Genomic DNA, 56,262 nt, shown 5'->3' with positions numbered 1-56,262 from the left:
CTGTCGCGCCGAACGCTCCTGACCGGGAGTGGCAGGACTGCCGCACACCATCGATTTACTGCCAGCTCTGAGGCACACTGGTCGCATGCTCAGGAACGTGGCGGCCGTGCTGCTGGACGGAGTGCACCCCTTCGAGCTGGGTGTGGTGTGCGAGGTGTTCGGCATCGACCGCAGCGACGAGGGCCTGCCGGTGTACGACTTCGCCGTGGTCTCGGCGGAGGGCGAGGCGCTGAGCACCCATGTCGGCGGGCTCACCGTGTCGACGCCGTACGGTCTGGAGCGGCTGGAGGAGGCCGACCTGATCGCGGTGCCGGCCGGCAGCGAGTACGTCACCCGGGAGTATCCGCCCGCGCTGCTCGATGCCCTGGCGCGGGCGGTCGGGCGCGGCACCCGGGTGCTGAGCGTGTGTTCCGGTGTCTTCGTGCTCGGAGCGGCCGGGCTGCTCGACGGGCGGCGGTGCAGCGTGCACTGGCGTCACGCCGGCGAGCTGGCGCTGCGCAATCCCCGGGCCGTCATCGAACCGGACGTCCTCTACGTCGACGAGGACCCGGTGATCACCTCCGCCGGCACCGCGGCCGGCATCGACGCCTGTCTGCACATCGTGCGCAAGGAACAGGGCCCGGAGGTGGCCAACAGGATCGCCCGGCGCATGGTGGTGCCGCCGCACCGGGACGGCGGCCAGGCGCAGTACATCGAGCGGCCGCTGCCCAAGGCCCCGTGCGACACGGTCGGCGAGGTCCTGGTGTGGATGGAGGAACACCTCGACCGTGAGGTGACCGTCGAGCAGCTCGCCGCCCGCGCCCATATGGCGCCGCGCACCTTCGCCCGCCGCTTCCAGCAGGAGACGGGGACGACTCCCTACCGCTGGATCCTGCGCCAACGGGTGCTGCTGGCGCAGGAGTTGCTGGAGGCCACGGACGAGACCGTGGACGCGATCGCCTCGCGCACCGGGTTCGGCACCGCAGCGGCGCTGCGCCACCAGTTCGTCCGCGCGCTGGGCACGACGCCGAACGCCTACCGGCGCGCGTTCCGGGGCCCGCAGGCCGCCTGAGCGCGCGCCGGTACCCGGTGGCCTACCAGGGCTGCGGTGTGAGCAGCAGCCGGTGCGGCCGGAGCGTGATGCCCACGCGCGTGGTGTCGTTCGACCCGCCGACCTGCTCGAAGCGGTACTTCTCCGAGATCGCCGCGGTGATCAGGCTCAGCTGGGTCATGGAGAAGTGGTCGCTCGGGCACTTGCGGTTGCCGACGCTGAAGGGGCTCATGGCGTACTTCGGCACGTCCTTGGACCGCTCGGGAAGCCAGCGGTCGGGGTCGAAGTCGAGGTGACGGTCGTAGGAGCTGCCGTCGCGCTGGATGGCGTAGGGGCTGTACACGATGTCCGCCCCGGCCGGAATGCGATAGCCGCCGAGGGAGGTGTCGGTCACCGCGCGCCGCGTCAGAATCCATACGGCGGGACGCAGCCGCATGGCCTCGACGACGACATTGTTGGTGTGCCTGAGCGCACGGACGTCCGCGAATCCAACGGGCCGGCCGCCGGTCACGGATTGGACCTCGGCGCGCACCTTCTCGGCGTGTTCGGGATGTTCGGCGAGGATCTGGAGCAGCCACATGATCGTGGAAGCGACAGTTTCGCTTCCCGGGGTGACTATCGCGACCACCTGGTCGTGGATCTCCTGTTCCCCGATGGGGTCGCCATTGTCGTCCTTCGCCTCCAGCAATGCCGTCAGCAAATCGTCCGGCTTTTGACCAGATGCCCTCCGCTCGGCGACGATCTCGTCGACCAGCAGATGCAAATCGGCCAGCGCCCGGTTGAATTCACGGTTGGCCGGGAACGGCAACCGGTACAAGGGCCCGAGCGGGACGACCATCCTGCGGTACATACCACGGAAGACGGTCGCGAGATCGACGCTGAGCCGCTCCGCGCGCTCGTCCATGAACTCGCCGCGCAGCAGGCAGCGGGCCGCGATCCGTACCGCGACCCGGAAGGACTCCGCGGTGCAGTCGATGGTCTCGCCGGGCTGCCAGCGGCGGGTCAGGGCGTGCGCCTCCTCCTCCATGACCGGCCCGTACCCGGGGATCGCGTCGAGCCGGAACGCGGGCTGGATGGTGCGCCGCTGGCGGCGGTGGCGGGGGCCGTTGGCGGTGGCGACGCCCTCCTTGCCGAGCAGTCCTTCGAGGGACTCCCACAGCGGGCCGTCGATCGCGAAGTCGGGGCTGAGGGCGAGTGCGCCGGTGAGCGCCGGTGTGGTGACGGCGTACACCGTCTTCGGGCCGAGCTTGAGGCGCACGACGTCGCCGTGCGCGCGCAGCCCGGACATGAAGGCGAGCGGGTCGCGGACCAGTTGCAGACCGTGCCCGAGGACCGGGACGGCGCCGCCGGCCAGGGGCGGTTCGCGCAGTTCCGTCGCCTCGCCGGTCATGGGCTTCACAGACTCGACGGTCATTTCTCACCTGCCGCTTCGTTGTTGACGTACGGGGGCGTGGACCGGTCGTCCCAGCTGTCGACCGTGTACCGGCCGGACTCGTGGTGGAACCAGTAGACGGAACTGAACCAGTTCCGCATGGAACCGACGCAGGCGCGCACGGCCGCACTCAATTCCCCTCCCTCGGCCGTGCCGTCGGCGAGTTCACCGACGAAACGCAAGGCGTCCCGTTCGGCGTCAATGAATTCACGGATGCATTTCTCGACGCGCCGCCTGACTTCGTCCACCGCTTCTTCGAGGGTGAGTGCCTCATGAGTGATGAGACTGATTCCGAGATTGTGCACCTCGTCGCCCGCTATCTCTTTCGGTAGCGAGCAGAGGTCGTTGTACCAGGCGGCGAATTCCTGACTGAGCAGCGCCGCACGGCGATAGGCCGGGTGTTTCCTTACGGCGTCGGGGAGTTCATGCCCGGCGCTCGGCTCCAGCAGGTCCGTCCATATCCAGTGCGCGAACGTGAGCCGCCGAAGGGCAAGGTATTCATCGACCTTCGGGACATACCCCCTGGTCCGGTTCCGGAACTCGCGGTCGTAGGCCTCGATCACCTCGTGGAAGTGGCGGGCGAACCGCCGGTTCCAGGTGTGCGACAGGAAGGAGTACAGCCGCAGCACACTGTCCGCGAGTCCCGCGACCAGGGGGTCCGGGTGGTGCAGATGGTGCCGGGGGGCGTCGAGGGCCGCGTGCAGGCGGTACCTCAGCCGGCGCCAGTCGGCCGTCCGCCCGTGCACCCGGTCACGGTCGTGCCGGTCGTCCCAGACGAAGAACCAGGCGCTGTAGTCCGCTATGGCCTGAAGGACGTCGTCGGGGGCGCCGGTGTAGTACCCCGCCATGAGGTCGGTGTAGCAAAGTCCGTCGGCATATTCCCGCACCTTGTCCGCCGGCATGAGCCGTTTTTCCAGGAGCCACTGCCTGGTCTTCTCCTGGAGCTTTGGCCAATACGGGTGGAGTTGTCGTGGAAACGAGTCCTCGATCACCGGGAGGGCAAGAGACGGCGGTACTGCTACCGCCGTCGACGATGTGGTGCCGTGTGAGAAAGCGTGCACGAACAGTCCCCTCTCAGCCGCCAGGAGCGCCCGCCCCTCCGAACCGTGCCGGGCGCGCGCCGTTGCGTATCCCCGCCCTTCCCATTCAGCACCACAACTGACCGTTGAGGGAACGCATTTGCTTCACTCACCACCCCAAGATGCCGGGATTCTTGCGACGAACAAACGAACGACGCCCGGCCGGGACAGATCCCGGCCGGGCGTCACAGCGGGCGTCATGGCTGCTCCCGCAGGGTCGCCGTACGTCTCGGCGTGACGTCTCAGTCGTTGGCGACCACCGGGTAGCGTGGCTCGTTCTCAGCCATCTGCCGCAGGGCGTCCTTGCGGTCGCGCTTGGACAGGCGGTCGATGTACAGGTACCCGTAGAGGTGGTCGGTCTCGTGCTGCAAACACCGTGCGAAGTATCCGGTGCCGCGGACCTTGATCGGGTTGCCCTTCTCGTCCTGGCCGGTCACCTCGGCGTAGTCGGGACGCGCGAGCGGCGCGTACGCCGTGGGTACGGACAGGCAGCCCTCGTTGCTGTCGTCGAGGCGGCGCTTGTCGGCGGGCAGGTCGACCAGCTTGGGGTTGCAGACCACGCCGACGTGGCGGGCGCCCTCGTCGTCGGGGCAGTCGTAGACGAAGACCTTCAGGTCGACACCGATCTGGTTGGCGGCCAGGCCCACGCCCTCGGCGGTGCGCTGGCTGGCGAACATGTCCGCGACCAGCTGCTGGAGCTCCTCGCCGAACTCGGTGACGTCCTTGCACTCCGTGTGCAGCACCGGGTTGCCGACGACCGTGATCGGCCGGGAGGTGCCGCGCTCGTGCCAGGCCTGCTCGCGCCCCTCGCAGTCCTCCGTGTCGACGACATACCCCTCGTCGTCGACGGGGAGCACGCCCGCGTGCTGCTGATCGGTGTCCTGCTGCGCCATGACCGACGTAAGCCTTCCTCAGGAAAACAGGTGGTGAAGTTGCTGCTACAGGGTACGTGCAGCGGCCCTCAGGAGGCGCGGGACCGATCCTCGCGGCTCCGCCGCGCGGACGCGACCAGCCACGACGCCGCCGCGGCCGGAAGGCTGCGTCAACACACCTCTTCGAGGTCCCGCCAGTCCCTGGAGTCCGGGCTGTCCGCGACCCATCCGTCCAGCAGCCCCCTCACCAGGGAAGCCGGCGCAGCCACCCCGCACTCCCGCTCCGGCACCCACAGCTGCCCGTCCGTCCGGTGCCCGAGCGGTCCGGGGTGCCCGGGCTCACTGTGGTCGTGCGGATCCAGATGCACTCCCTCACCCTCGTCGGAGGGCATACGGGACTCCGAACACATCCGGCACAGCAGCCTCACCGACGACGACCAGTCCTCCGCGGCGAACCCCGCGTCGGCGGCCAGCTGCTCCAGCGCGTCCCGGTCGGCATCGGTGGCCGCCTCCAGCAGGACCACCCAGGTGGGCACGGGCGAGGGCGCCCACAGTTCGATCTCGTCGAAGACCGGGTAGGAGTGCCCCGCGGACGTCGTGCGCTCGCCGTGCGGGACGCCGTCGTGCAGCACGACCTCGCCCCAGCGGCGCCCGGAGGAGGGCAGCGGAATGGAGAGCACCTCCATGCGGGCCGGGTCCAGCCTGCGGCCCCACACGACCTCGGCCTCGCCCTCCGGCGAGAGCCGCACGGCCGCGCTGCCCAGTTCCATGCCGAGCGGCTCGCCCGAGGCGGCAGCTCCCCCTGCCTTCGACCGGGAGGGCCCCCCGGGCACCTTGAGTCCGTAGGCCTGCCAGGCGCGGCGGGCCAGCGGCCAGTCCTGCAGGGCGGTGGCGGCGATGCCGACGTTCCACCAGTCCGGGGCGCCGCTCTCGCGGTCCAGGAGGGCCACCGCGCGCAGTCCGGCGGCGCGGGCCTGCTCCCAGTCGTGCCGGAACTTGTGCAGCAGGGCGAGGTTGAACCAGGACTCCGACAGCCAGGGTTCCAGGTCGGCCGCGCGTGTCAGCAGTTCGCCCGCGTCCTCGTACCGGCCGTCCCCGATGAGCGTGAACGCGCGGTCGGTGGCCTGCCGCCAGGAGGCGGAGGGCCGGTGCCGTCCCTTGCCGAAGATCCTCACGATTCCCGCCTGCCAGTTCCATTTCCGCACAGTGGGCTGGCTTGTGCCCCCGGACACCCTCTCCCTCGCATCCAACCACGTACGCCGGGAAGGGCGCTCATTACCCATGGGTTACCCCGCCGCGGGCGGCCTCAGGCCCATCCGTCTCCCCCCACCCTGACACGAGGCTCCCCCAGAACTGAACGCCCGGGGGGACCCCCGTCGCGCCGACCCCGTTGCGGGACAGCACCCGGGCGAGCGATTCGACGACCTCGGGAGCGTATTCCCCGGCCGTGGCCAGGCGCAGCTCCTCCAGGGCCCTGAGCGGCCCGTCGGGCCCGGCGTCGCGAGCCCTCTCCTCGTAGGCGTTCACCGCCCGCACGATCCGCGCGGCGAGCGGCTGCTCCCGGCAGGCGTCGGCCTGCCGCTCCACGACCACGGCGACCGCCGCATCCACCCCGGTCTGCCGTACGACGGCCCCGCCGAGCAGGGCGATGCGCCGCTGTTCCTGCGCGGGCAGGGCCGCGGTGGCGCCGGCCGGGACGGGGTCGACCAGGCTGAGCTGCCCGATGTCGTGCATGAGGGCCGCATGCTCCAGGACGGTCAGTTCCGCTCCGGACAGGCCCAGGTCCCGGCCGACGGCCAGGCTGAGCGCGGCGACGCGGCGGGCGTGCCCGGCCGGGGTGTACCCGGCCACCTCGGTGGCCCGCGCGAGGGAGGCGATGGTCTGCCGGTAGGTGGCACGGACGGCGGCGTAGCGGCGCACGGACAGCTGGGTCAGCAGCAGCGGCAGGCAGAACACCGGCAGCGCCCACAGCCCGACCACGGCGACCGCCAGCGCCATGACCGCGCCGGTCGCGCACACGGCGGACCCGATGCCGAGCAGCCCGCGCAGTTCGTCGCGCAGCAGCGGGCCGAAGGGCCAGCGGGTGCGGGAGTGGGCGAGGGCCGCGGCGAGGACGGTGTCGCACAGGGCGGTGAGCACGACGAGGACGACCAGCAGCAGGGCGTAGGCGGGGCCGCTCCAGTGCGCGAACACGCCCTCGTTGTAGAGGGGCTGGAAGCAGACGGCGGCGAAGCCGACGGTCAGCAGGCGGCGGGCGAGATGGTCGAGGGTGGGGCTGCGGCCGCACCAGATGTGCGGGACGCCGCCCAGCAGGGAGGCGGCGAGGACGATGGTGACGACCTGGGGGGCGTCGTGCTGGGTCGGGTGTCCCGCGTCGACCCCCAGCAGGGCGTACGACAGCGATGCGGCGGTGCCCAGGGGCGCGGCCCGGCGCACCGGGGCGTCGCTCCACCGGGTCAGCTCGCCGACGGCTATGAGCACGCCGAAGGCGAGAGCCACGCCCCGCTCGTGCATGCCGCTCCACAGGGTGAAGGCGAGGGAGAGGGCCGCGACGAGGGCGGCGCAGCCGTGGATGAGCCGCAGGGCGGTCACCGGGGTGCCCCGCCGCGGCTGCCGGTGACCGGCTGCTGGGCCGGGACCCCGTACGGCGTCTCGTCGGCCGTGACGGCCGGGTGCCAGCCCCAGCGGTCCAGGGCCCGGACCAGCGCGGTGACCATGCGCGGGTCGAACTGGGTCCCCGCGCACCGCTCCAGCTCGGTGACCGCCGCCTCGACGGGGCGGGCCCTGCTGTAGGACCGGGTGGAGGTCATGGCGTCGAAGGCGTCCGCGACGGCCACCACCCGGGCGCACTCGGGTATCTGACCGCCCGCCAGCCCGTACGGGTAGCCGCTGCCGTCGAGCCGTTCGTGGTGGTGCAGGATCGCCGTCCGGGCCTCTCCGAGGAAGGAGATCCCGCGGACCATCTCGTGGCCGTACTCGGGATGCAGCTCGATGATCCGCCGCTCCTCGGGGGTCAGCGGCCCGTCCTTGCGCAGCAGCCGGGTGGGCACGCCGAGCTTGCCGACGTCGTGCAGGATGCCCGCGAAGCGCAGCACCTCGACGCGGTCGTCGTCCATGCCGAGCTCACGGGCGATCATCACGGAGGCCTGTCCGACCCGCTCGCTGTGGCCGCGGGTGTAGCCGTCCTTGATGTCGACGGCCTGCACCAGCGCGCGGATGGTGGCCTGGTGGGCGGCCCGCTCCCGGTGGCACTGGGCGAAGACCCAGTAGGAGACGCCCATCGGCAGCAGCACGAGGAGCGCGGCGCCGGGCCCGTACGGGCTGCGCCACAGCACGGCCATCATGAGCCCCGCCAGCCCGTGCACCGCGACCGGCGCCAGCGAGCGGGACAGCAGCCCGCGCCAGGCCCTGTGCAGCGGCACGTGCTCGGCGGTGGCGAGGATCCCGCCGTCGAGCGCGGCGAGCACCAGGCAGAAGGCGAGGACGGCGGCCCCGGCGGGCACGAGGGCGTAGGGGAAGTCGCAGCCCACGACGGCGTCCCGGCCGCCGAGCGCCCAGTGCACCCGGGACGCGGCCCACACGGCGAGCGAGGGCTGTGCGGCCCGCCAGACGCGGCGCGGCCACCCCGAACGCTGCTCGACACGCGCGAACAGGGCGGCCGGCACGGGGACGAGCGCCGCGGCGGGCGGCGCCAGCAGGAACGCCCCGGCGAGCAGAACGGGGTAGAAGGTGCCGCCCAGACGGCGCCGTACGACGTGGTCGCAGGCCGCGTACAGGGCGGCCACCAGGGCGAGCGCCCACCAGGGGGTACGGGTGGCCGGAAGGGGCACGACGCAGAGCACGGCCAGCAGGGCGACACAGGCGACATAGCCGCGTGCCCCTGCCGGAACCGCCTCCATCACGCCCCTCCCGCCGCCCATGCCTGTCCCGGCACGGAGCCTAGGGCGGCATTCGGAGGGTCCGGAGGACTATGACCCGAGGATTAGCACGTTCGGGTGATACGCGGGCGCTCGGACCCGGCGAGCCGTGCGGCTCAGCTCTCCTGCGGTGCGGCGGTCACGTCGTGCTCGGGGACGGCCTGTCCGGAGCGGATCAGGTCGATCCGCCCCATGACCTTGGCGCGCAGGTCGGAGGGCACGTCGTCATGCCCGCAGCACCGCTTGACCAGCTTCTTCACGGCCTGCTCCAGGCCGTACTTCTCCAGGCACGGGGAGCATTCCTCGAAGTGGTGCTGGAACTTGTCGCGGTCGACGTCCGGCATCTCGCTGTCGAGGAACTCGTACAGATGGTCGAGGACCTCACTGCAGTCCGTCTCGTGCGGCTCTCCGCAGCTCATGAGCCCGAGCCTTTCACTTCGTTCGACTCTGCGGCGCCGGCGGGGACCAGACCACGGTCACGGGCGTAGTCCTCCAGCAGTCCGCGCAGTTGACGGCGGCCCCGGTGCAGCCGGGACATCACCGTTCCGATGGGTGTCCCCATGATGTCCGCGATCTCCTTGTACGCAAAGCCCTCTACGTCCGCGAGATAGACGGCGATGCGGAACTCCTCGGGGATCGCCTGCAGCGCTGCCTTCACGTCCGAGTCGGGCAGGTGGTCGAGCGCCTGCGACTCGGCGGAACGCAGACCCGTCGACATGTGCGACTCGGCACGGGCGAGCTGCCAGTCCTCGATCTCCTCGGCCGCGCTGCGCTGGGGCTCGCGCTGCTTCTTGCGGTACGAGTTGATGAAGGTGTTCGTGAGAATCCGGTACAGCCACGCCTTGAGGTTCGTGCCCTCGCGGAACTGGTGGAAGGACGCGTACGCCTTGGCGTACGTCTCCTGCACCAGGTCCTCGGCGTCGGCCGGGTTGCGCGTCATGCGCAGCGCGGCCGAGTACATCTGGTCGAGGAATTCGAGCGCATCCCGCTCGAAGCGCGCACTGCGCTCCGTCGTCGACTCGGAGCCGGTCTCCGTGTCGGCCGCACCCATGCCCTGGCCCTCGGGCAGCTCCGCCTGGCCGTTGTCGGTCCCTGCGTCGGTCCCAGTGACCGGACCCACCTCCTCAAGATCCCGGGCGGGACCGAAACCGATCCCACTCGTTTCGGAGGATAGAACACGACCCGTGCCTGCCGCCGCCCGAATAGGCGCGGCCTTGGCCGCGCGCAGCACCGTCCAGTCCAGGTCAGTGCGGCTGCTGCGGCTCGGGCAAATGGTCGAACCCATGCGGCGGACTTCCTCTCCACGACGGCGGTGCCGGTGCTCCGGCGCTTCTGTCCGCCACAACAGCACTCCGCCGCGCAACATTCCCGGGCCTCACCCGAGTGACGCGGCCCACTGCACGACACCCCCGGTGATGATCTCCAGCGCCCGCTCCTGGCTGATCTCCGCGCGTTTCGGCACGGCGAACCCGTGATCGCCGTACGCCACCTCCACCAGCTCGAAGTCCCCCTCGGGGAACTCGTCCGGCCTCCCGAACGGGTCGTTGCCGCCCTGGACGACGAGTGTGGGCACCCCGGAGCCGAGCAGCTCGTGCGCGCGGGACTTCTCCGGCCTGCCCGGCGGGTGCAGCGGGAAGCTCAGCGCGAGCACGGCGTGCGCGTCCAGTTCGACGGCGGTACGGCAGGCGACCCGGGCACCCGCGCTGCGGCCGCCGGCGATCACCGGGAGCCCCGGCGCGGCCAGTGCGGGCCAGATGCCGCGCCAGCCGGTGTCCAGGGTCTTCGGTGCGGGCGCGACCTTCCGGCCCGCGACGCGCCAGGGCTGCTCGACGAGGGCCACGGTCACGCCGTGTCCCGGCAGGACCCGGGCGAGCGCCTGCAGATCCCGCGCCTCGATGCCACCGCCGGCCCCATGGCTGACGGCCAGCACCAGCCGTGCCTTCTGCGCCCGGTGCCAGGTGACGCGTGCGGTCCCGGCGCCGGTCTCGACACTCTCGGTCACGCTGTCGGTCGCGCTGTCGGTCGCGCTGTCGGTCGCGCTGTCGGTCTTGGCATTCTCGATCACGCTAGAAGAGTGTGCCCGCTTCCGGGGCCTCCAGCTCCTTCAGCAGCTCGGGGCCATTGTTGCGGACGTTGCTGACGGCGGTGGAGACCGGGTAGGCACGCATCAGGCCGGGCCCGGGCGGGGCCAGCAGGTCGCGCAGGTCGTCCGGGTCCGTGCGGCCCGGGTCCAGCCAGGCGTCCCAGCGGTCCGGGGTGAGCATGAGCGGCATGCGGGGGTGGATGTCGACGAGGGAGTGCGGGCCCTCGGCGGGGGCGACGGCCAGCGGGGTCCGCTCGGCCTCGGTGGTGATCACCGAGCAGGTGACCCACCAGGCCTGCGGGTGGTCGTCGGGCAGGGTCCGGTCCCGCCAGAACTCGTACAGCCCGGCCATCGCGAACACCGAGCCGTCGGCGGGCAGCACGAAGTAGGGCTGCTTGCGCGGCCGCTTCTTCTTCCCCTCGACCTCCAGCTCCCGCTCCTGCGTGCCGGTGACCCACTCGTAGTAGCCGTCGGCGGGCAGGATGCAGCGCCGGGCGGCGAAGGCGCGCCGGTAGGAGGGCTTCTCGTGCACGGTCTCCGCTCGCGCGTTGATCATCCGGGCGGCGCCCTCGGGCGTCTTGGCCCAGGAGGGCACCAGTCCCCACCTGAGCCTGCGCAGCTGGCGAACCGGACGGGGTTCGGACGCGTCTTTCACGGGACGGTCCAGCACGGCGTAGACCTCTTTGGTCGGAGCCACGTTGAAGTCCGGCTCCAAGGCTTCTTCGGGCTCCCACTTCTCGATCTCGAAGACTCCCGCGAGATCCTCGGGCCCACGACTGGATGCATACCGTCCGCACATACATGCCACACTGCCAGGCCCACCCGTCACCCGACCACCACCTCTCGACGACGGCGCCCCACGCCGACCCGTACTGATCTCGATCGCAGGGAGCCACGCGGACACATGGACAGCCTCGCCGCCATCGCGCTGCCCGACCTCTGGGACCGGCTCACCGGAACCCAGCCCGACCCCGATGTGTGGGTGGTGCTCGCCACCGCCGCCGCCGCGCTCGCCGTGGTCGTCCCGCATCCCTTGTGGCGCCTGTCGCGCAACGCCGTCACCATCGCCCACGAGGGCGGACACGGCCTGGTGGCACTGCTCACCGGCCGGCAGCTGACGGGCATACGCCTGCACTCCGACACCAGCGGTCTCACGGTCAGCCGCGGCAAGCCGTACGGCCTGGGCATGATCCTCACGGCGGCCGCCGGGTACACGGCACCCTCGCTGCTGGGGCTCGGCGGGGCCGCCCTGCTGGCCGCGGGCCGCATCACGCTGCTGCTGTGGGTGGCGACCGCCCTGCTGGTGGCGATGCTGGTGATGATCCGCAACGCGTACGGGGTCCTGACCGTGGTGCTGGCCGGGGGCGCCTTCGTGCTGGTGTCCTGGCTGGCGGGCCCGCAGGTGCAGGCCGCCTTCGCGTACGCGGTGGTGTGGTTCCTGCTGTTCGGCGGGGTACGGCCGCCCTTCGAGCTCCAGGCCAAGCGGGTCCGGGGCCAGGCGGGCGACTCGGACGCCGACCAGCTGTCCCGCCTGACGCATGTTCCGGCGGGCCTGTGGCTGTTCCTGTTCCACGCGGTGTCGCTGTGCTCGGTGATCGGCGGGGGCCGCTGGCTGGTGCAGGGCTGAGGGGGCTCCCAGGAGGCGGCGGGAGCCGTCGGCACTGCGGGCCCGGCGAAGGCTTCCCGGCGACGGCTCTCCCGGCGAAGGTGCCACGTCCGCAGAGCGGATCGCGACGGCCGCTCGCCTGGCCTCCTTATAAAGTGGCTCCATGGCCCCGAACACCGCCCAGCCCGCCCTCTGGCCCGCCCCGCACGCGAGCGGAGCCGTCGACGCGACGGTCCACGTGCCCGGGTCCAAGTCGGTCACCAACCGCGCCCTCGTCCTCGCCGCCCTCGCCTCCGAGCCCGGCTGGCTGCGCCGCCCGCTGCGCTCGCGGGACACCCTGCTGATGGCCGGCGCCCTGCGGGCGATGGGCGTGGAGATCGAGGAAGGGGTGGGCCCGGACGGCTCCGGCGAGGCCTGGCGGGTGCTGCCCACGGGCCTGCACGGCCCGGCCACGGTCGGCGTCGGCAACGCCGGCACGGTGATGCGCTTCCTGCCGCCGGTGGCCGCGCTGGCCGACGGTCCCGTCCGGTTCGACGGGGACCCGCGGTCGTACGAGCGTCCCCTCAACGGTGTGATCGACGCGCTGCGCACGCTCGGCGCCCGGATCGACGACGACGGCCGGGGCGCGCTGCCGCTGACCGTGCACGGCGGCGGGGCGCTGGACGGCGGCCCGGTCTCGGTCGACGCCTCGTCCTCGTCCCAGTTCGTGTCGGCGCTGCTGCTGTCCGGCCCGCGCTTCAACCAGGGCGTCGAGGTCCGCCACACCGGCGCCTCGCTGCCCTCCCTGCCGCACATCCGGATGACCGTGGACATGCTGCGCGCGGTCGGCGCCCAGGTGGACACCCCGGAGTCGGGCGGCGAGCCGAACGTGTGGCGGGTGACGCCGGGCGCGCTGCTCGGCCGGGACCTGACGATCGAGCCGGACCTGTCGAACGCCCAGCCCTTCCTGGCGGCGGCCCTGGTCACCGGCGGCAAGGTGCTGGTCCCGGACTGGCCGGCCCGCACCACCCAGCCGGGCGACCGGCTGCGGGAGATCTTCACCGAGATGGGCGGTTCCTGCGAACTGACCGAGTACGGGCTGGAGTTCACCGGCTCGGGCACCATCCACGGCATCGACGTCGACCTGGGCGACGTGGGCGAGCTGACCCCGGGCATCGCGGCGGTGGCCGCCCTCGCGGACTCCCCCTCCACGCTGCGCGGTGTGGCCCATCTGCGGCTGCACGAGACGGACCGGCTGGCCGCGCTCACCAAGGAGATCAACGAACTCGGCGGCGACGTCACCGAGACGGCCGACGGCCTGCACATCCGCCCGCGCGCCCTGCACGGCGGGATCTTCCACACCTACGAGGACCACCGCATGGCGACGGCCGGAGCGATCATCGGCCTGGCGGTCGAGGGTGTGCAGATCGAGAACGTGGCGACGACGGCGAAGACCCTGCCCGACTTCCCCGATCTGTGGACCGGGATGCTGGGGAACTGACGGGCGGACTGGGACCATGCGCCGCTACGGCAAGCACACCGACGAGGACGACATCCGCACCCGCCCCAACCGCAAGGGCAACCGGCCGCGGACGAACATCCGGCCCAAGCACGAGGACGCGGCCGAGGGCATGGTCCTCACCATCGACCGGGGCCGGCTGACCTGCCTCGTCGAGGACCGTACCGTCATGGCGATGAAGGCCCGCGAGCTGGGCCGCAAGGCCGCCGTGGTGGGCGACCGGGTAGCTCTGGTCGGCGACCTGTCCGGCGCCAAGGACACGCTCGCGCGGATCGTGCGCATCGAGGAGCGCAGCTCGCTGCTGCGTCGCACGGCCGACGACGACGATCCGTACGAGCGGGTGGTCGTCGCCAACGCCGACCAGCTGGCGATCGTCACGGCGCTCGCCGACCCCGAGCCGCGCCCGCGCCTGATCGACCGCTGTCTGGTCGCGGCCTACGACGGCGGCCTGGAGCCGCTGCTGGTGATGACCAAGTCGGACCTGGCCCCGCCGGACAAGCTGCTGGAGCTGTACGGCGACCTCGACATCCCCTACGTCGTCACCAGCCGCGAAGAGCTGGAGAACGGCGACGCGGCGGACCGGGTGCGCACGTTCCTGGACGGCAGGATCACCGCGTTCGTGGGTCACTCGGGCGTCGGCAAGACGACCCTGGTCAACGCGCTCGTACCGAAGGACCGCCGCCGTACGACCGGACACGTCAACGCGGTCACGGGCCGCGGCCGGCACACCACCACCTCCGCCCTCGCCCTCCCGCTGACCGGCGCCGACGACTGGGTCATCGACACCCCGGGCGTGCGTTCCTTCGGCCTCGCGCACATCGACCCGTCCCGGGTGATCCTCGCCTTCCCGGATCTGGAGCCGGGCACGGAGGGCTGTCCGCGCGCGTGCAGCCACGACGAGCCGGACTGCGCGCTGGACGCATGGGTCGAGGAGGGGCATGCGGACCCCGCGCGGCTGTACTCGCTGCGCCGGCTGCTGGCCACGCGGGAGCGCAGGGAGGGCGACTGAGCACCGCGTTGTTTGCCGGGGCGCCGGTCCGGTAAGTGCATACTCGCACCGAGCCGGTGATCCGGACCTACGGGAGGACAGCACATGGCGTGGCTGCTGGTCGTCGTGGCCGGGATTCTCGAAACCGGCTTCGCCGTGTGCCTGAAGCTCTCGCACGGCTTCACCCGCCTGTGGCCGACGATCGCCTTCGCCTCGTTCGCGCTGGGCAGCTTCGGACTGCTGACCCTCTCGCTGAAGAAGCTCGACGTCGGTCCCGCGTATGCCGTGTGGACCGGGATCGGCGCGGCGGGCACGGCGATCTACGGCATGGTCTTCCTCGGCGACCTGGTGTCCACTCTGAAGATCGTCTCGATCTCCCTGGTCATCGTCGGTGTCATCGGCCTCCAGCTGTCGGGCTCGGCGCGCTAGCACCCGCCACCTGCCCGTGACCCCTCGCCCTCGGATCAACGGCGGCAGGCCTTCTGATCGCCCGGGGGCGGGGCACGGAATCAGGCGCCGACAGGACACAGGGCCATCTACCGGCAGGGCGTCAGCGGCCCGCGGCGCACTGGATCAGCTGCTTGGGGAGCGCGCCGCGCACCAGCTCGGCGACGCCGCCCTCTCCCGGCGGCGCGGCCACGCAGGACAGCGCGAGCCGCACAACGTACTCGCAGGACCGCGTGAGGTCCGAGCCGTCGCCCTTCGCCGGGTCGGGTCCGCCGAGCACCGTCACCGCCCGGTCGCGCACGATCCGCACGAAGTCGCCGGGCGAGGGCAGCGGCCCGTCCGCCCGGCGCTGCGCGGGCACGGCGGAGGAGGACGGCACGGCGGCGAGCGTCGGCGCGGGCAGGCGCTCGCTCCAGCAGCCGGTGAGCATGGCCCGCACCAGCGCGTTGTCCCGGGCGGCCGACGCCGTCCACTCGGCGGTGGCGGTGAGCCGGTCGCGTGGATCGGTGTGCGTGGCGAGCGCCCGCTCCACGCCGGCGAGATACCCGTCGGCCGCCCGCCGTACCAGCGCCCTGGCCAGACCGTCCTTGCTCCCGAACTCGTTGTACAGCGTCTGCCGGGACACCCCGGCCGCGGCGGCCACGTCGACCATCCGCACGGTCGACCACGGCCGGCGCGCAAGGGCCGTATAGGCGGCGTCCAGTAGGGACTCCCGGGCTGCAGGCATCATCGCCTCCCTGGGGCGAGCGGCTCTGCGCCCAGATTTGACGCGCGTACATGCACTGTCAAGGGTTCCCGGGCGTGCGAGGGGGCGTGCTTCGGCCACGGTGCGCCACAGCCCACCGCACACCGCCCACCGCCCGCCGCCCCTCCGGCTCAAGTACGGGCTTTCCGACTCAAGTACGGCCTTTCCGGCTCGATTACGGCAATTACCGACTCAAGTACGGCTTCACGACCCAGGGGCGGCCCCTCGCGCCCCAAGTGCGGCCCTTCCCGGCCCGCGTGCGGCCCTTGTCGGCCCACGTACGCGCGTTCCCGATGCGGCTCCCCGGCCCAAGTGCGGCCCGTCGCGGCCCGGGTGGTCCGATCGGGGGGAGTGATCACGCAGTTCCCCGCGACCCCGCCCGCCGCCCGCCGCCCGCCACCCGCCGCCCGCCACCCGCCACCCGCCACCCGCCACAACAGCCGTACCCCAGCCCCGGGCCCCCACTCCCAGCCGCGACGCGCGCCCCGTCACGAAGGCCCCCTGTAGCCCCGAGCCGACCTCGGCCGATACGGTTCCTCACATGCTGGACTACCTCGATGACCTTCGTCTCGCCCACGTCCTCGCCGACGCCGCCGACGCCGCCACCATGGCCCGCTTCAAGGCCCTCGACCTGAAGGTGGAGACGAAGCCGGACATGACCCCGGTGAGCGAAGCGGACAAGGCGGCGGAGGAACTCATCCGCGGCCAGCTCCAGCGCGCCCGCCCGCGGGACGCCATCCTCGGCGAGGAGTACGGCATCGAGGGCACGGGCCCCCGCCGCTGGGTGATCGACCCGATCGACGGCACCAAGAACTATGTGCGCGGCGTGCCCGTCTGGGCGACGCTCATCTCCCTGATGGAGGCGGGCGAGGGCGGCTTCCAGCCCGTCGTCGGCGTCGTCTCCGCCCCTGCCCTCGGCCGCCGCTGGTGGGCCGCGCAGGGCCACGGCGCCTTCGCGGGGCGCAGCCTGTCCTCCGCGGCGCGCATCCACGTCTCCGGCGTCGGCAAGCTGGCGGACGCGTCCTTCGCGTACTCCTCGCTCAGCGGCTGGGAGGAGCGGGACCGGCTGAGGGGATTCCTCGACCTGACCCGCGAGGTGTGGCGCACGCGCGCGTACGGCGACTTCTGGCCCTACATGATGGTCGCCGAGGGCTCGGTCGACATCTGCGCGGAGCCGGAGCTGTCGCTCTGGGACATGGCCGCCAACGCGATCATCGTCACCGAGGCCGGCGGCACCTTCACCGGCCTCGACGGCCGCCCGGGCCCGCACAGCGGCAACGCGGCCGCGTCCAACGGCCTGCTGCACGACGAGTTGCTGGGGTATCTCAACCAGCGCTACTGACGGCGCTTGAGGTCTTGACCTGCTCGTTTCCCCTGATAGCGCTGGGGCAGGGCTGTGTGCACCGCCAAAACACACGCTCAGGTCGCCACGGCACGATCCGGCGGGGCTCCGGCTCAGGTGCCTTCACGCACCATGACCGGCACGGGTTGTCCGGGATCAGACGGTCGTCGACGGCCGCCGAAGGCATCGCGTCGAGGTTCGCGAAGATGCCCCGCTGACAGGAAGATCTCACGATGTCGTCGGGGGTGAGGTACCGGTCCGGGAGGCCACACGGCGGACGGCGCGGGGGTCGGCCTGCTGTGGGAGCGGGAGCGTCACTTGTCCTCCCGTTCACTCACCGTCATCGTCGGGGGTGCGCGGCCGCACACCTGCACATAACGTCGCAGGTGTGGACCAGCCAGGGAGCGGACATGAGCCGAACCAAGCGCAGCAGGACCCTCAGCGTGGCTCGCAAACGGGCACCGAGGATCGCGTCCCGCATCGCCACGACACCGGCGAGCCCACCCCGACGGCGCCCGCACCTGAGTCGCCGCGGCCGGCGCCGACCCGTGATCACACCCTCCCGCACGCTCCGCCGCGCCGGTCCACCCGCATGCGCATATCCGAGAACAACCCCTGGTCGGTCACGCTGATGACCTTCCTCTTCCTGGGGGGCCTGGGGGTGTGCGTCCTCGGCGCCGTGCTCGCCACGTCGCTGGTTCTGGACATCGTGGCCCCGGGCGAGGGGCCGACGCCGTCGCAGACGCTGACCGTCGCCACCGTGGTCGTCGCACTTGAGGTCCTCCTGGGCACCGTCGTGGCATGCCTGTGCAGCTTCATGTACAACTACACCGCGCGGTTCGGCGGCGGCGCCGAAGTGGCCCTGACCGACGATCTCAGCGATCCGGCACCGGCGGGAAGCCAAGGAGAAGACGCGCAAGATCCGCAGGAAGCGCCGGCTCCGGCCGACATCCACAGGTGACCTTCGCGCGAGGTCTGGAACACGCGGCCGTGGTCGCGCCTCCATGTGCGACAGCGTCGCCCGCTGGAACGCAGGATTCCAGACTTACCGGCGGCAGTGGTCAGTGCCAGTCGGTGTCGTGGGTGAGCCGGTTGTGGTGGGTGTCGTACTGGTCGACCGAGGTGATGGTCCGTCCGTCGGGGACGGGGGCGGCCCAGGCGCGGTAGGTGGTGCCGGGGACGGTCACGGTGGTGGCCTTGACCTGGGTGCCGTCGGAGAGGAAGACCACGCCGTAGGCGACATCGGGTTCGGGGTTGGAGACCATGAGCCGGGTGCCGTTGAGGCCCTTGTCGTGCAGCCCCCACAGTCCCATTTCGCCCGAGGCGTGGGGGTCGTGTGTGCCCGTGACGGGTTGGCAGTCGGCCCAGGGTCCGCCCTGGTGGTCGATACGGACGCCGCCGATGTACATGCGCCGGCACAGCAGTGATCTGCCCGGTGCCGTGGTGAGTGATCTGCCCGGTGTCGTCGTTCCGTCGGGGGGTGTGGGCAGGGTGTAGCCCTTGGGCAGCGTCCGGTGGAACTCCAGCGCCACCGACCAGCGGTGCCCGTCTGTCGTCCCTTCGGCCACCCGGACACTGACGGGGACGGGAGCCGGGGCGACCGGGGAGCTCACGGGGGGCGGGGGCAGGCGCGAGGGGGCGACGGCGTCAGGCGGTGGCTTCAGGAACGCAACCGTCAGGCCGAAGCCGAGGACACAGGCGGCACTCGCCACGACAGCCGCGGCACGGCGGCGTTTCCTTCGGGCGCGCGCGGCGGTCAGGATCTGGTCGACGGGGGCCTGGGACGAGGGGTAGGCCTCGCGTGACCGGGCGAAGGCGGCGCGTGCCCAGTCTTCTTGGCCGTGATCTGGAGTCATCGTGCCTCTGCAGGGCGGCTGGGCGGGTAGTTGCGGGCGAGGGTCGACCGGCTGCGCAGTTTGGCCAGGGCCCGGGACGCCTGGCTCTTCACGGTGCCGACCGAACAGCCGAGGACGTCAGCCACCTCCTCCACGGACAGATCCTCGCAGTAGCGCAGCACCACGACCGCCCGCTGTCGCTCGGGCAGGGCGGCGAGCTCGCGAGCCAGGGCGTCGTAGACGTCCACGTCGCCGACACCGGCCCCGTCGTCGTGGACGGGGCCGGTGTCGGGCAGCGACGGGAGAAGGAGGTGGGTGATCCTGCGGCGGCGATGCCGGCTGCGGTTGTTGTTGACCAGTGCGCGGCGAACGTAGTGTTCGGCGCGCTCCGGCTCCAGTCGCCGCCAATGCGGGTACACCTTCGTCAACGTCGTCTGCACCAGGTCTTCCGCCTCGTGGAAGTCGCCGGTGAGCAGGTACGCGGTGTGGGTCAGGGCCCGCCAACGGGCGGTGACGAACCGGGTGAACTCCGAGTCCGGTCCGCCGTCCGCGGCCTGGCGGTCACTTGGCTGCACAGCAGGAGGTGCCCGTCCTTCTTCTGGCTGGTCAGTGCCAGTTGGTGTCGTGGGTGAGCCGGTTGTGGTGGGTGTCGTACTGGTCGACCGAGGTGATGGTCCGTCCGTCGGGGATGGGGGCGGCCCAGGCGCGGTAGGTGGTGCCGGGGACGGTCACGGTGGTGGCCTTGACCTGGGTGCCGTCGGAGAGGGAGACCACGCCGTAGGCGACATCGGGTTCGGGGTTGGAGACCATGAGCCGGGTGCCGTTGAGGCCCTTGTCGTGCAGCCCCCACAGTCCCATTTCGCCCGAGGCGTGGGGGTCGTGTGTGCCCGTGACGGGTTGGCAGTCGGCCCAGGGTCCGCCCTGGTGGTCGATACGGACGCCGCCGATGTACATGCGCCGGCACAGCAGTGATCTGCCCGGTGCCGTGGTTCCGTCGGGGAGTGTGGGCAGGGTGTAGCCCTTGGGCAGCGTCCGGTGGAACTCCAGCGCCACCGACCAACGGTGCCCGTCCACTCGGCCCCTGCCGATCACCTGCGTGACCACCTGCGGCACCTGCCGGTGAGCCGAAGCAGACCGCTTGGCAACGACGGAGGCGGGTGCGGACGCTGGGTGGACGGCCGGGCCCGACGCCGCCTCGCTCACGGAGGCACCGAACGAGATCCCTGCGAGCGCGGCGGCCGTGACGGCGGCCATGGCTGCCTTCCTGGCAAAACTGAGAGCCACGGAGCATTTCTCCTTCAAAGCTGCCGCCCGACACCACGCCGGGCGGTCCTCGACGGCCGGCGCGCTGGGCCCGCGTGCCGACCTGCAGCGATCACCGGGAGCGGTGGCCGCGGCTTGGACGTCCGCCCGTAGGTACTCCCATACACTCACGGCGGGTTGCACGCCGCGCGACATTGCTTCGCGACATCCCCGCTCGCTCGTGCCCGGGACCTGCCGGACTGCCAGGCCGGGCCAGGGAAACCAGGCTTGCTGTCGCTTGCCGGGCAGTCGGGCATCCATGGGGCGTCCGGCTGCCGGGCCGCCGTAAGGCCGGGCCATGCGCCCTCCGCCGCGTGGTCTGCAGATCTGCCGCCCCGCCCGGCCGGGGCCGTCTCCGGGCTGTCCGAGGGCGGCCCAGGAGGACCGACGACGACAACCTCCCGGCGCACCAGTCGGGCTCGAAGCGACGCCGCACCTCACTGGTGCGCCGGTTCCATACCAGCGCCACCGAGGGTGCCTGACGGCGGCGTGGGTGGGATGAGCACGACGAAGCCGCCCGCAGGTGTCCCCCGTGACGGGCGGTTCGCGCCGTAGCAGTTCAGAGATCGAAGTCGGCGGCGGCGTAAGGCGTCTTCGGCCGCTAGACGACACCGGCGTGGCGCCGGCGGCGGGATTCGAACCCGCGTCACCCGCTGGAGAGGCGAAGTAGCCGCAGCCCTCGCACCTGAACAAGGCTCACCGTAGTGCTTCCCCCGCCGTCCGGCACTTGGATTTCCTTCCCGCAGGGGTCCTCCGGCAGTGGCAGGCGGAGGTAGAACTGCAGACCGCAGGGGGTGGACGCGGCCCGCTGGAATCTGCCGGCACAGCCGCGCGGGGCCGACGGCGGGCCGTCCGGGGCCCAGGACGACCATCGGCGTCAACCGCCCGACTCACCGGTGAGGCATCGAACAACGCCGCACGCCACTGGTGTGCTGGTTCCATACCGGCGCTGCTGAGCAGCACGGGAAAGCTGCGCACGCCCTCAACCAGCTTCGCGCGCCCTCTTGTTGACCTGCGCTTTACCTGGCACTCTAAGGCCACCCCCACTTGTGAACTTGTGAATCTCTGCACGTTCCGGAGATTCGTAGGAGGTGGCTCCAGTCATGCTCGTCCGCGACGCCATGAGCACAGTGGTCCTCACCGTCGGCCCTGCCCACACCCTCCGTCAGGCAGCCGCCCTCATGTCCGCCCGCCGCATCGGCGCCGCCGTGGTCCTCGACCCGGACGCCGGCGGCATCGGCATCCTCACCGAGCGCGACATCCTCAACTCCGTGGGCCTGGGCCAGAACCCGGACACGGAGCGCACCCACGCCCACACCACCACCGACGTCGTCTTCGCCGCCCCGACCTGGACCCTGGAGGAGGCGGCCCGGGCCATGGCGCACGGCGGCTTCCGCCACCTGGTCGTCCTCGACCGCGGCGAGGTGGCCGGCATCGTCTCGGTCCGCGACATCATCCGCTGCTGGGCCCCGGCCCGGGAGCCGGCCCCAGCGCTCTGAACACCCGGAACGGGCCGGACCCCGAGCACCGTGGGGTCCGGCCCGCCCTGGGGGCGATCCCCCAAGCTCCTGAGGCACCGGAGGAGGCCAGTGCCGCCGACTCAGCCGCGCAGTGCCTGGACCGCCGCCTCCAGCCGCTTGCCGAAGTCGGCGTCCGCGGCACGGAAGTTGCCGATCGCCCGCTCGGCGATGTCCTCCCGGGACACCTGGGCGATGGAGCCCGCCAGGTTGGAGATCAGGCGTTCCTTCTCCTCCTGCGACATCAGCCGGTAGAGGTTGCCCGCCTGGACGAAGTCGTCGTCCTCGGCATGGACGGGGGTGGGGTGGCCGCCCGTGGCTCCGCCGACGGAGACGGGCTGCCACAGCGGGCGGTCCGTCTGGGCGGGGCCGCCGAAGCTGTTCGGCTCGTAGTTCTTCGCGCCGCCGTGCCGGCCGTCGTAGAGGAATCCGTCACGGGAGTGGGTGCGCGCCTCGGTCGCGTGCGGGCGGTTCACCGGCAGGTGGTCGGCGTTGATGCCGACGCGGTAGCGGTGCGCGTCGCCGTACGCGAACAGGCGGCCCTGGAGCATCTTGTCGGGCGAGGGGCCGATACCCGGGACGAAGTGCGCCGGCGAGAAGATCGACTGCTCGACCTCGGCGAAGATGTTCCGCGGGTTGCGGTTCAGCTCCAGCTTTCCGATCTCGACGACCGGGTAGTCCGCGTGCGGCCACACCTTGGTCAGGTCGAACGGGTTGAAGCGGTACGTCGCCGCGTCCGCCGCCGGCATGATCTGCACGCCCACGGTCCAGCTCGGGAACTCGCCTCGCTCGATCGCCTCGCGCAGGTCGCGCTGGTGGGAGTCGGGGTCCCCGCCCGCGAGGATCCCCGCCTCCCCGGCCGTGAGGTTCCGGATCCCCTGGTCGGTCTTGAAGTGGTACTTGACCCAGAAGGCCTCGCCGGCCTCGTTGTTCCACTGGAAGGTGTGCGAGCCGAAGCCGTCCATGTGGCGGTAGGACGCCGGGATGCCGCGGTCGCCGAACAGCCAGGTCACCTGGTGCGTGGCCTCGGGCGACAGGCCCCAGAAGTCCCAGACGTTGTCCGCCTCCTGGCTGCCCGTGTAGGGGTCGCGCTTCTGGGTGTGGATGAAGTCCGGGAACTTGATCGCGTCCCGGATGAAGAACACCGGGGTGTTGTTGCCGACGAGGTCGTAGTTGCCCTCCTCGGTGTAGAACTTCAGCGCGAAGCCACGCGGGTCGCGCACCGCGTCCGCCGCACCGAGATTGCCGGCCACGGTCGAGAAGCGCAGGAAGACCTCGGTCTGCTTGCCGGCCTCGGAGAGGAACGCGGCGCGCGTGTACGGCGTGACGTCGGCGGTCACCGTGAAGGTGCCGTAGGCCCCGGCGCCGCGCGCGTGCACCACCCGCTCCGGGATGCGCTCACGGTTGAAGTGGGCCAGTTTCTCCAGCAGGAGCTGGTCCTGTACGAGCACCGGGCCGCCGACGCCCGCGGTCTCGCTGTTCTGGTTGTCGGCCACCGGAGCACCGGCCTCCGTAGTGAGCGGTCCCTGCGTCACGTGCGCCTCCTGCGTCCTTGCCCACCGGCCTGTCACCGGCCGGCCCTGTCCTGTCACGTCTTCCGACGCCTTTTGACCAAAGTCAGGATCGATCCTACATTGGACTTAGTCCAAGTCAAACAAGGTTCCAAAGTCACACCTATTCGGAACCTGGTCTCCTTGCTGTTAGGCTTGTCCGCATGAGCGACCTTCTGGAACGACTGCGCGGACGCGGATGGCGGATGACCGCGCAGCGCCGCGTCGTGGCCGAGGTTCTCGACGGCGAGCACGTTCATCTGACGGCCGACGAGGTTCATGCGCGGGCTGTCGCGAAGCTCCCCGAGATCTCCCGGGCGACCGTCTACAACACGCTGGGCGAGCTGGTCACCCTCGGTGAGGTCCTTGAGGTCAGCACGGACAAGCGCGCCAAGCGGTACGACCCGAACGCGCACCGGCCGCACCACCACCTGGTCTGCGCCCGATGCGGCGCGATCCGTGACGTGCATCCGACCGGCAACCCGCTCGCCGACCTTCCCGACACCGAGCGCTTCGGCTTCACCGTCTCGGACGTTGAGGTGACGTACCGGGGGATGTGCCCGGACTGCGCGGGGGCGTGACGGCAGGGGCGTGACACAGACGCGAGACAGGGGGCGAAAGCCCCCTCTTTTTTTGCTCGTGAACCTTCTTCTGTTCGCGAGCGCCACAAACGCACCTGGGGCCGGAATCCATCTCTGGATTCCGGCCCCAGGCCTTCAGTAGCGGGGACAGGATTTGAACCTGCGACCTCTGGGTTATGAGCCCAGCGAGCTACCGAGCTGCTCCACCCCGCGTCGGTGAACACGACATTACGCGAGGGAGGGCCGCCGAGGCAAATCCATTGCCGACCACCCGCCCGGAACCGCTTCCCGGCCGCCGAGCCGGGCACTCACATGGCGACGACGGCCTCGTCCGGCACAGGGCGGGACCACTTCCCACCCGACCGAGCCGAGCCGCCCCACAGCGACAGCCACCTGCACGAGGGCCCGCTTCTCGAATCGCTCGCACGAGACCCGGCCGACCCACTTCCGGAATCGCCCGCACGGGGCTCGGCCACTTCTCGTCCGAGCGAGTCGGGTGGGCGGGTGGGCAGAAATCGGCCGACGCCGAGCGCTAAGCGGAAAGCTCCTCCCGCAACGCATCCCGCAGCCTCCCCGCCCGCTCGGCCACCTCGGCGGGCCCGAGCGCCACCGCCCGGTCGGCCCACTTTTGCCCCTCCGCCAGCTCACCGCGACGCGCGTAGACGAGGGCCAGCCGCAGCGCCGCCCGACCGTGCCCGGCGTCCGCGGCCCGCGTCCACCACACCGCCGCCTCCGGCTCGCTCCCCTCCCGGGCCAGCAGCAGCCCCAGGTTGAACGCCCCGTTGCGCGACCCGGCCTCGGCGGCCGTCCGGTACCAGCGTGCCGCTTCGACGACGTCCCCCCGGGCCGCCGCGAGCATGCCGACCCGCACCTGCGCGCGCCGGTGCCCCTGGGTCGCGGCCCGCTCGTACCACTCCTCGCACTCGGTCTTCTCGTGCACGATCTCGCCCAGCTCGTGCGCCGGCTCCGGCGGCCTGCGCGCATCCAGTACGGTGGCCAGCCGGTACGCGGCCTCCGCGCTCCCGCCGCCGGCGGCGCACCGCAGGTGCCGCTCGGCCTCCTGCTCGTCGCCCTCGCGCAGCCGTGCGATGCCGACCTGGAGGGCGGCCTCGTTGTGCCCGGCGGCGGCTGCCTGCTCGTACCACCGCAGGGCGGCCGGCTCCTCGCCGCGCCCGGCGTGCAGGATCCCCAGGTTGAACGCCGCGTCCACGCTCCCGGCCTCGGCCGCCTTGGAGAACCACGGCTCGGCCCCGGTCGTGTCGCCGCCCTGGAGCAGCAGGATGGCCAGCGCGTTCGCCGCCTCCCGGTGCCCGGCGTACGCGGCGCGCCGGTACCACTGCTCGGCCTGCGCGGTCCGGCCCTGCTCGGCGCAGAGCAGCCCGAGGTTGTAGGCGCCGTTGTCGTCCCCGGCGTCCAGGGCCGCCCGGTACCAGCGCTCGGCGGTCTGTGTCTCGCCGCGCTCGGCATGCAGCGCGCCCAGCGCGTTGGCGGCGTTGCCGTCGCCGTCCTGGGCCGCCCTGAGCCACCACACGGACGCGCTCTCGGTGTCCCCGGCGTCCCGCAGGAGGAACCCGAGCGCGCAGGCGGCCCGCGGCTCGCCGTCCTTGGCGGAGGTCAGGTACCAGCGCCCGGCCTCCTTCAGTTCGCCGCGCTTCTCCAGGATCGCCCCGAGATGCAGCGCGGCCCGGCGGTGGCCGCGCGCGGCGGCCTGCCGGTACCACTGCTCGATCTCCTCGACAGCGTTGTCAGTCCCGGCTCCGTCCTCGTGCGCAGCCCTGCGGTCGAGGGCGCGCGCCAGCCGGTAGGCGGCCTCACGGTGCCCACGCTCTGCGGCGGCCCGCATCCAGTGCCCGGCACCGGCGTCCCCGCGGTGCTCCAGGAGATCGGCGAGCGCGTAGGCGCCCAGCGCATGGCCCTGCTCGGCGGACTGGCGCAGCCAGTACTCGGCGGCGGGTTCGTCCCCGCGCTCGCGGTGGTGGCGGCCCAGCGCGTGGGCGGCGGCGGCCGAACCGGCGACGGCGGCGATCCGCCACCAGCCGGCGGCCTCCTCGGGGTAGCCGCGCTGATGGAGGAGGACACCCAGGTTGTTGGCGGCGGCCCGGTCTCCGGCCGCGGTGGCTGCCCGCAGGTGGGGCTCGGCCCCGTCGAGGTCGCCGCGGCGCAGCAGCATGGACCCGAGGACGCTGGAGGCCTCGGTGTCACCGGTCTCCGCGGCGAGCCTGAGTCGTACCTCGTCGGCGGCTTCCCCCATGTCGCTCATCTCGTCCCGGGTCGGCTCCTCACCCTCGGGCTGCACAAATCGCCCTGTCTCGAACAGAGTTGCCCTATCCCCCATAACGTCCATCGTCGCACCACCTGCAACCTGGGTACACCCGGTATACCGCAGCCCGTGAGGTCACTTCAGCGTTTTGTCGACATGCCCACAGAGAGATAAGTCAAACACAGTTCGCCCAACTCCCCACGGCGGCGCGGCCGCCCCTCCCCCTCTGCACATGAGTTCGCACACCACGAAGGCCCGGATCCCTGTAGGATCCGGGCCTTCGACTGCAGTAGCGGGGACAGGATTTGAACCTGCGACCTCTGGGTTATGAGCCCAGCGAGCTACCGAGCTGCTCCACCCCGCGCCGTTTGCACAGTCACCGTATCACGGCGCGGGGCGGTCTTGATCAACGCTTGTTCTCCCCACTGGGCTTGCCGGCCTTGGCCTGTGCCTCCTCGGCCCGCTTCAGTGCGGCTTCCAGGTCGTCCTGGGCCTTGGCGTACGCGGTCCAGTCCGGCTTCGGCTTCTGCAGGGCCTGCTGCCCGGCCTCGAAGGCCTTCTGGGCGTCCTCCAGCGCCTGCCTGACCGTCGGATTCGCGGTGTCGGGCGGGTTGTTGCCGGTCTCCGGTGGCGTGGTCGAACCCGTCACCCCGAACACCTTGTTGAGCGCCTCGTCCAGGGTGTTCTCGAAGGCGGTCTTGCCCTCGTAGGTGACCAACACCTTGCGCAGCAAGGGGTACTTGAGTTCACCACCGCGGACGTAGACCGGCTCCGCGTAGAGCAGGCCCCCGTCCAGCGGCACCGTCAGCAGGTTGCCGTACTCCACCTTGGAGTGGCCTCTGCTCAGCAGGCTGATGGCCTCGGCGATGTCGGCCTGGGAGTTGAACTGGCTCTGGACCTGTTTGGGTCCGTCGACGGTGGTGCTCGTCGGCAGTTTCAGAATTCTGATCTTGCCGTAGTCGCTCGTGCGCGGATCGGAGTCGACCGCCATGAAGGCGCTCAGGTTGTCCCGCCCGTTCGGCGTGAGCGTCGTCGTCAGCGAGAACGCCTGGGCACTCTGGTCGGGCATCTTCATGCTCAGGTAGTACGGCGGCACCGCGCTGCCCGAGTCGTTGGTCGGGTCGTCCGGGACCTGCCACACCTCGCTGCCACTGAGGAAGGTCTGCGCGTCCGTGACGTGGTAACGGCTGAGCAGCTCGCGCTGGACCTTGAACAGGTCCTGCGGGTAGCGCAGATGGGCCAGCAGGGAGGGCGAGATGTCACTGCGGGGCTTGACCGTGCCGGGGAAGGCCTTCATCCAGGTCTTCAGCACGGGGTCCTTGGTGTCCCACTGGTAGAGCTTGACCTCGCCGGTGTACGCGTCGACGGTCGCCTTCACCGCGTTGCGGATGTAGTTGACCTGGTTCTGCTGGGCCACCACGGTGCGCGAGTTGTTGGCCGCGGTCAGCGAGTCGGCCGTCGTGTCGCCGAGGGTCGTGCGCGAGGCGTACGGATAGCCGTTCGTCGTCGTGTACGCGTCGACGATCCACTGGATGTGGCCGTCCACCACCGCCGGGTAGGCGTCGCCGTCGATGGTCAGCCAGGGGGCGACCGCCTCGACACGCTCCTTGGGCGTGCGGTTGTACAGGATCCGCGAGCCCTTGCCGATCGCGCCGGAGTAGAGGATCTGCGGCTCGTTGAACGCCACCGCGTACGCGGCCCGGTTGATCGGGTTGTCGAGGTTGACCCCGCTCTTGCCCGTGTAGCTGGTGGTCTTCTCGCCCTGGTCGTCGGAGTAGTCGATCTCCTTCTGGGGACCGCCGACGATCGAGTACGTGCCGGTCTTCTCGCCGTAGTAGATCCGCTGCTGGTAGGGGGGCAGGTCGCCCTTGGACGGCAGGTTCTTCTCGGTGAAGACCGGGCGGCCCTCGTCGTCGGCCTCGGTGCCCTTGGCGGCGACCACGCCGTAGCCGTGCGTGTAGCGGAAGTGGTCGTTGATCCAGTTGTTCTTCGGGATGCCGTCCAGATTCAGCTCGCGCAGACCGATGACGGTGTCCTGGTCCTTGCCGTCCTTGGGGTACCGGTCGACGTCGAGGTTGGTCGGGAACCCGTAGTAGTTCCGGATCTGCTGGAGCTGCTGGAACGTCGGCGAGACGACGTTCGGGTCCATGATGCGCAGGCTGGCCGTGTCGTCGACCTGGTCGCGCAGTCTGGTCTTGTCCGTGGTGGCGGACTTGCCCGCGTACTCCGTGACCTTGGTGTCGTCGATGCCGTACGCCTCACGGGTCGCCTTGAGGTTCTTCTGGACGTACGGGGCTTCCTTGGCCTGCTCGTTGGGCTCGACCTGGAACTTCTGGACGATGGCCGGGTACAGGCCGCCGATCAGGATCGCGGACAGGACCATCAGGCCGAAGCCGATGACGGGCAGCTGCCAGGTGCGCCGCCACAGGGTCGCGAAGAACAGCAGCGCGCAGATGACCGCGATGCAGAACAGGATCGTCTTGGCCGGCAGATAGGCGTTGGCGTCGACGTAGCGCAGGCCGGTCCAGTTGCCGGTCGCCTTGAAGTCGCTGGACTTGACGGCGAGGCCGTACCGGTCGAGCCAGTAGGCGACCGCCTTCAGCGCCACGAAGATGCCGAGGAGCACGGACAGGTGCCCGGTCGCCGCGGCCGTGGCGCGCGCGCCGGGGCTGGTGACGCGCAGCCCGCCGTACAGGTAGTGGGTGAGGGCGGCGGCGATCAGGCACAGGATCGTGGCGGCGAAGCCGAAGCCCAGCAGGAACCGGTACCAGGGCAGGTCGAAGGCGTAGAAGGAGACGTCGAGGTGGAACTGCGGGTCCTTCTGGTGGAAGGGCACGCCGTTGACCCACATCAGCCAGGTACGCCACTGCCCGGCCGCCGAGGCGCCCGCGATCAGGCCGACGAGGGACGTGACGGCGAGCAGCAGCCACGTCTTGTACGGCGCGATGCCCATGCGGTAGCGGTCCAGGCTCTGCTGCTCCATGGACATGGCGCTCAGCGGGGGCCGCAGGCGATGCGCGAGCCAGATGTTGAAGCCCACGGCGAGCGCCATCACCAGGCCGAAGACGAAGAACAGTCCGATCTTGGTCGTCAGGGTGGTGGTGAACACGGACGAGTAGTGCACCGACCGGTACCACAGCCAGTCCGTCCAGAAGCCCGCGAACATGGTGAACGCCATGCCGAGGACGGCAAGGACGCCCAGGGTCATGAGCAGGGTACGGGCGCGCCGGGACGGGCGGCCCGCTCTGATCCGCGGTCCCGTCGGGCCTCCGCCGCGGTCCGGCATCTGGAAAGCCAAGGTGCGCACCTCGAAGTTCGCTGTCGATCCGTCAGGCCCTCGTGTTCGCGGGCCTGCCGTGGCCCCCCGTGATCGCGGGCCCACACATATGCAACTTACTGACGGATTACTCGGTTCCCGGTTCGGGCCGGGAACGAGGCAGGATTGTGACCATGTCCAACACTCCCATGGCAGCGAGCCCGCTCACCCGGGCCGTACTCGAGATCGACGAGTACGCCTCCGGCCTCGGCTGGGACCAGCCCGCTCGCCTCTTCGCCCTCGTAGACACCGCACGGCTGCGGGCTCAGGAACCCTCGCTCGCCGCTCAGCTCGGCCTGCAGGACGCGCCCGAGACCACCGGCCTCACCCCGATCGAGCAGGACGAGATCGCGGCGGACAAGCCGCTCGACGAGTTCCTCGGCACGATCGCCTGGCCGGATGCGGTGGTCGGCTGCGCGCTCACCGTGGAGCGCCTGATGCTGCCTCCGTCGGCCGAGGCGCAGGTCCCGCAGGGCCTGAGCGAGGCCAAGCTGGCCAAGTGGGTGGCGGACCACCCCGAGCGCCAGGAGGTCCGTATGACGGTCGCGGTCCTGCGTGACGGCAGCCGCGATTCGGCGGTGCGTCTGCGCGAGAAGGACTCCCCGACGGAGGTCCTGACGGGCCCCGACCTGGTGCCGGGCCTGGTGAGGGCTCTGGCGGCCACGTTCGAGGACTGACCTTCGGCGGTACGGCGATGGGGGCGCCCCTGTTTTCGGGGGGGGGCGCCCCCAGCCGTGCACCGGGTCTGCCGGTCAGCCCTTGGTGGTGCACTTCGGCAGTGCGGCGCTGTCGCCGCTGCGGATGTCCCTGAGAGCGCCGAGGGCGTCGCCGATGGTCTTGACCTTGACCAGGGTGAGCCCGCTGGGGGTGTCCTTGGCGGCGGCCGCGCAGTTGTCGGCGGGCGTCAGGAAGTACTGGGCGCCCCTGCTGCGCGCGCCGACCGTCTTCATCTCGATCCCGCCGATCGGCCCGACCGTGCCGTTGTCGTCGATGGTGCCGGTGCCGGCGACGAACTTGCCGCCGGTGAGGCTGCCGGGGGTCAGCTTGTCGTAGATCCCGAGCGCGAACATCAGACCGGCGCTGGGCCCGCCGACGTCGGCGAGCTTGATGTCGATGCTGAACGGGAAGGTGTGGTCGGTCCCGGGGGAGATCCCGACGACGGCCCGCCTGGCGCCGCTGTCGTCGGAGGTCTTGGTCGTGACGGTGACGTCCTGCGTCTTGGTCGCCGTCCTTTGCTCCTTCTCGGCGGCGGCCTGCTCCTTGACCGGGACGACGGTGAAGACGACGTTCTGCCCCGGCTTGTGCTTGGTGATGAGCTTGGCCACGTCGGACGGCTGCCTGACCGCCGTACCGTCCACGGCCTTGATCACATCGCCGGCGTGCAGCCGGCCCTGGGCCGGGGAGTCCTTGACGACGGTGGAGACGATCACCCAGGACTTCACCGTGATCCCCAGCTTCTTCAGGGCGGCGACCTTGGCGCTCTCCTGCGACTGGCTGAATTCCTCGGCGTTCTCCTGCGTGGACTGCTGCTCCGTCTTGCCGTCCGGGTACAGGGTGTCGTGGGGCACGATCTTGCTGTCGTGCGCGAGCCAGCCGTAGACGGCCTCGACCAGGTTCATCCGGAAGTCGGCGCTGGTGACCCGGACGGTCGTCATGTTGAGATGCCCGTCCGTCGGGTACGTCTTGTGCCCCGCGATCTGCAGCACGGGCTCGCCCTGGTGATCCCCGAGCGTGTTCACGGTCGGTCCCGGAGACATCTCCGCGTACGGCACGGGGATGAGCAGCCCCGCGCACAGGAGCGCGATCAGCATCAGGGTGGAGGCGAGCATCGTCGCGGTGCGGCGTGGCATGCAACGACAGTACGGGACGCCTCTGTCAGCGCACCGTCAGGGCCGCCTTCCTCAGGCGCCGCGCGCACCCGGAGGTGTCTTCTCCATGGCCTCGCGGAACCGCGCGTACCCGTCGAGTTCGGGTCCGTCGCTGCGTGTCTTGCGTGTCCGATTGGCCCAGCTGCCCCATAGTCCGGCACCGACCGCCGCGACCAGCGGTATCAGCAACCAGGCGAGCGCCGCCATGCCGACCTCCCAACCCCATGAACGTCCGCAACCGACTGATCAGCAGATTAACCATCCGCACGGACAACGCTCACGCGAGGGGGTCGGTTACGCAACCGGAGGGGGTGGTGGGCCGACGGTGAAGGACGGTGCGGCCGACGCCACCGGGTGAGGACGGCACCGCCTGCGTGAGCGGGCGGGGTCCACACGGCCTGTATCACCAGGTGAGGGCGGTACCGCCGACGTCAGCGGGTGAGGTCGGCGCTGCCCGTGCCGCGTGGGTCGGGGGACGCCGCTGCCCGGGTCAGCAGGTGCCGGCTCCGACCCACTCCTCGGTCCCGTCGGAGAATCTCTGGTGCTTCCAGATGGGCACTTCGTGCTTGAGGTCGTCGATGAGCTTGCGGCAGGCCTCGAAGGCCTCGGCACGGTGGGGGCAGGACACACCGACGACGACGGCGAGATCACCGACGTCGAGGTCCCCCACACGGTGCACGGCGGCCAGCGCCCGGACCGGATACTCGGCGACGACCTTCTCGGCGATCCGCCGCATCTCGGCCTCGGCACTGGGATGACAGGAGTAGCCGAGCGCATCGACGTCGGCCCCCGAGTCGTGGTTCCGCACGGTCCCCACGAAGAGTGCGACACCGCCGGCCGCGTCGTCCCCGACGGCCTGGAACACCTCGTCCACGGACAGCGCGGTCTCCCGCACACCGATCAGCTTGATCGGATCCTCAGCCGCCTGCTCACCGGGGTGATCGTTCCTGGATGCCATGCCCCCAATGGTGCCGCACGCCTCCGACATCCCGGAATACGACTTTCACCAGGCACACGCACACCGGCGTTTGGAGTCTCCTACAGCCACGGTCCGACCGACCGTGCCAAAGCACACGGCGCCCTCCCACCCGACCGAGCCGGGTGACGCGGCAGCACCAGCCCACCGAGTCGGGTGGTGGGTGGGCGGGGCCGGGGGTCCAGGGGGCGGGAGCCCCCTGGTGGGGTTCAAGGGGCGAAGCCCCTTGGCAGGCCCCCTTGGCATGACCGTGCGCCCCCGGCAGAACCGTGCCGCTCGACAGGCCGGTGCCTCCTCAGCCGAACCGTGCCGCTCGACAGAACCGTGCCGCTCGACAGAACGGTGCCGCTCGACAGGACGGTGCCCGCGCGGCGAAGCCGCCCGCTCACAGCCGCCGCCGAGCCTTCCGCGCCCGCCGCACGACCGCCGCAGCACCGAGCAGCGCCACCGTCGCCCCCGCAGCCCCCGCCGCCGTCGCGTCCTTGCGCCCCAGTCGGCGCCCGGCCACCGTATGCCGCCCGGAGGCCTCCTCCAGCAGCTCGGCCAGCACCTCCTCATTGGTCCACCCCGGCCGCCACCCGGCGTCGTGCAGACGGCTCCCGCTGATCACCCAGGGATACATCGTGTACGCCAGATCGCCCGCGGGCGAGGGAGTGAGCCCGATCCGGTGCAGCCGGGCGGCGGCGCCCAGGGCGACCGCGGACGGCAGCTCCATCCGCCGGATCCCGCTCAGCTCCTCGACCTCCTCCTGCTCCAGCCACCCGTCACAGCCCACGGCCAGCTCCCCGTCGACCTTCTCCAGGACGGCGTACTCCAGCGCGCTGCACAGGTCCTCGACGTGGCAGAACTGCCAGGCGGGCCGCGACCCCGCGACCACCAGCAGCCGCGGCGACTCGAAATACCTGGTCAGGGCCGTGTCCGTACCCCCGACCAGCACGGCCGGCCGTACCACGGTGACGTTCAGCCCGGGATGTGCCCGCGGAGCGCGCCGCGCCAGCCGTTCGATCTCCAGCAGGTCCCCGACCCCGGTGGCCTCCGCGGTGGCCCGCAGCTCGGCGTCCTCCGACAGCGGCAGCTCGTTGTCCGGCAGCGCGCCGTAGACCATCGCGGACGTGCACAGCACCACGCGGTGCACCCCGGCCGCCGCCGCGGCGGTCAGCACGGTCTGCGTCCCCCGGACGTTGTACGCGGTACGGGCGGCGGTGTCGCTGCCGAGGTCCAGGTCCAGGGCGAGATGCACCACCACGTCCGCGCCCCGCAACTTCTCCGCGATCGCCGGGTCGCGCACGTCGAGGATGTGCCACTGCGCACCCTCGCACTCTCCGCGCCGCTCGTCGATGGCGACGACCTGCTTGATCTCCTCCGAGGCGACGAGCCGCTCGGTGAGCAGGGCACCGACCCCGGTGGCGGCGCCGGTGACCGCGACGACGGGCCCGCGCAGGGCAGGAGGGGTTGAAAGGTTTCGCGCTGCGCGAACCTGCGGATCTGGGGAACTCACCGGGCGTCTCCAGAGGTTGTCTTCAGTACGGGCGCGAGTGACGCGTACGTACCAGGTGCATCCATCCTGCCGCAGCCCTTGCGTGGGCGAAGCACCGAGGCCCGATCGGGTTCGGGTGTCTACGCTGGGTGGTGTTGTCGGGCAGCCGCGCCGCCGGAGAGAAACCGGTGGCCTTACCAGCCGAGGAATCCCGTGAGTGACACCCCATTCGGATTCGGCCTTCCGCCGGAGGAGCCGGAAGACGGCGACGAGGGCAAGAAGAAGGACCAGCAGAGCGGTGGTGAGCAGGGACCGGCCAACCCGTTCGGTTTCGGGCTGCCCGGAGCCGGAGGCTTTGGCGGCCCGGGTGCCGACAATCCGCTGGCAGCGATGTTCGGCTCCCTGAACCCCACCGACCTGGGCGCCGCCTTCCAGCAGCTGGGCCAGATGCTCTCCTACGAGGGCGGCCCGGTGAACTGGGACATGGCCAAGCAGATCGCCCGCCAGACGGTCGCCCAGGGCACCCCGGACGGCGTCAAGGACGCGAGCGTCGGCAGCGCCGAACACTCCGCGGTCGAGGAGGCGGTCCGCCTGGCCGACCTGTGGCTGGACGACGTGACGTCCCTGCCGTCGGGTGCCGCTTCGGCGGTGGCCTGGTCCCGCGCGGAGTGGGTCGAGGCGACCCTGCCCGCGTGGCAGGAGCTGGTCGACCCGGTCGCCGAGCGGGTCGGCGCGGCCATGGGCGACGTCCTGCCGGAGGAGATGCAGGCCATGGCGGGCCCGCTGATCGGCATGATGCGCTCGATGGGCGGCGCCATGTTCGGCACGCAGATCGGGCAGGCCGTCGGCGTGCTCGCGGGCGAGGTCGTCGGCTCGACCGACATCGGCCTCCCGCTGGGCCCGGTCGGCAAGGCCGCGCTGCTCCCGGCCAACGCGGAGGCGTTCGGCAAGGACCTCGGCGTGCCGAAGGAGGAGGTCAGGCTCTACCTGGCGCTGCGCGAGGCCGCCCACCAGCGCCTGTTCGCGCACGTGCCGTGGCTGCGCTCGCACCTGTTCGGCGCGGTCGACGGGTACGCGCGCGGCATCAAGGTCGACACGGCCAAGCTGGAGGACGTGGTCGGCCAGTTCGACCCGCAGAACCCGGAGCAGCTTCAGGACGCCCTTCAGCAGGGCATGTTCCAGCCGGAGGACACGCCCGAGCAGAAGGCGGCCCTGGCCCGTCTGGAGACCGCTCTGGCGCTCGTCGAGGGCTGGGTGGACGCGGTGGTCCACGCGGCCGCGAAGCCGCGTCTGTCGTCCGCCGACGCCCTGCGCGAGACCCTGCGCCGCCGCCGCGCCACCGGCGGCCCGGCGGAGCAGACGTTCGCCACGCTGATCGGCCTGGAACTGCGCCCGCGCCGGCTCCGCGACGCCTCCCGCCTGTGGGCCTCGCTCACGGACGCGCGCGGCGTCGACGGCCGGGACGCCCTGTGGGCCCACCCGGACATGCTGCCCACGGCCTCCGACCTGGACGACCCGGACGGCTTCGTGCACCGCGAGCAGCTGGACTTCTCCGAGCTGGACAAGATGCTCGGCGAGGCGGCGGGCGGCTCCGAGGGCAAGCCGGACCTGAAGAAGAAGGACGACACCGAGACCGGGGGCGACGACTCCGAGTGAGCCTGTACGACGACGCGGTCCTCGTCCTGAAGGGGTACGACGACCAGCCCGAGCTGCGGCAGGCCTATCTGGACCACCTGGCGGCCCGTCCGGACGGCATGTGGAAGGCCTGCGACGCCGGCCATGTGACGGCGAGCGCCCTGGTGATCGATCCCGAGCAGGGCCGGGTGCTGCTGACCCTGCACCGGAAGCTGCAGATGTGGCTGCAGATGGGCGGCCACTGCGAGCCGCAGGACGTCTCCCTGGAGGCGGCGGCCCTGCGGGAGGCGACCGAGGAGTCCGGGATCGGAGGTCTGGCCCTGCTGCCCGGCGGCCCCGTTCGCCTGGACCGGCATCCGATCCCGCCGCCGTGCCACTGCCATTACGACGTCCAGTACGCGGTGCTGGCGCCGCCCGGAGCGGTGCAGGAGATCAGCGACGAGTCGCTCGACCTGCGCTGGTTCGCCTACGACGAGGTGGCGGACGTGGCCGACGACTCGGTCGTACGCCTGCTGGACGCCACCCGCGCCCGGCTCTGAGCGGGCGGGGAACCGCACGAGCGACGGCGCATGTCGCAACGGCACATGTAAGGGGCGGCTGCTCAGACAGCCGCCCCTTACATGTGCTTTCCGGACCCGGACCGGTCGGCGGTCAGCTCCAGACGTTGCCCTGGTTCTGGGCGTGTGCCCCGTGCTGGCCCATGCCGAACTGTGCGGCGAGGCCCTGGCCGATCACCGCGTTCTGCGGCGGCAGCAGTTCACTCGGCTGGACGAGCGCGAAGCCGGAGCCCATGAAGCTCAGCTCCCAGCCCTCACCGGTGTTGCCGCGCCGCCGCCACACCCCCGAGGAGTGCGTCTGGGCCTGCATCTGCACCCGCAGCCCGGTGGACCAGGCGACGATCGCGTCGGCGTCGCAGTTGACGTACTTGTCGGGCGTGACCTGCATCAGCAGCGGCGCGCCCGAGGTCATCAGGGCCACCTTGCCGCGTCCGGTGATGTTGAGCTGGTACTTCCCGGACCCGGAGATGCCGTAGAGGCTGTCGACGGCGATGACCTCGTGGTGCAGCGAGGAGTCCATGGCGAGGACGTAGCTGCTGTCGACCGTCAGCCCGTCCTGCTCGACCTCCATGACGTGCACATGCTGCGCGAGGTTGGCGAGGTAGACCGTGCCCTGCCCGTGGCAGCGCATCAGGTCCAGGCCCTCGCCGGTGTGGGCACGCGCGCGTGCCTGGTTGTTGCTGCGGTACTCGGCGTCGAACTCGACCAGGCCCTGGTAGGCGACCATGGTGCCCTTGCGGGCCAGGATGTCGTCGTGGCCCTCCAGGGCGACGCGGAGCATCTGCTTGTTCTGCAGGCTCCAGCGCTCCTGCGTCTGGAGGTCGTTGTGCGCGAAAAGCGGGCTCTGCATGGTGTTTCTGGCTCCCCCTCAGCCCCGGATCCGGAGGCGGTCGGTGCTGTCCTCGCTGGGCTGGACGACGACGATGCCCTGGCCGGAGAAGGCCATCTGGTAGGCCTCGCCGCTGCCCCGGCCGATCAGTGACTGCGCCTTGAAGCTGCGCTTGCCCTTCACCTTCAGGTTCGGGGACCAGGCGACGAGCGCGTCGGGGTCGACGTACGTCTCGTCCTCGCCGCCTCCGCAGTCGACGACGATCGGCTTGCCCCGGGAGGTCAGTGCGACCCAGCCCTGCCCGGAGATCTTCGTGTTCCACAGGCCCTGCCCGGCGAACTTGGCGAGCCCCTTGACCCGCTCGACACCCCAGCTGAGGTGGGCGTCGAAGGCGAGCAGGTTGGTGGCGTTGACGGAGATGCCGTCGCCGTTGAGGTTGATCACGACGACGTCGGCGCCGTAGTCCGCCAGGTAGAGCAGTCCGTCGCCGGTGCACTTCATCAGCGGGGCGCCCTCGCCGGTGATCCAGTCCCGGGCGATCTGGCGTACGGCCGGCGGGTTGGGCTCGTACTGGATGAAGCCTTCGTAGGCGACCATCGACCCCACGCGCGCGAAGAGGTCGTTTCCGGTCTGCATGGCGACCTTCAGCATGTGGTTGCCGTGGTTCTCCATGCGGGCCGTGACGGGTGCGGGGGCGTAGCCCGCGAGCGGCTGGTTCATGACGGGCTCCCTCAGACCTCGTACGGCTGGACGACGATGAAGTTGCCGGGCGCACCCCGGAACTGGAGGTTGACGCTCTCGCCGGTGTCGCCCGGGTAGGCGTTTCGGCGCATCCGGACCTGGCTGGAGACGATCACCTGGGAGGCGGCCGACCAGGCGACCACCGCGTTGCAGTCGGCGAAGGTCGTGGGCGTCACGGGCAGCACGACGGGCGTCCCGTGCGTCTTGACGACGATGGTTCCGGTGCCCTGGAACTGCATGGTGAACAGCGCGCCGCCGGGAATGCCGTGCCCCTCGATGCGGCGGACCTCGTGCTGGAGGCTCTCGTCGAAGGCGAGGACGTTCTCCGCGGACACGCAGATCGCGTCGCCCTGCAGCTCGACCGGGTGCAGATGGGTGGAGTTCTCGGCGAGGAACACCTGGCCGTTGCCGGTGCAGCGCATCAGCTGCATCTCCTGGCCGGTCGCGCTGCCCACGATCCGCCCGGCGAACCCGGCGCCCTTGTAGCTGAAGTCGACCTTGCCCTGGTAGAGCACCATGCTGCCCTGCCGGGCCAGGACGGGCTGACCGCCGATGCCGAGGTCGACCCGGACGAGCTTCTTGTTCTGCTGCGTCCAACGCTGCCCGGTGGGCGTCTCCTTGAACGCCTGCAGCGCCGCCGACACACCGGCGCCGCCCTGGGGGGCGCCCTGCGGCACCCCGTAGGGGGCGGGCTGCTGGCCGGGGATCTGGCCGTAGCCCGGGGGCATCGGCGCACCCGGCTGGCCGCCGTAGGGGGGCTGCTGGCCGTAGCCCGGAGGCATCGGCGCGCCGGGCTGACCGCCGTACGACGGCTGCTGCGGCGGCTGGCCGTAGGGAGCGGGCGCGGGGGCCGGCGGATGGACCGTGCCGCCGGCGGGCGGGGCCAGGGGGGCGATCACCGTCGGGGCCGCGTGCACGTTGGGGGCCGGCGCCGGGGCCGGAGGCGGGGTCATACCCGGCGGGGTCATCCCGGGCGGGGTGGCTCCGGTCGGGGTGGCACCGGGCGGCGGTGCGAAGCCCTGGGCGGCTGGCTGGACAGCGGGGGCCGGCGCAGGAGCCGGAGCGGGGGCCGGGGCCGCCGGGACGCCGAACGCGGGCGGGGCGAAGCCGGGGGCGGCGTCGGTCTGGGGCTGCTGCTGCGGTGCGGCGGGCGCCTCTTCCTCCAGTACCTCTCCGCCGAAGTTCTTCAGCAGCGCCTCCAGGCCGCCGTCGAAGCCCTGCCCGACCGCGGCGAACCGCCACACGTCCTTGAAGTAGAAGTCACCGAGCATCACCGCCCGCTCGGTGGAGAACTCCGACCCGTTGAACGAGTACCGGGCGACCTCCTCACCGCCGGCGACGATACGCAGGTACCCCGGGCTGATCTGCGACATCTGCCCGGCACCGTCGACGGTCGCCGTGAAGGAGAGCTTGCGGATCTGGGAGGGGATCCGGTCCAGCGTGATCCGGAACGACTCCGTGTCGCCCGCCTGCGTGCCGAGCAGTTGGACGGACTCCTCGGGGGACTTCGGCTGGTTGAAGAAGACGAAGTACCGGTCGTCCGAAAGGCGCTCGTCGGCGTCCAGACCGAAGCAGCTGATGTCGAAGGTCAGTCCAGGGGCGGAGATCTGCACGCCTACGTACAGATCCGTGCCCGCCGTGAGGTCACTGATCCTGGCCTTGTGGCCGCGTTGGAATTCCCTGGCCATGCGTTACGACCGTCCCCCATCCCGAATGTGAGTGCGTCGCGCCAGGCTAACGGCAAACTCCGACAACGGACGCAGCCGGTACAGACCCGGTACACAACCGCGTCCCACACCTCACACGGGCGACCGCTCACACGCCCCGCGCCTCCCACGGTCGGCCCTTCATGCGCCCCGCGCCTCCCACGGGCGACCGCTCAACCGCCCTCCGCCTCACACGGGCGGCCCTTCATGCGCCCCGCGCACCCGGCACATGCGGGAGCTTGTCGGCAGCCACCACTCCTTCGAGGAAGCCGCGGGCCCGCTCCGTGCGCGGGTAGGACTCCAGCAGCCGCCAGAAATCGGGCCCGTGACCGGGCACCAGCAGATGCGCCAGCTCATGGCAGAGGACGTAGTCGACGACGTATTCGGGCATCCCCTGCAACCGGTGCGAGAGGCGGATACTGCCCTCGGCCGGAGTGCACGAACCCCAGCGGGTGTTCTGATTGGTGACCCAGCGCACGGACGCCGGACGCGCCCGGCCGTCGAAGTACTGGTCCGACAGCCGCTCGGCCCGCTCCGTCAGCTCGGCGTCGCCCAGCACCCGCTTGCTCTCCTGCGCGGCGAGCTTGTCGAGCATGACGGTCACCCATCGCTGCTCCTCCGCCTCCGACATCCGGGCGGGGATGAGCACGACAGTGCGATCGCCCTCGCGGTACGCGGAGACCGTCCGGCGGCGCCGGGCACTTCTGCGGACCTCGATCGCGCTCGCCTTCGAGCCGCTGGGCGGCTGGCTCGTCGTGCTGCGCTGTGACTTTCCGGCGCGGTGCAGTGGGTCGGCGGGCACGCCCCGACGTTACCTGCTGGGCCGGGCCGAAGTCCCGGCTCCGGGACGGTTCTCTGCCGATGCCCACCATGCGTTTGATTTGTACGACCGATATGCCCGAAAGCCACAGCCAATTAGTACGACGAACGCCCCAGCCTGTGGACAACCTCCACCACCAGCCCTCCCGGCCGGGCATGCTGGCAGGCGTCGGCAGAGCACGACCGACTCGACCGACAACGACGGCGTTTGACGACTCGGGCGCCGTTGCAGCGGAATTCGACGGATACGGGGGGCCTGTCATGCATCCGATGGTGAAGCCCGCGCTGCGACGCGGCTGGCGCGACCTCAACACCGTGCAGTTCGGAATGACCCCGGCGCTCGCCATGACCCTCGGGCCGGTGGACACGGCGACCGGCAGCTTCCTGGACCTGCTCAACGGCACCCGGGGCCTGCCGCTGCTGCGCGAGGAGGGCCGGCGCATGGACCTGCCGGACGGCCATGTCGACGCGCTGGTGGAGCGACTGTCCGGCGCGGGCCTGATCGACGACACACGCGGCGGCGGACCGGCCGCGGACGCGCTGCGGCAGAAGCAGGACGTCCTGGAGCGGCTGCGTCCCGATCTCGCCTCGCTCTCCCTGACCGCCTCCGAGCCGGGCGGCGCGCTCGGCCGGCTCGCGGCCCGCCGCTCCCTGCGCGTGCAGATCCGGGGCGCCGGACGCGTCGGCGCCCTGGTGGCGTCCGTCCTGTCCGGCGCGGGGATCGGCGAGATCGACGTACGCGACGTGGGGCGGGTGGAACCGTGGGACGTGGCTCCGGGCGGACTGCCCGCCGAGTCGGTCCGCGAGCGACGGACGGACGCGGCGCGGGCCGCCGTCCGCCGCGCCGCGCCGGATCGACCGCCGCGCCGCACCGACTCCTCCCCCGGCGGCACTCAGCACCCCGGGCTCGCCCTGGTGATCCTCACCCCGCGGGACGACGTCGCCGTGCACGCGCCGACCCCCTCCGCCGCCGAACCGCTCATCGCCGCCGGGACACCGCACCTCTATGCAGGGGTCGTGGAGGCGACCGGTGTCGTCGGTCCGCTCGTCCTGCCCGGCGAGACCGGCTGCGCCGGCTGTCTGGAGGAGGGCCGCGCCGACCGGGACCCGGCCTGGCCCCGGCTGATCGCCCAGTGGCGTTCCGGAAAGGCCCGCCAGGTCGGCCCCTGCGACCTGACCCTCGCCACCGCGGTCGCCGGACTGGCCGCAGCGCATGCCCTGGCCTTCCTGGACGGGGAGTCGCCGTCCAGCACCGGCGCGCGCTGGGAGACGTCCCTGCCCGGCCTGAACTGGCACTCCCGGCCTGTGTGGCCGCACGCCGCATGCGGGTGCGGGGCATTGGAGAAAGGTAAGGGGGAGCACTCCTCAACCGGCGCGGAGCCGCGCGAGACAATGGCGGTGCAACGGCCGTCGACGAAGCGGCGACGCAAGGCAGGCGCGACGCGGCCGACTGGGACTTGGAGGGCGCATGTCTGATCTTCCCCGCAAGGCGGTCACTCGTACCGCCAAGCTCGCCGCGCTCCCGCTCGGCTTTGCCGGCCGGGCGACCTGGGGGCTGGGCAAACGGATCGTGGGCGAGTCCGCGGAGATCGTCGGCCGGGAGCTGCAACAGCGCACGGCGGAGCAGCTGTTCAAGGTGCTCGGAGAGCTGAAGGGCGGTGCCATGAAGTTCGGGCAGGCCCTGTCAGTCTTCGAGTCCGCCCTGCCGGAGGAGGTCGCCGGTCCCTACCGCGCGGCTCTGACCAAACTCCAGGATGCGGCACCGCCGATGCCGACCCGCACGGTGCACACAGTGCTCGAACAACGGCTGGGGGACGACTGGCGGGACCTGTTCCTGGAGTTCGAGGACAAGCCGGCGGCTGCGGCCTCCATCGGGCAGGTCCACCGGGCGGTGTGGCACGACGGCCGTGAAGTGGCGGTCAAGGTGCAGTACCCGGGCGCGGGCGAGGCCCTGCTGTCCGACCTGAGCCAACTGAGCCGATTCGCACGGCTGTTGGGGCCGCTCATCCCCGGAATGGACATCAAGCCGCTGATCACCGAGATGCGCGACCGGGTCTCGGAGGAACTGGACTACGCCCTGGAGGCCCAGGCCCAGGACGCACACGCGCAGGAGTTCACGGACGACCCCGATGTGGTGGTCCCCGCCGTCGTGCACCAGTGCGACCAGGTCCTGGTCACGGAGTGGATCGACGGCATCCCGCTGTCGGAGATCATCACGGACGGCACCCAGGAGCAGCGCGACCGCGCCGGTCAGCTACTGGCCCGCTTCCTCTTCTCCGGTCCGGCCCGCACCGGCCTGCTGCACGCCGACCCGCATCCGGGCAACTTCCGTCTGCTGCCCGGCGGCCCGGACGGCGAGGAGGACTGGCGCCTGGGCGTCCTGGACTTCGGCACGGTCGACCGGCTGTCCGGCGGCCTGCCGACACCGATCGGGATCTCGCTCCGGATGACCCTGGACGGCGAGGCGGACACGGTCTACGAGCTTCTGTGCGCGGAGGGATTCGTCAAGGAATCCATAGAGCTCGACCCCGACGCGGTCCTCGACTACCTGTTGCCGATCATCGAGCCGGCCCGGGTCGAGGCGTTCACCTTCACCCGCTCATGGATGCGCAGCCAGGCCGGCCGCATCGCCGACCCCCGGTCCCCCGCCTATCAGCTGGGCAAGCAGCTCAATCTGCCGCCCGCCTATCTGCTGATACACCGTGTGACACTGAGCACGATCGGCGTGCTGTGCCAGCTGGGGGCCACGGTACGGCTGCGGGAGGAACTGGAGGAGTGGCTGCCCGGGTTCGTGAGCGAAGACGAACCGGCCGAGGAGGAACCGGCAGCGGGGGCGTGATCCAGGGCGGTGTCCTAAGTCCTGAGCACCTAAGGTCCTGAGCAGCCGTGCGGTTCGGGGTTGCCCCCCGGGGCCGTGGTTACCCCCGGCCCGAGGCCGTGGTTGCCGCGGGGCCGGGCCGGCGCGAGGAGGTCGTACGCTGCCGCAGCCGACTGAAACAGTGGCCGGGCATCGCGCGCCACCCGGTATGAGCAGACCGCCGAGCCCTGCCCGGCAGCTGTCAGCCTTGCATCGCCTCTGATGCAGGCGTGGCGTCCGACGGCAGCTGCCGGAGGAGGGCGCTCACCACCAGGCCGAGTCCAGCCGTCCCTCGATCGCCCGCAGGTTCTCCCGGGAGCAGACGTCGCAGAAGTACTGGCGGGTGCCGTTCTCGACGGAGCAGGTCCAGGTGGCCGGCTGGGAGTCGCCGGCCAGGGCGCCGCAGCGGGCGCACACGAAGGGGCGGGGCTCCGTGGTGGAGCCGCCCTGACCACTACCTCCGGGAAGACTCGTCACCTGCCGACCATAGCTCTCGGGCCGACGGTTTTCCCGGCACAACGCACCGCGGGGGCCGGTCCGTTCGGTCGGACCGGCCCCCGCGGGGAAGGTTTCGCCTCCCTGGGCCGGGAGGCCACCGCTTCGGGTGTGTTCGGTTACTGCATGACGGCCATGGCGAGCGCACGGCGGGCGCGCAGCGAGGCGCGCTCCGCCCGGCGCTGCATCCGCCGGGCGGTCGCCAGACGCATGGCGCGGCGCTCCCGGTCGGCCTCGTGCAGTCGGTCGTGCATATGCGCACGAGCCAGGGCTTCTGGGATGAGTTGCATCTCACGGGTCCTGTTCTGACGCGAGTCCTTCGCGCCATTGGTGGTGAAGTCTGGGGTTGCGGAGCCTGCGTGCTCGCTGGTGGACGGCTTCATCGGGGCCTGCTTCTTGGGGTCGTGCGTGAGGGGGCGGTCGATCGTTCCTGCGGTGTTCATGCCGTGACCGGGTTCTTGCGCGGGCGACCACGCGGCCGCTTCCGGGCGACGACGACACCCTGGACGAACAGCTCGCCGCCCCAGACGCCCCAGGGCTCACGCCGCTCCTTGGCGCCGGCGAGGCAGGCCTCGATCAGCGGGCAGGTGCGGCAGAGGGACTTGGCGTACTCGACGTCCGCCGGCGACTCGGCGAAGAAGACCTCCGGGTCGTAGGAGCGGCAGGGGACGGGTACGCCGAGGTTCTCGATGGCGTCGTCGAGCGCGGTGAGCGCGGTGAGGGGGATCAAGGTGGAGTCCTCCGTGAGGCCGGGCGGGGGGATCGTCTGTGAAGGCGGTACGGACGGGGCGTGCGCTTCGAGTTGCACGGTTGGTCTTCCTCGTCTGGTCGTTCCGGCCGGTTGACCGGGTGTCGGCGTGGTACCGGGTTCTTTCCTTGTCCCGAGGCCCCTTCGCTCCGTCGTCCCCGTTCGGGGCAAACAGAAGGGCCGCGGATCCCGGGTGGGGTTCCGCGGCCCTGAAGGCGCCGGCCTGATCGGCAATCAGGCTGGATCACTCCAGGGTTCTGGCCCACGGAAGGCCCACATCAGGTGGTGCTGCTTCGTCTGCTTCCGGAATCCGGCACCGGCCGCCGCAAAGGCATAGGCATGTGCCCGTGCCTCTACCGCTTCCAGTGCCTTGGTCGGTCGCTCATTGCGCTCGCGGATGGGAAGACCCGCGAGGGACAGGGCAGATGCCGGACGGACGGCACGAATGCCGGACAGACCGGTGCCCTGGTCCGAGACGCCGAGCATGCACGTGGAGACGGCCGAGCGATCGGTCAGTTTGGCCGTGCTGGTGGTGCTGGTCTTGATGCTGATCACTGGACTCGCCTCCTCTCGGCGTCTTGGGGACTGGGGTGAGCCAGTCCGTTCGGATATGCAAGTACAACACGGAACCGGGCCTTCGAGAAGGCCGCCGCTTCCGTGCCTAGAACCTATGGGGATTGCTGGGGCATGCGCAAACTATTTTTTCGACGAGTTCGTATCAGTCGCTCTCGTCGCCTTCCATAGGCTCCTGGCCTGCACAGATGGCCAGAACTTCGGTTCCGTAGCGCTGCAGCTTGCGGCTGAGGACGCCCGGGATGCGGGACAGTTCGGCCGGGCTGTCCGGCCGCGATTCGGCGATGGCCATCAGGGTCCGGTCGGTGAAGACACAGAAGTCGGGCTGTCCGCTGCGCTCGGCCTGGACGGCTCGCCATGCGCGCAGTCGCTCGTAGAGGCCTTCGTCCATGTCGGAAGGGCAGTCCTCGCAGCGCATCAGTTTCATTTCGCCCGCGTCGGTGAGCGTGCGGCCGCAGACCCGGCAGCGGGCCGGGGTGCGCTGGGTACGGCGCCTGACTGCGGGGGCGCCGGCAGGCGTTCCGCGTTCGACGCCTCCGCCGGCCGGGGTTGCGGTCTGGCCGACGGTGGCGGTGGAGCCGGGGCGCAGGCCGTCGAGGAAGCGGCTGGGCCGGCGGTTGGGCCGGCCGCCGGGTGCCCGGGACAGGGCCCAGGAGAGGTGGAGCCGTTCCCGGGCGCGGGTCACGCCGACGTAGAGGAGGCGGCGTTCCTCCTCGACCTGTTCGTCCGTCTTCGCGTAGGTGATCGGCATCATGCCTTCGGCGATGCCGACCAGGAAGACGGCGTCCCACTCCAGGCCCTTGGCCGCGTGCAGGGAGGCAAGCGTGACGCCCTGGACGGTGGGGGCGTGCTGGGCGCCGGCCCGCTCGTCGAGTTCGGCGACGAGGTCGCCGAGAGTGGCTCCGGGCCGTGCTGCGGCGAAGTCGTGGGCGAGGTTGACCAGGGCGGCCAGGGACTCCCAGCGCTCTCTGGCGGCGCCGGAGCCGGCCGGTGGCTCGATGGTCCAGCCCTCCCCCGACAGGACGGCACGCACCTGTGAGGGGAGGTCCACGGTGTCGTCGAGCAGGGCGTCGTTGCCGCCGAAGCGGGCCGCGCCCCGCAGGGCGATGCCGGCCTTGCGCACCTCGGGGCGGTCGAAGAAGCGCTCGGCGCCGCGCAGCTGGTAGGGGACGCCGACGTCGGCGAGGGCCTGTTCGTAGGTCTCGGACTGGGAGTTGGTGCGGAAGAGGACGGCGATCTCGGAGGCGGGGACACCGGCGTCGATCAGTTCGCGGATGCGGCGGGCGGCGCCCTCGGCCTCGGCGGGCTCGTCGGTGTACTCGGTGTAGACGGGTTCGGGGCCGGCGGGGCGCTGGGAGACCAGTTCGAGCCGGTGGTCGGCGGCGCGGCCGCGGGCCTGGGCGAGCAGGCCGTTGGCGAGGTGGACCACCTGGGGCGTGGAGCGGTAGTCACGGACGAGTTTGACGACGGTGGCGCCGGGGTGGCGCAGGCGGAAGTCGATGAGGTGGTCGGGCGTTGCTCCCGTGAACGAGTAGATCGTCTGGCTGGCGTCGCCGACGACGCACAGGCTGCTGCGGTCGCCCAGCCACAGCTCCAGCAGCCGCTGCTGGAGGGGGCTGACGTCCTGGTACTCGTCGACGACGAAGTGCTGGTACTGGGTGCGGACCTGTTCGGCGATGTCGTGCCGGTCCTGGAGGACGGCGACGGTCAGCAGCAGGACGTCCTCGAAGTCGATGACGCCCCGGTCGCGCTTGAGGTCCTCGTAGGCCGCGTAGAGGTGGGCGATCTCGGCCGGGTCACGGGGGGCCTCGCGCCCGGCCTTCGCAGCCGCGTACGGATAGTCGGCGGGGACGGTCTGGGTGACCTTGGACCATTCGATCTCGGCGGTGGCGTCGCGCAGCTCGCCCCGGTCGAGGCGGATGGTGCAGGCGGCGGCCGCGTCGGCGACGAGCTGGATCTTGCGGTCGACGAGCCGGGGCATGGAGCCGCCGATTGCTTTCGGCCAGAAGTACTGGAGCTGGCGCAGCGCGGCCGAGTGGAAGGTGCGGGCCTGTACGCCGTGGGCGCCGAGCTGGCGCAGACGGCCGCGCATCTCGCCGGCGGCGCGGTTGGTGAAGGTGACGGCAAGCACGCTGGACGGCTGGAGGATGCCTGCGCGCACTCCGTAGGCGATGCGGTGGGTGATCGCCCGGGTCTTGCCCGTGCCCGCCCCGGCCAGGACGCACACCGGGCCGTGCAGGGCGGTGGCCACTTCGCGCTGCTCGGGGTCGAGCCCTTCGAGCACCGCGTCGGCCGTGTCCGGTACCTGCGGGAAGAGGGTGGAGTGCGTTGCTGCTGTCACACCGCCATGCTGCCAGGTCGCCCGTGGCGGCCGGGTCGGTTGTCCACAGGCGGGCTCTGATAGTCGTATGAATGCGGCAGGGGTCACAGCGCTATGGGGATACCCCGGGTGGGAATGCCGGGCCGATGCCTTACGTTCTGCTCCCTGGACGACCTTCCCCGAGCGGCTTGAGGAGCGCGAGAGACATGCAGGGCACTGTGACGATGTACAGCACGACTTGGTGTGGTTACTGCCGTCGGCTGAAGAGCCAGCTGGACCGGGAGGGCATCGCCTACACCGAGATCAACATCGAGCAGGACCCGGAGTCCGCTGCTTTCGTGGAGAAGGCGAATGGCGGGAACCAGACGGTTCCGACCGTGCGCTTCGAGGACGGCAGCACGCTGACGAATCCGTCGCTGGCTCAGGTGAAGCAGAAGCTCGCCGCCTGACGAGGCCGGTCCGCGCCTACGCAGAAGGCGGCTTCCGGGGCCGTGGTGCCCCGGGAGCCGCCTTCTTGTGTCCTGTCTCACATCGGCGTGTGGTGCCGACGGTCGGTACGCGGGCTCGGGCTCAGACGAAGCTCCTGGTCGGGAGCGGCTTGCCGTACCACATCTCGATCAGGCGGGCCGCGATGGAGATTCCGTACGGGGGCAGCACCTCACCGGATTCGAAGGCCGCGTGCAGTTCCTCACGGGAGAACCAGCGGGCCTCGTGGATCTCGTCGCCGTCGACGTTGATGTCGGTCGAGGTGGCGCGGGCCATGAAGCCGAGCATGAGGCTGGAGGGGAAGGGCCAGGGCTGGCTGGCCACGTACTCCACCGGGCCGACGGTGATGCCGGCCTCCTCGAACACCTCACGCCGTACCGACTGCTCGATGGACTCACCGGGCTCGACGAAGCCGGCGAGCGTGGAGAAGCGGCCCTCTGGCCAGTGGACCTGGCGGCCGAGCAGGATCCGGTCGTCCTCGTCGGTGACGGCCATGATCACCGCCGGGTCGGTGCGCGGGTAGTGCTCGGCTCCGCAGGCCGGGCAGCGGCGGATGTGGCCGGCGGCGGCGATGACCGTGCGCTCGCCGCAGCGGGAGCAGAAGCGGTGGGTGCGCTGCCAGTTCTCCAGGCCGACCGCGTGCACCATGAGGCCGGCGTCCCGCGGTGACAGGAGCAGCCCGGCCTCGCGCAGGCCCGCAGGGCGTGCGGACTGGTCGATGCGGCCGGGCAGCGAGTCCTTCTGGAGGGCGAAGTAGCTGACGCCCTCCTCGTCGATGCCGAGGAAGTAGCGGTGGGCCTCGGTGAGCGGCGCCTCGAAGGAGGGGGTCATGACGAGTTCGGTCCGGCCGTCGGACGTCTCGTCGATGAGCACCTGGCCGCCGGAGACCACGAAGCAGCGGGTGGTGGGGTGGCTCCACGCCGCAGCGAGCCAGGCCTCGTCGAGCCGGTGGTGGGCGGCACGGTCGAGGCCGCTCGGGGCGGTCAGCGAGATGGGTCGGTCTGCGGTGTGGTCGGTCCAGGTGGTCACGGGTGCTTCCAACTCCCCCAGTGGAACGGTTCGTTTCGGCGGGCGGTTCGGCGGGACTAGGACGGGGTGGGCACCGGGCCGGGCGCGGGCGGGGCGTGCGGGGCGGTTTCTCCAGTGTGCCGCGCGCGGTGCCGTCCCGTACGGCGCCAGCCCGTCAGGGGGCGTGACGCCATTTCGCGGCGAGGTCGCCCCACAGGTAGGCGCTGGTCTCCACGCCCTTGAGGAGGAGGTCGAGCTCCACCTTCTCGTTCGGGGCGTGCCAGCCGTCGGAGGGGACGGAGATGCCCAGGAAGAGGACGGGGGCGCCGAGGACCTCCTGAAGGTCGGCGGCGGGTCCGGAGCCGCCTTCGCGGGTGAAGCGGACCGGGCCCTCGAAGGCCCGGCCCATGGCGCGGGCCACCGACTGCAGCGCGGGGTGGTCGAGCGGGGTCAGGCACGGGCGCGTGGCGGAGCCGAAGCTGATCTCGTGCCGGATCCCGGCGGGTACCTGCTCGGCGGCCCAGGCGCGGACGGCCTTCTCGATGTGGTCGGGGTCCTGGCCGGCGACCAGCCGGAAGGACAGCTTCACCATCGCCGAGGACGGGATGATCGTCTTGCTGCCGGGGCCCTGGTAGCCGCCGCCGATGCCGTTGACCTCCGCGGTCGGGCGGGCCCAGATGCGCTCCAGTGTGCTGTGCCCGGCCTCGCCGTGGGTGGCGCGCGACTTGGCGGTGCGCAGCCACTGCGCTTCGTCGAAGGGCAGCTCGGCGAAGAGTTCGCGTTCGCGGTCGGTCAGCTCGACGATGCCGTCGTAGAAGCCGGGGACCGCCACGCGCGCGTGCTCGTCGTGCAGGGCTGCCACGAGGCGGGCGGCGGCGGTGGCCGGGTTGGGGACGGCGCCGCCGAAGGATCCGGAGTGGATGTCCTGGTCGGGGCCGTGCAGCCGGATCTCGCACTCGGCGAGGCCGCGCATGCCGGTGCAGACGGTCGGGGTGTCCGCCGACCACATACCGGTGTCGGAGACGATCACCGCGTCGGCGGTGAGCCGCTCGGCGTGCTCCTCGACGAGGCTGCGGAAGTGCGGGGAGCCGGACTCCTCCTCGCCTTCGATCAGCAGCTTGAGGTTGACGGCGGGGGCGGTGCGGCCGGTGGCGGCGAGGTGGGCGCGGACGCCGAGTGTGTGGAAGAACACCTGGCCCTTGTCGTCGGCCGCACCGCGCGCGTAGAGGCGGTTTTCGCGGATGACGGGTTCGAAGGGCTCGCTGTCCCAGCCGTCCTCGCGGGCGGCGGGCTGCACGTCGTGGTGGCCGTAGACGAGAACGGTGGGCGCATCGGGGTCGCCCGAGGGCCACTCGGCGTAGACGGCCGGGGCGCCCGGGGTCTGCCAGACCTCGGCGGTCGGGAACCCGGTCTCCTCCAGTTTGGCGGCGAGCCAGTCGGCGCTGTGCCGTACGTCGGGCGCGTGGTCGGGCTGGGCCGACACGGAGGGGATGCGCAGCCATGCGGTCAGGTCGTCGAGGAAGGCGGCGCGGTGCTGCTCGATGTACGTGCGGACGGCACTGTCCGGGGTCTGGCTCATGCTCACGAGCCTATCGGCACGCGCCGACATCCTCGGGGGGCGGTTCGTCACACTGGGCTTGCATCGTGTGTCACTTCCGTGTCTCCCGGGTCGTCGCCCGTGAGCAGCCGCTCCAGTGCTGACCGGTCCGGCAGCCCCTCGGGGCGTACGACCTCGCCGGTGCGCACGTACAGGAAGGCGGCCGTGACCGCCTCGGGCGGTACGCCCTGCTGCTCGGCCCAGGCCAGCCGGTAGACGGCGAGCTGGAGCGGGTCGGCGGTGCCGGTGCGGCCGGTCTTCCAGTCGACGATCTCGTAGGCCGCCGAGTGGCCGTCGCCGTTCTTGTAGACGGCGTCGATGCGGCCGCGTACCACCCGGCCGGCGAGCGTGAGCTGGAAGGGCTCCTCGACACGGTAGGGGGTGCGGTGGGCGTACTCGCTGCGCTCGAAGGCCTCCTTGAGCGCCTCCAGGTCGCGTTCGTCGGCGATCTCCGCCTCGCGGCCGGGCAGCTCGTCCGGCTCCAGCATGGGCAGCGTCAATTCCTCGAAGCGCGCTTCCACCCAGGCGTGGAAGCGGATGCCCCGGCGCGCGGAGGGCTGTGGGGGGCGCGGCATGGGGCGCGCGAGTTCCTGCGCGAGCCCGTCCGGGTCCTCCGCGAGCCGCAGCAGCTGGGAGGCGGTCAGGGTGGCGGGCAGGGGGACGTCCGTGACGCTCTGCCGGGCGCGCAGCAGCTCGCCGGTGAGCGCGTCGAGGTCGCGGTCCCAGGAGGCCATGGTGCGGGCCTCCTCCGGGGTGATCTCCGGGGAGGCGTCCGGGGAGTGGTCCGGGACGGCATCGCGGGTGTGGAGCCGTGGATGCCCGGGCTCCGCGGGGGCAGCCGCCTGGTGGGGAACGGTCGGCCGCCCGGTACGCCGGGTGTCCTGGTCTCCTGGCTCCTCCGAGTGAGAGTCGCCGCCTTCAGGGCACGGGCGCGGGGTGTAGGGGGTCCGGGTGTACGACTCCCCGTCGTGCGCAAGGTCGCCGTCGGGTGCGAGGTGCTGGTCGGGTGCGAGGTGCTGGTCGTGGGGACCGTCCTCGCCGTCGGAGCCGTGCTCGCCGTACGAGAAGTCCTGGTCGTACGGGCCGTCCTGGTCGTACGGGTCGTACGGGCCGTCCTCGCCGTACGGAAACTCCCCCGCGTACGGGTCCTCGTCGTCCGGCGGTGCCGGCCAGTCGGGGTCGTCGAAGGTGTCGGGGTCGTGGGTGGCGGGCGGAGGGGCGTCCTGCCGGGCGGCCAGGGTGTCCAGGGCGTCGAGGTGGGCGAGGACGGTCTCGGCGGCGGCGCGGCGGCGGGCCAGGGCCGCGTCGTCCAGGGGCAGCGGCCACACCTGGTCGGCGGTGGCCGTGTGCAGGGCCGGGTTCTCCTCGTCCTCGGCGGGCTCGTCGGCCCACGCCTCGATCTCGCCGTACCCGGCGGCGCAGTGGTCGTGGAGGGCCTGGAGGAAGTCGGAGGGCCCGCGGGGCTTCTTCTGGCTGGGTCCCCACCAGTGGCCGGAGCCGAGCAGGAGCGAGCGGGGGCGGGTGAAGGTGACGTAGCCGAGACGGAGCTCCTCGGTGTGCTGGTGCTCCTTCATCGCCTCGTGGAAGGCCTTCAAGCCCCGGGAGTCCCAGGTGCCGGCGTCGGGCAGGGTGTCGCTGTCGCCGCGCAGGGCGTGCGGCAGCACCTTGGCCTGTGCGGTCCACTTCTCGCGGCCCTGGGCGCTCGGGAAGGTGCCCTGGACCAGCCCGGGAACGACGACGACATCCCACTCCAGGCCCTTGGACTTGTGCGCGGTGAGGACCTTGACCGTGTTCTCGCCGCCGGGCAGGGCGTTGTCGAGGCCCTTCTCGTACTGGGCGGCGGTGCGCAGGAAGCCGAGGAAGGCGAGCAGGGTGGCCTCGCCGTCGCCGGCCGCGAAGGACGCGGCGACGTCCAGGAAGTTGGAGAGGGTCTCGCGGCGGCGGGCGGCCAGCGCGTGCGGGGACGCGGACAGCTCCACCTCCAGGCCGGTGACCGTCAGGACGCGGTGCAGGACGTCCATCAGCGGGTCGGACAGGGAACGGCGCAGGTCGCGCAGTTCGGCGGCGAGGCGGGCGAAGCGCACGCGCGCGTCCGGGGAGAACGGCAGGCGGTCGTCGTCCCCGTCCTCGTCCAGGGGGCTTTCGAGGAACGTGTCCAGGGCGTCCGCGAGCGATATCACCTCCGACGGGTCGACTCCTTCGACGGCCCGGGCGAGCCGGTGGTCGGGGTCGTCGGGGTCGCCCGCGTGCGCGTGGGCGACGAGCAGGCGGGCGCGGCGGCCCAGGAGGGCGAGGTCGCGGGGGCCGATGCGCCAGCGCGGGCCGGTCAGCAGGCGGACCAGGGAGGCGTTGGCCCCGGGGTCCTGGAGGACTTCGCAGACGGCGACGAGGTCGGCGACCTCGGGCAGGTGCAGCAGCCCGGACAGGCCGACGACCTCGACGGGGATGTCGCGGGCGACGAGAGCGGCCTGGATCTGGGCGAAGTCGGTCGCCGTGCGGCACAGTACGGCGATCTCGCCGGGGGCCCTGCCGGTGTGGACGAGGTGGGCGATGGAGTCGGCGATCCAGGCGGTCTCCTCGGCGTGGGTGCGCAGCAGGGCGCAGCGGACCGTGCCGTCGCGTTCGGCGCCGGGGGCCGGGCGGAGGGCCTCCACACCCGCGTGCAGGGCGCGCAGGGGCTCGGCGAGGCCGTTGGCCAGGTCGAGGAGGCGACCGCCGCTGCGGCGGTTCTCGCTGAGGGCCTGACGGGTGGCGGGGCGGCCGTCGGCGCGGGCGAAGTGCTCGGGGAAGTCGTCCAGGTTGGCGACGGAGGCGCCGCGCCAGCCGTAGATGGCCTGGCAGGGGTCGCCCACCGCGGTGACCGGGTGGCCCGTGCCGCTGCCGAACAGGCCCGACAGCAGGACGCGCTGGGCCACGGACGTGTCCTGGTACTCGTCCAGGAGCACTACGCGGAACTCCTCGCGCAGCAGACGGCCCACGTCGGGGACGGTTGAGAGGCGGGCGGACAGGGCGATCTGGTCGCCGAAGTCGAGCAGATCGCGTTCGCGCTTGGCTGCCCGGTAACGCACGACGAGGTCGACCAGTTCACGGCGGGCGGCTGCGGCCTCGGGGACCTTGCGCAGGTCGGCGTTGGTGAGCTTGGCGCCTTCGAGGGTGTGCAGCAGGCCGGTGTCCCAGGCGCGCAGCCGGGCGGGCTCCACGAGGTGTTCGGCGAGTTCGGAGTCGAGGGCGAGCAGGTCGCTGACGAGGTCGGCGAAGGAGCGGGTGAGCGCCGGGTAGGGGCCGGGGGCTTCGCGCAGCACGCGCGCGGCGAGCTGGTAGCGGGTCGCGTCGGCCAGCAGCCGGGAGGTGGGTTCGAGGCCGATGCGCAGGCCGTGGTCGGTCAGCAGACGGCCGGCGAAGGCGTGGTACGTCGAGATGACCGGCTCGCCGGGCGGGTTGTCCGGGTCCGGCCAGAGGGGGGCAGCGCGGATCGCTGCCGTCGAGGGGTGGTGGTCGGGTGACGGGAGGGCCTCGGGGTCGGTCACACCGGCCTTGATCAGCGCCTTGCGGACACGCTCGGCGAGTTCCCCGGCGGCCTTGTTGGTGAAGGTCAGGCCGAGCACCTGCTCGGGGGCGACCTGTCCGGTGCCGACCAGCCAGACCACGCGGGCCGCCATCACGGTGGTCTTGCCCGATCCGGCTCCGGCCACGATCACCTGCGGGGCGGGCGGCGCGGTGATGCAGGCCGTCTGCTCCGGGGTGAACGGGATCCCGAGGAGCTCCTTGAGCTGCTCGGGGTCGGTGATACGGGCGGGCATGTGGACAGAGGCTAGCGGCGGGCACTGACAGCCGAGGAACCATCGGCCGCCCGAAGGGGAAGAACCGCAGGTCAGCACGTGTGGTGCCGTACGTCACCCGCACATCCCGCTCCGGGCCGCGGATCCCGCTCCGGGCCGCGGATCACTCGACCACGTGCCGTCCTTCGGGCCGGGCGCTGCAGGAGGCGCGGAACGCGCAGTGCGTGCAGTGCTGGCCGGCGCTCGGTGTGAACCGCTCGTCGAGGACCTTCCCCGCGGCGGTGGCCAGCAGCTCGCCGGCCCACTCCCCCGCCAGCGGCTCCTGGCCCTGCACCTTGGGCAGGTGCTCGCCGCCGTCCCGCTTGGCCGCGCCCTGTCTGAGGTGCACCAGTTCGGCACCGCCCGGTTCGGGGCGCTCGCCGTCGAAGGCGGTGTCGACGGCTCCCTCGCGGACGGCGAGCTGGTACACGGCGAGCTGCGGATGGCGGGCCACCTCGGCACCGCTGGGCGCCTGCTTGCCGGTCTTGAAGTCCACGACGTAGGCCCGGCCCTCGCCGTCCGCCTCGACGCGGTCCATCTGGCCGCGGATGCGTACCTCGTAGTCGCCCGCGGCGAGGGTGACGTCGAAGTCCTGCTCGCTGGCCACCGGGGTGCGGCCGGTGCGGTCCAGGACGTGCCAGTTCAGGAAGCGTTCGAGCGCCACGCGCGCGTTGTCCTTCTCCTGCGCCGACTTCCAGGGCGCGTCGAAGGCGAGCGCGTTCCACACCGACTCCAGGCGCTCCATCAGCACGTCGAGGTCGGCGGAGGTGCGGCCGGAGGCGACCTCGTCGGCGAGGACGTGGACGACGTTGCCGAAGCCCTGGGCGGCGGTGGCGGGTGCGTCGGCCTTCACCTCGCGGCCCAGGAACCACTGCAGCGCGCAGGTGTTGGCGAGCTGGTCCAGTGCGCTGCCGGAGAGCACGACGGGCTGGTCGCGGTGGCGCAGCGGCACCTTGCTCTCGGTCGGCTCGAACATGCCCCACCAGCGGTAGGGGTGGGCGGACGGCACCAGCGGGCGGCCGTCCTCGTCGGCCAGCGCGGCGAGCCTGGCCAGGCGGCGGGCGGCGGCCTCGCGCAGGACGGCCGAGGCGCGCGGGTCCACGGTGGTGGCGCGCAGCTCGGCGACGAGCGCGGCCACGGACAGCGGGCGGCGGGGGCGGCCGGTGACGTCCCGGGGTTCGACACCCAGTTCGTTCAGGAAGCGGGAGGGCTGGTCGCCGTCGTCGGCCGGTGCCTTCACCGCGGTCACCACGAGACGCTCCCTCGCGCGCGTGGCGGCCACGTAGAACAGGCGGCGTTCCTCGGCGAGCAGCGCGCCCGGGGTGAGCGGTTCGGCGAGTCCGTCGCGGCCGATGCGGTCGGCCTCCAGGAGGGAGCCGCGCCGACGCAGGTCGGGCCACAGGCCTTCCTGGACGCCGGCGACGACGACCAAGCGCCACTCCAGGCCCTTGGCGCGGTGCGCGGTCATCAGACGGACGCCGTCGGGGCGTACGGCGCGGCGCGTGAGGGTGTCGGCGGCGATGTCCTCGGCCTCGATCTCCTCCAGGAAGTTGAGGGCGCCGCGGCCTCCGGTGCGCTCCTCCGCGCGCGCGGCGGTGGCGAACAGCGCGCAGACGGCGTCCAGGTCACGGTCGGCGTTGCGGCCGGCGGCGCCGCCGCGCCGGGCGGCCCGTGCCAGGCGCGCGGGCCAGGGTGTGCCGTCCCACAGGTCCCACAGCGCCTCCTCGGCCGTACCGCCGCCGGCGAGGCGCTCGCGAGCCTTGCGGAGCAGCCCGCCGAGGCGCTGCGCTCCGCGCGCGTAGGCGGGGTCGTGCACCACGAGGCGCTCGGGTTCGGCGAGCGCCCGGGCGAGCAGTTCGTCGGAGGGCGGCGGCAGGGGGTTGCCGGCGGCCCGCTCCTCCTCGCGCAGGGCACGCCCGAGGCGGCGCAGGTCGGCGGTGTCCATGCCCGCGAGGGGGGAGGCGAGCAGGGTGAGGGCGGTCTCGGCATCGAGCCAGTGCGTGTCGGCGAACGGCTCGTCCGCGGCCAGCTCTTCCGCGGCCGGCTCCTCGGCGGGCGGCTCGTCCGCGGGCAGCCCCTCGGCGGGCGGCTCGTCCGCGGGCAGCCCCTCGGCGAACGGCTCGTCCGCGGGCAGCCCCTCGGCGGGCAGTTCCTCGGCAGCCGGCTCGTGCGCGGCTGACACGTCGGCGGGCGCCTCCTCGGCGACCGGCTCCTCGACGGACGGCCCGTCCGCGGCCAGTTCCTCGACGGGCAGCCCCTCGGCAGCCGGCTCGTCCGCGGCTGACACGTCGGCGGGCAGCTCCTCGGCAGGCGGCTGTGCGACGGTTCCGCCGGCCGGGGCGTGTGCCGTGG

Annotated in this window: 49 protein-coding genes and 2 tRNA genes (1 of these 51 only partly in view); 15 read left to right on the top strand and 36 right to left on the bottom strand. The window is 71.6% G+C overall.

What is annotated here, in order from left to right:
- Positions 1-85: 85 nt before the first annotated feature.
- A complete protein-coding gene (locus ACFZCP_RS02655) occupies positions 86-1,051 on the top strand; it encodes a helix-turn-helix domain-containing protein (RefSeq protein ID WP_391423378.1) in 966 nt (321 codons plus the stop codon).
- A 22-nt stretch (positions 1,052-1,073) separates the two neighbouring features.
- Here ACFZCP_RS02655 and ACFZCP_RS02650 read toward each other — a convergent pair whose 3' ends face one another.
- The 10 genes from ACFZCP_RS02650 to ACFZCP_RS02605 form a co-directional block, all read right to left on the bottom strand.
- Positions 1,074-2,444, bottom strand: coding sequence for a cytochrome P450 (locus tag ACFZCP_RS02650; RefSeq protein WP_391423376.1), 1,371 nt, complete (start codon positions 2,442-2,444; stop codon positions 1,074-1,076).
- Complete coding sequence (cyc1, locus tag ACFZCP_RS02645; protein WP_391423374.1) at positions 2,441-3,523, bottom strand: epi-isozizaene synthase; 1,083 nt, start codon at positions 3,521-3,523, stop codon at positions 2,441-2,443. Before cyc1 ends, ACFZCP_RS02650 begins: the two co-directional genes overlap by 4 nt.
- Positions 3,524-3,783: 260 nt before the next feature.
- Complete coding sequence (gene def / locus ACFZCP_RS02640) at positions 3,784-4,434, bottom strand: peptide deformylase (protein WP_362691965.1); 651 nt, start codon at positions 4,432-4,434, stop codon at positions 3,784-3,786.
- A 149-nt stretch (positions 4,435-4,583) separates the two neighbouring features.
- Entirely contained in the window at positions 4,584-5,588 is a 1,005-nt protein-coding gene (locus ACFZCP_RS02635) for a tetratricopeptide repeat protein (protein WP_391423371.1), read from the bottom strand.
- 100 nt (positions 5,589-5,688) lie between these two features.
- Positions 5,689-7,005 carry an HD-GYP domain-containing protein gene (locus tag ACFZCP_RS02630; protein WP_391423369.1) on the bottom strand — a complete coding sequence of 439 codons (1,317 nt, stop codon included), beginning with the start codon at positions 7,003-7,005 and terminating at the stop codon, positions 5,689-5,691.
- Positions 7,002-8,312, bottom strand: coding sequence for an HD domain-containing phosphohydrolase (locus tag ACFZCP_RS02625; protein ID WP_391423367.1), 1,311 nt, complete (start codon positions 8,310-8,312; stop codon positions 7,002-7,004). The genes ACFZCP_RS02630 and ACFZCP_RS02625 overlap by 4 nt, the downstream gene beginning before the upstream one ends.
- Positions 8,313-8,446: 134 nt before the next feature.
- Positions 8,447-8,749 carry a mycothiol system anti-sigma-R factor gene (rsrA, locus tag ACFZCP_RS02620; protein ID WP_362691954.1) on the bottom strand — a complete coding sequence of 101 codons (303 nt, stop codon included), beginning with the start codon at positions 8,747-8,749 and terminating at the stop codon, positions 8,447-8,449.
- On the bottom strand, positions 8,746-9,450 hold the full coding sequence (locus tag ACFZCP_RS02615) for a sigma-70 family RNA polymerase sigma factor (RefSeq protein WP_391423364.1): 705 nt from the start codon (positions 9,448-9,450) through the stop codon (positions 8,746-8,748). Before ACFZCP_RS02615 ends, rsrA begins: the two co-directional genes overlap by 4 nt.
- Before the next feature lie 255 nt (positions 9,451-9,705).
- The gene (locus ACFZCP_RS02610) at positions 9,706-10,332 is read right to left on the bottom strand and encodes an alpha/beta family hydrolase (protein ID WP_362692465.1); all 627 of its coding nucleotides are present in this window, start codon (positions 10,330-10,332) and stop codon (positions 9,706-9,708) included.
- A 64-nt stretch (positions 10,333-10,396) separates the two neighbouring features.
- On the bottom strand, positions 10,397-11,212 hold the full coding sequence (locus tag ACFZCP_RS02605; RefSeq protein ID WP_391423362.1) for an SOS response-associated peptidase family protein: 816 nt from the start codon (positions 11,210-11,212) through the stop codon (positions 10,397-10,399).
- 105 nt (positions 11,213-11,317) lie between these two features.
- Between ACFZCP_RS02605 and ACFZCP_RS02600 the strand changes: the two genes are divergently transcribed.
- The 4 genes from ACFZCP_RS02600 (at position 11,318) to ACFZCP_RS02585 (ending at position 14,934) form a co-directional block, all read left to right on the top strand.
- Positions 11,318-12,040 carry a M50 family metallopeptidase gene (locus ACFZCP_RS02600; protein ID WP_362691947.1) on the top strand — a complete coding sequence of 241 codons (723 nt, stop codon included), beginning with the start codon at positions 11,318-11,320 and terminating at the stop codon, positions 12,038-12,040.
- A gap of 142 nt (positions 12,041-12,182) precedes the next feature.
- On the top strand, positions 12,183-13,499 hold the full coding sequence (gene aroA / locus ACFZCP_RS02595; RefSeq protein ID WP_391423360.1) for a 3-phosphoshikimate 1-carboxyvinyltransferase: 1,317 nt from the start codon (positions 12,183-12,185) through the stop codon (positions 13,497-13,499).
- Positions 13,500-13,515: 16 nt separating this feature from the next.
- Positions 13,516-14,526, top strand: coding sequence for a ribosome small subunit-dependent GTPase A (gene rsgA, locus ACFZCP_RS02590; protein ID WP_391423357.1), 1,011 nt, complete (start codon positions 13,516-13,518; stop codon positions 14,524-14,526).
- 84 nt (positions 14,527-14,610) lie between these two features.
- Complete coding sequence (locus tag ACFZCP_RS02585; RefSeq protein ID WP_391423355.1) at positions 14,611-14,934, top strand: SMR family transporter; 324 nt, start codon at positions 14,611-14,613, stop codon at positions 14,932-14,934.
- Positions 14,935-15,055: 121 nt separating this feature from the next.
- On the opposite strand, the gene ACFZCP_RS02580 is transcribed toward ACFZCP_RS02585, so the two are convergent.
- Positions 15,056-15,682 carry a TetR/AcrR family transcriptional regulator gene (locus tag ACFZCP_RS02580; RefSeq protein WP_362691938.1) on the bottom strand — a complete coding sequence of 209 codons (627 nt, stop codon included), beginning with the start codon at positions 15,680-15,682 and terminating at the stop codon, positions 15,056-15,058.
- 556 nt (positions 15,683-16,238) lie between these two features.
- Here ACFZCP_RS02580 and hisN point away from each other — a divergent pair.
- Together hisN and ACFZCP_RS02570 are read left to right on the top strand one after the other, a co-directional pair.
- Complete coding sequence (hisN, locus tag ACFZCP_RS02575) at positions 16,239-17,039, top strand: histidinol-phosphatase (protein WP_391423353.1); 801 nt, start codon at positions 16,239-16,241, stop codon at positions 17,037-17,039.
- Positions 17,040-17,427: 388 nt separating this feature from the next.
- Entirely contained in the window at positions 17,428-18,000 is a 573-nt protein-coding gene (locus tag ACFZCP_RS02570) for a DUF3566 domain-containing protein (protein WP_391423351.1), read from the top strand.
- A 100-nt stretch (positions 18,001-18,100) separates the two neighbouring features.
- On the opposite strand, the gene ACFZCP_RS02565 is transcribed toward ACFZCP_RS02570, so the two are convergent.
- From ACFZCP_RS02565 to ACFZCP_RS02555, 3 genes are read right to left on the bottom strand one after another with little or no spacing between them, the layout of a single operon-like run.
- On the bottom strand, positions 18,101-18,895 hold the full coding sequence (locus tag ACFZCP_RS02565; RefSeq protein WP_391423349.1) for a hypothetical protein: 795 nt from the start codon (positions 18,893-18,895) through the stop codon (positions 18,101-18,103).
- A complete protein-coding gene (locus ACFZCP_RS02560) occupies positions 18,892-19,449 on the bottom strand; it encodes a SigE family RNA polymerase sigma factor (protein WP_391423346.1) in 558 nt (185 codons plus the stop codon). Before ACFZCP_RS02560 ends, ACFZCP_RS02565 begins: the two co-directional genes overlap by 4 nt.
- Before the next feature lie 31 nt (positions 19,450-19,480).
- The gene (locus ACFZCP_RS02555; protein WP_391423344.1) at positions 19,481-20,128 is read right to left on the bottom strand and encodes a hypothetical protein; all 648 of its coding nucleotides are present in this window, start codon (positions 20,126-20,128) and stop codon (positions 19,481-19,483) included.
- A gap of 1,151 nt (positions 20,129-21,279) precedes the next feature.
- On the opposite strand from ACFZCP_RS02555, the gene ACFZCP_RS02550 reads away from it, so the two are divergent.
- Positions 21,280-21,675, top strand: coding sequence for a CBS domain-containing protein (locus ACFZCP_RS02550; protein WP_362691920.1), 396 nt, complete (start codon positions 21,280-21,282; stop codon positions 21,673-21,675).
- 101 nt (positions 21,676-21,776) lie between these two features.
- Here the strand turns inward: ACFZCP_RS02550 and ACFZCP_RS02545 are convergent, their stop codons facing one another.
- Positions 21,777-23,228 carry a catalase gene (locus tag ACFZCP_RS02545; RefSeq protein WP_391423342.1) on the bottom strand — a complete coding sequence of 484 codons (1,452 nt, stop codon included), beginning with the start codon at positions 23,226-23,228 and terminating at the stop codon, positions 21,777-21,779.
- Between the two features lie 179 nt (positions 23,229-23,407).
- On the opposite strand from ACFZCP_RS02545, the gene ACFZCP_RS02540 reads away from it, so the two are divergent.
- Positions 23,408-23,824 (top strand): Fur family transcriptional regulator, encoded by a 417-nt coding sequence (locus ACFZCP_RS02540; RefSeq protein ID WP_362691914.1) that lies wholly within the window; start codon positions 23,408-23,410, stop codon positions 23,822-23,824.
- 139 nt (positions 23,825-23,963) lie between these two features.
- Here the strand turns inward: ACFZCP_RS02540 and ACFZCP_RS02535 are convergent.
- The 4 genes from ACFZCP_RS02535 to ACFZCP_RS02520 form a co-directional block, all read right to left on the bottom strand.
- Positions 23,964-24,037, bottom strand: a tRNA-Met gene (locus ACFZCP_RS02535).
- Positions 24,038-24,356: 319 nt separating this feature from the next.
- The gene (locus ACFZCP_RS02530) at positions 24,357-26,168 is read right to left on the bottom strand and encodes a tetratricopeptide repeat protein (RefSeq protein ID WP_362691911.1); all 1,812 of its coding nucleotides are present in this window, start codon (positions 26,166-26,168) and stop codon (positions 24,357-24,359) included.
- A 206-nt stretch (positions 26,169-26,374) separates the two neighbouring features.
- Positions 26,375-26,448, bottom strand: a tRNA-Met gene (locus ACFZCP_RS02525).
- Between the two features lie 42 nt (positions 26,449-26,490).
- Positions 26,491-29,370, bottom strand: coding sequence for a UPF0182 family protein (locus tag ACFZCP_RS02520; protein WP_391423700.1), 2,880 nt, complete (start codon positions 29,368-29,370; stop codon positions 26,491-26,493).
- Positions 29,371-29,534: 164 nt separating this feature from the next.
- Here ACFZCP_RS02520 and ACFZCP_RS02515 point away from each other — a divergent pair, with 164 nt between their 5' ends.
- Positions 29,535-30,077, top strand: coding sequence for a PPA1309 family protein (locus ACFZCP_RS02515; RefSeq protein WP_391423339.1), 543 nt, complete (start codon positions 29,535-29,537; stop codon positions 30,075-30,077).
- A gap of 75 nt (positions 30,078-30,152) precedes the next feature.
- Here ACFZCP_RS02515 and ACFZCP_RS02510 read toward each other — a convergent pair whose 3' ends face one another.
- The 4 genes from ACFZCP_RS02510 to ACFZCP_RS02495 all read right to left on the bottom strand — a co-directional run bounded on the left by ACFZCP_RS02510 (position 30,153) and on the right by ACFZCP_RS02495 (position 33,742).
- Entirely contained in the window at positions 30,153-31,250 is a 1,098-nt protein-coding gene (locus tag ACFZCP_RS02510; protein ID WP_391423337.1) for a PDZ domain-containing protein, read from the bottom strand.
- A 51-nt stretch (positions 31,251-31,301) separates the two neighbouring features.
- The gene (locus ACFZCP_RS02505; protein ID WP_362691903.1) at positions 31,302-31,475 is read right to left on the bottom strand and encodes a hypothetical protein; all 174 of its coding nucleotides are present in this window, start codon (positions 31,473-31,475) and stop codon (positions 31,302-31,304) included.
- Between the two features lie 283 nt (positions 31,476-31,758).
- The gene (locus ACFZCP_RS02500; protein ID WP_362691900.1) at positions 31,759-32,226 is read right to left on the bottom strand and encodes a molybdenum cofactor biosynthesis protein MoaE; all 468 of its coding nucleotides are present in this window, start codon (positions 32,224-32,226) and stop codon (positions 31,759-31,761) included.
- A 403-nt stretch (positions 32,227-32,629) separates the two neighbouring features.
- The gene (locus ACFZCP_RS02495; protein ID WP_362691897.1) at positions 32,630-33,742 is read right to left on the bottom strand and encodes an SDR family oxidoreductase; all 1,113 of its coding nucleotides are present in this window, start codon (positions 33,740-33,742) and stop codon (positions 32,630-32,632) included.
- Positions 33,743-33,934: 192 nt separating this feature from the next.
- On the opposite strand from ACFZCP_RS02495, the gene ACFZCP_RS02490 reads away from it, so the two are divergent.
- Both ACFZCP_RS02490 and ACFZCP_RS02485 read left to right on the top strand, forming a co-directional pair.
- Positions 33,935-35,377 carry a zinc-dependent metalloprotease gene (locus ACFZCP_RS02490; RefSeq protein ID WP_391423335.1) on the top strand — a complete coding sequence of 481 codons (1,443 nt, stop codon included), beginning with the start codon at positions 33,935-33,937 and terminating at the stop codon, positions 35,375-35,377.
- A complete protein-coding gene (locus ACFZCP_RS02485) occupies positions 35,374-35,895 on the top strand; it encodes an NUDIX hydrolase (RefSeq protein ID WP_362691891.1) in 522 nt (173 codons plus the stop codon). The genes ACFZCP_RS02490 and ACFZCP_RS02485 overlap by 4 nt, the downstream gene beginning before the upstream one ends.
- 112 nt (positions 35,896-36,007) lie before the next feature.
- Here ACFZCP_RS02485 and ACFZCP_RS02480 read toward each other — a convergent pair whose 3' ends face one another.
- The 4 genes from ACFZCP_RS02480 to ACFZCP_RS02465 all read right to left on the bottom strand — a co-directional run bounded on the left by ACFZCP_RS02480 (position 36,008) and on the right by ACFZCP_RS02465 (position 39,991).
- Entirely contained in the window at positions 36,008-36,763 is a 756-nt protein-coding gene (locus tag ACFZCP_RS02480) for an AIM24 family protein (RefSeq protein ID WP_362691888.1), read from the bottom strand.
- An 18-nt stretch (positions 36,764-36,781) separates the two neighbouring features.
- A complete protein-coding gene (locus ACFZCP_RS02475) occupies positions 36,782-37,462 on the bottom strand; it encodes an AIM24 family protein (protein WP_391423333.1) in 681 nt (226 codons plus the stop codon).
- Positions 37,463-37,473: 11 nt separating this feature from the next.
- The gene (locus ACFZCP_RS02470) at positions 37,474-39,171 is read right to left on the bottom strand and encodes a TerD family protein (protein WP_391423331.1); all 1,698 of its coding nucleotides are present in this window, start codon (positions 39,169-39,171) and stop codon (positions 37,474-37,476) included.
- A gap of 223 nt (positions 39,172-39,394) precedes the next feature.
- Entirely contained in the window at positions 39,395-39,991 is a 597-nt protein-coding gene (locus ACFZCP_RS02465; RefSeq protein ID WP_362691879.1) for a M48 family metallopeptidase, read from the bottom strand.
- 278 nt (positions 39,992-40,269) lie between these two features.
- Between ACFZCP_RS02465 and ACFZCP_RS02460 the strand changes: the two genes are divergently transcribed.
- Both ACFZCP_RS02460 and ACFZCP_RS02455 read left to right on the top strand, forming a co-directional pair.
- Complete coding sequence (locus tag ACFZCP_RS02460) at positions 40,270-41,484, top strand: TOMM precursor leader peptide-binding protein (protein WP_391423329.1); 1,215 nt, start codon at positions 40,270-40,272, stop codon at positions 41,482-41,484.
- Complete coding sequence (locus tag ACFZCP_RS02455; protein ID WP_391423327.1) at positions 41,477-42,847, top strand: AarF/UbiB family protein; 1,371 nt, start codon at positions 41,477-41,479, stop codon at positions 42,845-42,847. Before ACFZCP_RS02460 ends, ACFZCP_RS02455 begins: the two co-directional genes overlap by 8 nt.
- Before the next feature lie 282 nt (positions 42,848-43,129).
- Here ACFZCP_RS02455 and ACFZCP_RS02450 read toward each other — a convergent pair whose 3' ends face one another.
- The 5 genes from ACFZCP_RS02450 to ACFZCP_RS02430 form a co-directional block, all read right to left on the bottom strand.
- On the bottom strand, positions 43,130-43,342 hold the full coding sequence (locus tag ACFZCP_RS02450) for a hypothetical protein (protein WP_391423325.1): 213 nt from the start codon (positions 43,340-43,342) through the stop codon (positions 43,130-43,132).
- A gap of 137 nt (positions 43,343-43,479) precedes the next feature.
- Positions 43,480-43,803 carry a hypothetical protein gene (locus ACFZCP_RS02445; RefSeq protein WP_362691867.1) on the bottom strand — a complete coding sequence of 108 codons (324 nt, stop codon included), beginning with the start codon at positions 43,801-43,803 and terminating at the stop codon, positions 43,480-43,482.
- Complete coding sequence (locus ACFZCP_RS02440) at positions 43,800-44,168, bottom strand: WhiB family transcriptional regulator (RefSeq protein ID WP_053664703.1); 369 nt, start codon at positions 44,166-44,168, stop codon at positions 43,800-43,802. The genes ACFZCP_RS02445 and ACFZCP_RS02440 overlap by 4 nt, the downstream gene beginning before the upstream one ends.
- Before the next feature lie 174 nt (positions 44,169-44,342).
- Entirely contained in the window at positions 44,343-44,663 is a 321-nt protein-coding gene (locus tag ACFZCP_RS02435; RefSeq protein ID WP_391423323.1) for a hypothetical protein, read from the bottom strand.
- Positions 44,664-44,826: 163 nt separating this feature from the next.
- Positions 44,827-47,109 (bottom strand): UvrD-helicase domain-containing protein, encoded by a 2,283-nt coding sequence (locus tag ACFZCP_RS02430; protein WP_391423321.1) that lies wholly within the window; start codon positions 47,107-47,109, stop codon positions 44,827-44,829.
- A 98-nt stretch (positions 47,110-47,207) separates the two neighbouring features.
- Here ACFZCP_RS02430 and ACFZCP_RS02425 point away from each other — a divergent pair, with 98 nt between their 5' ends.
- Positions 47,208-47,450, top strand: coding sequence for a mycoredoxin (locus ACFZCP_RS02425; protein ID WP_362691858.1), 243 nt, complete (start codon positions 47,208-47,210; stop codon positions 47,448-47,450).
- Positions 47,451-47,571: 121 nt separating this feature from the next.
- Here the strand turns inward: ACFZCP_RS02425 and nudC are convergent, their stop codons facing one another.
- From nudC to ACFZCP_RS02405, 4 genes are all read right to left on the bottom strand, one after another.
- Entirely contained in the window at positions 47,572-48,516 is a 945-nt protein-coding gene (gene nudC, locus ACFZCP_RS02420; RefSeq protein ID WP_391423318.1) for an NAD(+) diphosphatase, read from the bottom strand.
- Between the two features lie 154 nt (positions 48,517-48,670).
- Positions 48,671-50,074 carry a dipeptidase gene (locus tag ACFZCP_RS02415; RefSeq protein WP_391423317.1) on the bottom strand — a complete coding sequence of 468 codons (1,404 nt, stop codon included), beginning with the start codon at positions 50,072-50,074 and terminating at the stop codon, positions 48,671-48,673.
- A 47-nt stretch (positions 50,075-50,121) separates the two neighbouring features.
- Positions 50,122-53,892: a UvrD-helicase domain-containing protein gene (locus ACFZCP_RS02410; protein ID WP_391423315.1), complete on the bottom strand. Its 3,771-nt coding sequence runs from the start codon at positions 53,890-53,892 to the stop codon at positions 50,122-50,124.
- Positions 53,893-54,034: 142 nt separating this feature from the next.
- On the bottom strand, positions 54,035-56,262 hold the 3' portion of the coding sequence (locus ACFZCP_RS02405) for a UvrD-helicase domain-containing protein (protein ID WP_391423313.1). 1,495 nt of this gene lie beyond the right edge of the window; only the last 2,228 of its 3,723 coding nucleotides appear in the window; its start codon lies beyond the right edge, outside the window — the gene reads right to left on this strand; it ends in the stop codon at positions 54,035-54,037.

The organism is Streptomyces sp. NPDC007971, from assembly GCF_042958635.1.
GTDB lineage: Bacteria > Actinomycetota > Actinomycetes > Streptomycetales > Streptomycetaceae > Streptomyces.
Note: the sequence above shows the minus strand (reverse complement) of the source record. Positions and strands in the feature narration are given on the sequence as shown.

What these genes read in the sequence shown, in the direction of transcription:
- ACFZCP_RS02655 (WP_391423378.1), top strand. Translation starts at nt 86, where the DNA reads ATGCTCAGGAACGTGGCGGCCGTGCTGCTGGACGGAGTGCACCCCTTC.
- ACFZCP_RS02650 (WP_391423376.1), bottom strand. Translation starts at nt 2,444, where the DNA reads ATGACCGTCGAGTCTGTGAAGCCCATGACCGGCGAGGCGACGGAACTG.
- def (WP_362691965.1), bottom strand. Translation starts at nt 4,434, where the DNA reads ATGGCGCAGCAGGACACCGATCAGCAGCACGCGGGCGTGCTCCCCGTC.
- ACFZCP_RS02625 (WP_391423367.1), bottom strand. Translation starts at nt 8,312, where the DNA reads ATGGAGGCGGTTCCGGCAGGGGCACGCGGCTATGTCGCCTGTGTCGCC.
- rsrA (WP_362691954.1), bottom strand. Translation starts at nt 8,749, where the DNA reads ATGAGCTGCGGAGAGCCGCACGAGACGGACTGCAGTGAGGTCCTCGAC.
- ACFZCP_RS02605 (WP_391423362.1), bottom strand. Translation starts at nt 11,212, where the DNA reads ATGTGCGGACGGTATGCATCCAGTCGTGGGCCCGAGGATCTCGCGGGA.
- ACFZCP_RS02600 (WP_362691947.1), top strand. Translation starts at nt 11,318, where the DNA reads ATGGACAGCCTCGCCGCCATCGCGCTGCCCGACCTCTGGGACCGGCTC.
- aroA (WP_391423360.1), top strand. Translation starts at nt 12,183, where the DNA reads ATGGCCCCGAACACCGCCCAGCCCGCCCTCTGGCCCGCCCCGCACGCG.
- rsgA (WP_391423357.1), top strand. Translation starts at nt 13,516, where the DNA reads ATGCGCCGCTACGGCAAGCACACCGACGAGGACGACATCCGCACCCGC.
- ACFZCP_RS02585 (WP_391423355.1), top strand. Translation starts at nt 14,611, where the DNA reads ATGGCGTGGCTGCTGGTCGTCGTGGCCGGGATTCTCGAAACCGGCTTC.
- ACFZCP_RS02580 (WP_362691938.1), bottom strand. Translation starts at nt 15,682, where the DNA reads ATGATGCCTGCAGCCCGGGAGTCCCTACTGGACGCCGCCTATACGGCC.
- hisN (WP_391423353.1), top strand. Translation starts at nt 16,239, where the DNA reads ATGCTGGACTACCTCGATGACCTTCGTCTCGCCCACGTCCTCGCCGAC.
- ACFZCP_RS02565 (WP_391423349.1), bottom strand. Translation starts at nt 18,895, where the DNA reads ATGACTCCAGATCACGGCCAAGAAGACTGGGCACGCGCCGCCTTCGCC.
- ACFZCP_RS02555 (WP_391423344.1), bottom strand. Translation starts at nt 20,128, where the DNA reads ATGGCCGCCGTCACGGCCGCCGCGCTCGCAGGGATCTCGTTCGGTGCC.
- ACFZCP_RS02550 (WP_362691920.1), top strand. Translation starts at nt 21,280, where the DNA reads ATGCTCGTCCGCGACGCCATGAGCACAGTGGTCCTCACCGTCGGCCCT.
- ACFZCP_RS02540 (WP_362691914.1), top strand. Translation starts at nt 23,408, where the DNA reads ATGAGCGACCTTCTGGAACGACTGCGCGGACGCGGATGGCGGATGACC.
- ACFZCP_RS02530 (WP_362691911.1), bottom strand. Translation starts at nt 26,168, where the DNA reads ATGGACGTTATGGGGGATAGGGCAACTCTGTTCGAGACAGGGCGATTT.
- ACFZCP_RS02520 (WP_391423700.1), bottom strand. Translation starts at nt 29,370, where the DNA reads ATGCCGGACCGCGGCGGAGGCCCGACGGGACCGCGGATCAGAGCGGGC.
- ACFZCP_RS02515 (WP_391423339.1), top strand. Translation starts at nt 29,535, where the DNA reads ATGTCCAACACTCCCATGGCAGCGAGCCCGCTCACCCGGGCCGTACTC.
- ACFZCP_RS02510 (WP_391423337.1), bottom strand. Translation starts at nt 31,250, where the DNA reads ATGCCACGCCGCACCGCGACGATGCTCGCCTCCACCCTGATGCTGATC.
- ACFZCP_RS02505 (WP_362691903.1), bottom strand. Translation starts at nt 31,475, where the DNA reads ATGGCGGCGCTCGCCTGGTTGCTGATACCGCTGGTCGCGGCGGTCGGT.
- ACFZCP_RS02500 (WP_362691900.1), bottom strand. Translation starts at nt 32,226, where the DNA reads ATGGCATCCAGGAACGATCACCCCGGTGAGCAGGCGGCTGAGGATCCG.
- ACFZCP_RS02480 (WP_362691888.1), bottom strand. Translation starts at nt 36,763, where the DNA reads ATGCAGAGCCCGCTTTTCGCGCACAACGACCTCCAGACGCAGGAGCGC.
- ACFZCP_RS02475 (WP_391423333.1), bottom strand. Translation starts at nt 37,462, where the DNA reads ATGAACCAGCCGCTCGCGGGCTACGCCCCCGCACCCGTCACGGCCCGC.
- ACFZCP_RS02470 (WP_391423331.1), bottom strand. Translation starts at nt 39,171, where the DNA reads ATGGCCAGGGAATTCCAACGCGGCCACAAGGCCAGGATCAGTGACCTC.
- ACFZCP_RS02460 (WP_391423329.1), top strand. Translation starts at nt 40,270, where the DNA reads ATGCATCCGATGGTGAAGCCCGCGCTGCGACGCGGCTGGCGCGACCTC.
- ACFZCP_RS02455 (WP_391423327.1), top strand. Translation starts at nt 41,477, where the DNA reads ATGTCTGATCTTCCCCGCAAGGCGGTCACTCGTACCGCCAAGCTCGCC.
- ACFZCP_RS02445 (WP_362691867.1), bottom strand. Translation starts at nt 43,803, where the DNA reads ATGAACACCGCAGGAACGATCGACCGCCCCCTCACGCACGACCCCAAG.
- ACFZCP_RS02425 (WP_362691858.1), top strand. Translation starts at nt 47,208, where the DNA reads ATGCAGGGCACTGTGACGATGTACAGCACGACTTGGTGTGGTTACTGC.
- ACFZCP_RS02415 (WP_391423317.1), bottom strand. Translation starts at nt 50,074, where the DNA reads ATGAGCCAGACCCCGGACAGTGCCGTCCGCACGTACATCGAGCAGCAC.
- ACFZCP_RS02410 (WP_391423315.1), bottom strand. Translation starts at nt 53,892, where the DNA reads ATGCCCGCCCGTATCACCGACCCCGAGCAGCTCAAGGAGCTCCTCGGG.